Below are 57,671 nucleotides of genomic sequence, written 5' to 3' on the forward strand. Positions count from 1 at the left end.
ACAACAACAACAACAACAACCTACAGTCTTTATCAACAATAAATTATATTACAATCATAACTAAATACAATGCTTAAAAAACACAGCCCCAAAGTTCTAATTTTCATACTTTTCAGTTTATTTTTCTCCATTAGTTCTCTCGCTCAAAAAAATATTTACGCCGGAATTGAAATCGGCCGCAGAACGATAAAAGTTTCTGTTCTCGATGTAAGCAATATTAAAAAAGCAGATTACAAAATTATCTATTATTCGAATGACGAAGGTCTGAGTTTCGCCAAACATATCACTGCTACTGGTGAACTTACTCAGGAAGATATCAATAAAGCCGGTCTAATTGTTTTTACCCAATTGACCAAAATAAGAGCACAATTTAAGATTCCGGAAGAGAACATCTTTTTAGTAGCTTCTTCTGTTTTTGGATCTGCACGTAATGTTGATGCTTTAAAAAATAAGATCAGTACGCTAACCAACAAAGAGCTTGATATTATCAATGTTGATGAGGAAGCCAAAATACTGGTTAAAGGCTCTATACCACCTGTTGATTACGCTAACGCTCTGCATCTTGATATTGGTGCTGCAAGTACTAAAGGTGGATACATTGACGAACTTCAGGATGGTAAATTAGAGTTTATTCCTTTAGAACTTGATTTTGGCACGATGTCACTTACTGATGCCGTAAAAAAAACGGTTGCAAACCAAAGCCAGGCCAGCGATATGACCGTATATCAGGAAAAATCTTTTGATTTTAATCCGATTGTTCGTAAAAAGATAAAGGATATGCTTGATGCAAATCCGCTTTTATTAAAAAAGGAAAAAATCTATCTGTCCGGTGGAGCTGTATGGGCTTTTACAACATTGTATTACAATGAAAATACGAAAGACCATTATCTGCCAATAAAACTGGAAGATGTTATCGATTATGATGCGATTTTAAAGAATAATTTCAATAAGTTTAACACTCTTGCCAAAACCAACACCGAAGCTGCAAGAGTATTAAACATATACGACCAGAAATACCTTATTTCGGCAAATAACATCCTACAGGCCTGTGTGGAGAGCATTCCTAATTTAGAGAAGAAAAAAATATACTTTGTAAAAGAAGGCCCAATAACCTGGTTGATCTCTTACATTGCAGACCGTTCTAAAAAGGTAAATACCAATTTTTAAGAACCTTCTTGTCAAGACAAAGCTTCAGAGAAATCTGAAGCTTTTTTTATATTTCATAAACAAAAAAATTGCACCAGGTCAAAAAGACTTTGTGCAATTTTAAATCGAACTCTTTACCGAGTTCAGTAATCAACTAAAAATATCTTGATTTCTTAAAATCTAACTTTCCGGCTTCTTTCGCAAGCTGATCTTTTGCATGTTTTAAAAATAAAATGCATCTGTTTTCGATCAATTTATCATAATCGTTATTGCTATCTTGTGCCACTTTATTTATAGATACTACAGCTGTTTCAAACAGATATTCCATAATCTTAGTTTCTTTTTCATTTTCATGATCAAAAGGAAGCTCAATCTCCTGAATGTATTTTAATAATGAAAACAAACTGTTCATCGATAATTTATCTGAAAGATATCCCAAATGCAAATAGATGAATCCTAAACTAATTTTCTCAATCACTTTTCTAAAAAGTACCTTTTTAACGGTAACATGACTATCACTCAAAAAATACTCTGCATCATCAAAAAGCTGTTTTGCCATTAAAACTTTTTCTTTCTCATATTTTTCTTTGAATTCAGATTCCCAAGGAAGATATTTTTTAAGATAAACAGAATAATAAGGAGCATTGTAAATTAAGAGTCCATACGCTTTAACATAATTGAAAAAATACTTCTGGTATGTCTTTTTCTTACGGATCAATCCTGCCGAATGGCTAAGAATGGTTACCTGATACCTGCCTTCAGATTTTTCCAAAATAAGTTCCTCCATTGGGGCGATTTCATATTGAGTTTGATCCAGATTGATGATCAGCAAATAAAAATGATACCCGGGAAGTTTATCAGAATAATTTTTGGGCTTACTTTCCTGATCGTGAAGTATGGTATAACCAAAACAGTAGACACATCTTATGTTTGAATTAGTTACCATCAAATCATTAATACTTCTTAAAGCATCATCTACAAAATAATTGGATGGGATCTTTTCATTAAAAATATACTTTCCGGTACATTCCTGTCTGCTCAATTTCTGCATCTTTTCCTTGCATAATGCTTTATACTCCAAAAACAATCTGTTCAATTCTTTCTGCATTAACTCCACTTTTGTTTTTGCCTTAATCATAAGCTCCGGATCTATGTCACCCATCTCTGTATTTTGCATGGCGCAGGAATAAGCCTTATTAAGCAGTGCAACTATTTCATTATGAAGTGCTGTATTCTTATTGAGTATTCTTTTAAATGAAGGCGCATATTTGATGATGTAATCATATTGCTGAAACAAACAAGTATTACTAATAAATACAGCAGTGAAAAATTCTGAGGCACAGATATAAATATACCTTAAGGTCTGGTACAAGGCAAATACGGCTTCTTCATTTTTATTTTTTCCGCTGTAAACCGACACATTTCTAAAAGATACCACTGCAGCTTCCATATCAAGAGAGAATCTTTTTTTTGCTTTTTTAAGCAGCTTTTTAGAGGTATCTTCCCGAGGGTAAAAAACTTTAGCTCCCGGTTCAAAATAAATTAATTCTTTTAAGGTACAATGCTGAACAAAGTAAGGTTTTCCATTTTTAAAACCCTTTTTAGCACAGTCAGAATCCATAAATTTAAAAATAAACTCGGGGTAGATACTTATTACTTTCTCCTGTATCTCCTCCAAAATCTCCTCATCCTTATCGGTCTCTTTTTTTAAAATAAAAGTGATGACTGTTACTTTATTGCTTTTATTAAAAGACAGATAAACGGCTTCTGCCTCAACAAACGGAAGTAAATTTACAATGGCCTTTTCTAATCGTTCTTTATACGGGTTTTTCGGATCTATTCTGAGTATATAATTCATCTTTTATTCTTTTTATGTTAAACCTCATCAACCTATCTTTCCTTTACTTTCATTTTATAACTTAAAGAACGCCTGAGAATAATAGCTTTATTTTTCTTCTGAAATTTTGACTACCTTACTCTTAATTAGTGTATTTTATGTTTTTTTTCGTACGTTTGCTCAAAACATGATTTTTGTGCTTTTTTACTTACAAATATATAGATTTTATTCTATAAATAGCAATAAAAATATGTTATAATCTAAAAATAATTGCAATGATCGTAAACAGAATCTTACAAATTATTGAGTATAAAGGAATTAATAGAAGAAAATTTTATATCGAAACGGGGCTTTCTAACGGCTTTTTAGATAAAGTTAAAGATGTTGGTGCCTCAAAAATAGAACAGATACTTCGCATTTATCCTGAAATTAATCCGGAGTGGCTCCTGACAGGAAAAGGTCATATGCTTGAAAATGCTGCCTTTTTTGAGTATGAATGGGGAATTAAAATGAGTGAAATTGAAGAACCTTCTACTGTTTACGAAGTCACCACTACAAAAACACTAAAGAAGCAGTTTGTACCGGTATATGATGTTGAAACTGCTGACGGAATGGTTTCCCTGTTTAAAGAATCTGAAAGAAAACCAATTGATTATGTCTCTGTTCCAAACTTGCCTAAATGCGATGGCGCTATTTATGTAAGTGGAGATCGCATGTATCCTTTTTTAAAAAGCGGTGATCTTATCATTTATAAAAAAATGCGCAACAGGATTGAACATATTATTTGGGGAGAAATGTATTTGGTTTCTGTGGTAACCGATGAACCGGAAGAATTTCTCCTGATCCGATGGATACAAAAATCAGACAAAGGAGAAGATTGGATTAAACTAGTCAGTGAAAACAGCCGATACGAATCGAAGGATGTTCTTCTTAAAAATGTTGAAGGATTAGCTTTAATAAAAGCAACAATTCGGATCAATTCCAACTTTTAAGATTAAGTACTAACAATCAAAAACTTAACTAAAATCTCCTAAAATTGTGAATATCTATTTCACAATTTTAGGAGATTTTTTTTCGGTAAAATCTATCTTTGGCATCCTTAAAAAATAATAAAGATGAGCGCAACTTGGTACGAATGCAAGGTAAAATATAGAAAAACGGACGAAACCGGAGGGCAAAAAGTTTTAACAGAGCCTTATTTGGTAGATGCTTTGTCTTATACAGAAGCTGAAAGAAGAATTAATGAAGAGATGTCGGCTTATATCTGTGAAGAATTTAAAATCACCAATATAAAAGTGGCCAATTACGCCGAAATTCACCCTTTTGAAAATACAGACCGTTGGTTTAAATCTAAAGTCTCTTTGCTGGCTTATGATGAAGAAAGCGGTAAAGAAAGAAAGTCAAATATGTACATGTTGGTTCAGGCCAATGATGTAAGAGAGGCTTACGACAACACACTGCATGTAATGCAAAGCACTATGGGAGAATATTCTATCCCGGCCGTTTCTGAATCGCCTATTATGGATGTTTTTCCTTATTTCAGTGGTGAAGAAGGAGAAGCGGAACAATTGGAAAGATTCAATAGACTAAAGGCATCTAAACCGGCACAGGCAGCCGCAGAAGTTATTGACCATATGGAGTTTGAAACTGCATTAGAGGAATAGGTTTTAAAATTAATGCAGGCTTTTTCAAAGAAGCTGTGAATAGTGTACACGGATCTGACAGATTCGCTAAAGCAAAGACGCAGATTTAGACAGATTTCTTTCTTAAAGATTTCTCTTTAAAATTATAAAAACTAAAAAAGCTTCGGAATTCTCCGAAGCTTTTGCTTTTTATGTTAAAGATAATCTGTCTCTTACTTTTATATACAAAGCTGTTACCCTACTTCAGAAAAAAATCGGCATCGATTAAACGATTTCCGGTGTCGTCATAAACGGCATAGTTAAAACCTCCCTGAATGCAATAGGAACCGTATTCTCCGGCTTTATTCAGGGCGATAAAACCTACCTGAATGTCTTTTAAGTCTTTGTTTCTGTTCTTTGTTAATTTCACAATTCGTGCAACGGCTTCTTCGCAGGCTTTTTGAGGAGATTTACCTTGTCGCATCAATTCGACCACAAGATGACAGCCCGAAATCCGGATAACTTCTTCACCATGTCCGGTAGCGGTCGCGGCTCCTATTTCATTGTCGACATACAAACCGGCTCCGATAATTGGGGAATCACCAACACGTCCGTGCATTTTAAATGCCATTCCGCTTGTAGTACAGGCTCCGGAAAGATTACCGTTGGTATCCAAAGCGATCATTCCAATGGTATCATGATTTTCGATATTAGCAATGGGCTTGTATTTGCTGTCTTTGAGCCACTCTTTCCATTCTTTTTCGGATTCCTCTGTTAGCAGGTTTTCTTTTTTAAAACCTTGTGCTACTGCAAATTGCAGAGCTCCATCGCCTACCAGCATGACATGGGGTGTTTTTTCCATGACTGCTCTTGCAACCGATATGGGATGTTTGATATATTCTAAAGCAGCCACCGATCCTATATTGGCATTTTCGTCCATAATACAGGCATCTAACGTTACACGGCCATCTCTGTCCGGACGTCCGCCGTAGCCTACACTTCTTTCTTTAGGGTCACCTTCGGGAATTTTAACTCCTGCTTCGACAGCATCTAAAGCGGTTCCTTTACTTTTTAGAACTTCCCAGGCGGCTTCATTGGCCTGAATTCCAAATCTCCAGGTAGAAAGCACAATGGGCTTCTTTCCTTTTTTAGAAACTATGTTTTTTTCTTCTTCTTCCGAATTGGATTGAAAAGATTGCAAGGCTACCGCTACTGAAGCAATAGCGGCAGTTTTTATAAAATTTCTGCGATTTGAATTTGTCATATCTATTCTTTTATGGACCACTGATCCTTTTTTTACCACAGATTAGAGGATTCAAAAGGATACTCTAATCTGTGTTGTAAATCTTTTTAATCTGTGGCATCTAATATAATCAAAACTATGCTGTATAAAGCAAACTTGTTGCGCCTAATAATGCTGCAATTTCATTATCTGTAGAAACCGAGACGCTAACGTTACTTCCCGCTTCTTTTAATTTTTTATTGAAAATCGGTAGAAAAAATTCGCTTGCATTGGCTATTTTCCCTCCAATAATAAAACCATCTGCCGAGAATTTTTCTAACCATGGAATAACAATCGCTGCTAAATCTTCTCCCATTTTTTCAAACACCTCTATCGCTACTTTATCTTCGGCTTTCGCCAGATTAAAAAGCTCCAATCCGTTGTTTATTTTTTTTCCGCTTAAAGCGAAATAACCGGTTATAAGTCCACGTGCGGAAACATAATCTTCGGCAATTCCGTCTTGATAAGGCAGATCGTATATTTCTCCGTCTTTTGGTACTAAATCGCCCGTACTAATCGATTCGCCTTTGTCTATAAAACAGGCTCCAAGTCCGGTACCCAATGTGATGGCCATTACTTTTTTAGAAAGGTTTTCGGCATCTTTAAATACTTCTCCTTTACCAAAACAAACGGCATCATTTTCAAACAATATCGGAAAATCACCTGACAGCTTCAATTGATTCTGAAACAGATCACGGACATTGAGTCCATAAAAATGCTCGTATTTTGATTGCCCTTTTATCCAGCAAACACCATTCGTATAATCAAACGGACCGGGCATGCAAACGGCCAATCCTGTGGTATTTTCTACTTTTGAGTTTTCGATTGCAGTGCGAATTGCTTTTTCCCAGATGGTCATTACTTCTGCTACTGGCAAATTCGAATCGAAAGATTCCTTGTGCAGTGAAAAATCGATCACTTTCATGTCTACTATATCAATAATCGCTGCAGTGATATGTGTACCTCCAATGTCTAATCCAACGGCATATTCTTTATTCATTCTTTTGTATTTTGGATTTGAACCAATATGCGGATTAGAAAAATTTAGTTTTATTTTTTTCACCATTAAGAAATTAAGCTTATTAAGTTTAAATGCTTCATTTTTCTTAATTTCTTAATGGTGAATATTTTTATCTCTAGTTTTACTAATTCCTTAATGGTAAATATTTTAGTTTAAATGTTTTTATCTTTTAAAATTTGAGGATAATGAATACTGGTATGTACAATCATTTCTCCAAATAAGGTGTTGGCCCATGCAAACCATTTTCGGGTAAATTTGGCTACATCATCTTTATGGAATGACTCGTGCATGAAACCGGTATCGGCATTTGTTTTGATCAGGTTGCTGATACATTGTTTTATTTCCTGCTCGTCTACACTGGTAATGGCTCTCAAAACGATACTCATTGGCCAAATGGTGTCTGTCCCGGTATGCGGACCGCCAATTCCTTCTCCTGCTTTTCCTTTGTAGAAAAACGGATTGTTTTCTGAAAGTACCACTTTTCGGGTATTCAGATACAGTGGACTGTCGGGTGCTATCGCGCCTAAATACGGCAAGGACAATAAAGAAGGAACATTCGCATCGTCCATCATGTGGAAACTGCCGTAACCGTTAACTTCAAAAGCTATGATTTTCCCAAATTTAGGATGTTCAATGATTCCGTTTTCTTCCAGTCCTTTTTGAACCTGTCCGCGTAATTCTTTGGCTTTAGCAACCAAATTATCGTCTTTTAAAGCTGGTAAAGAGAAAATTTCGATCAGATAACCTAATACTTCGATCGCGAACATATTACTCGGAATTAAATAGCCAAATAAAGTACTGTCGTCACTAGGTCTGAAAGTCGAAACGATTAATCCGCATGGTTTTACCGGATAACCATAACCGCTTAAAGGCACTCCGTCTGTCGCCCAGGCTGTAACTCTCTGGAAATTGTACGGCCCTTTATCGTGCATTCTTTGTTGTTCTTTGAAAGTCTGCAATACTAAAAGCATCGCTTCTTTCCACTTACTGTCGAATAAACTAATATCTCCTGTTTCCTTCCAGTAGCCGTGCGCCAATCTTATCGGGTAACATAAACTGTCGATCTCCCATTTGCGTTCGTGAATACCGGGCTGCATCTTGGTCATGTCGTTTTTCCACTCGCTTACTTGTGCAAAATCTTTGTAAAAAGCGTTCGCATACGGATCGAGTAAGATACATTTGGTCTGACGGTTGATTACTCCTTTTACCAGTTCAGCCAGTTTTTTATCTTCTTTTACAAATGGAATATAAGGCCAGATCTGCGCTGTACTGTCACGCAGCCACATGGCATCGATATCTCCTGTAATGACATAAGTATCCGGTTTTCCGTCGATAATTTCAAAATCGACAGTGGTATCTAAGGTGTTCGGAAAACAGTTTTCAAACAACCAGGCAAGTTCCGGATTGGCAATTTGTTTTTTGATTCTTACAATGGCAGCTTCAATTGCTTTACTGGTAAATTTTCGCTCTGCCAACGGAGGTCTTTTGCTCACAAAATCTTTGATCGAAAAATTAAATGCATCCGACTGCATTCCGAAAACATCCGTTTGAAGCGCTAATAATCCTGCTGAAAAAATCCCTGTATTTTTTATAAATTTTCTACGTGACTGCATAGTATTATTTTGAAGTTGAATAAGAATATGGATAGGCACTTGAAGAAGTTCCTCTTTGTAAATTTGGTTTACTGCTCATGTCGAAATTGAATTCCCCTCCTTTTAATACCTCAAAATGGTTGATGAAGTTTTTGGTATGAGTGGTGTTATTCCATTTTAATTCCTGAACATATTTGTTGTCCGCTGAATTGTTTGGAGCATTGATGACCAAATGTTTTCCGTTTTCAAGTTCAAGCGTAATTTTTTTGAACAAAGGCGCTCCAAGTACATACTCGTCGGTTCCCGGGCAAACCGGATAAAATCCCATAGCCGAGAAAATATACCAGGCCGAAGTTTGTCCGTTATCCTCATCTCCGCAATAACCGTCAGGAGTTGGTTTATAAAGGCGATTCATCACTTCTCTTGACCAATATTGCGTTTTCCAAGGCTCTCCGGCATAGTTGTACAAATAAATCATGTGCTGAATCGGCTGATTACCATGGGCATATTGTCCCATATTCATAATTTGCATTTCGCGAATTTCATGAATAACAGCTCCGTAATAACTGTCATCAAAAACCGGAGGTGTTGTAAAAACAGCGTCTAATTTGGCGGTGAATTTTTTCTCCCCTCCCATTAAACCAATCAAGCCCTGTACATCATGAAATACACTCCAGCTATAATGCAAAGCATTTCCTTCTGTAAAAGCATCTCCCCATTTAAGCGGATTAAAATTTTTCGGAAAACTTCCATCTTTGTTTCTGCCGCTCATCCATCCGATTTCAGGATTATAAAGATTCTTATAATTCATCATTCTTTTTTCAAACAAATCGATTTCTTTTTTCGGACGGTTTAATGCTTTCGCTAATTTCCAAATCGCAAAATCATCGTAGGCATATTCTAAGGTTCTTGCCGCATTTTCATTAATTTTCACATCATAAGGAACGTATCCTAAAGTATTGTAATACGATACTCCTTTTCGTCCTACTGCTTCTAAAGGTCCTTCGTTATTGGCTCCGTGTACTAAGGCTTCATACAGTTTGTTGATGTCATAACCGCGTAATCCTTTCATATAAGCATCTGAAACTACTGAGGCAGAATTGTTTCCGACCATCACGTCTCTGAATCCCGGACTTGACCATTCCGGCAAAAAGCCTCCCTCTTTATAATCGTTGATGAGTCCTTCTTGCATTTCTTTATTAATCGAAGGATAAACTAAATTCAACAAAGGATACAAGGCACGGAAAGTATCCCAAAAACCTGTTCCTGCATACATATAACCCGGCAATACTTTACCATTATACGGACTATAATGCACAGTCTCTCCTTTTTCATTGATCTCATACTGTTTTTGTGGAAAACAAACGGTGCGGTACAGGCAGGAATAGAATGTTTTTAATTGTTCTTCACTTCCACCTTCGGCATTTAATTTTCCTAAAACTTTATTCCATTCCTGTTTGGATTGTGCTACGGTTTCGGTAAATGATGCTGTGCCTAATTCGTTCTTTAAATTCAATTCGGCTTGTTCGAAACTAATAAATGAAGAGGAAACTTTTACGTTTACGATTTCTCCTTTTTTAGTTTTAAATCCAATAACAGCACCTACATGATTGTCTTTTAATTCGAGTTTGTCTTTTTCTAAAACTTTCCCGTGCCAGGCAGCAGTAGTGGCAAAAGGCTTATCGAATTGCAGTACAAAATAGTTTTTAAAATTCTCAGGAACTCCACCACTATTGCGGGTGGTATAACCCATAATTTTATTCTCGGACGGAATTATTTTGATGTAAGATCCTTTGTCAAAAGCATCGATTACGATAGAAGACTGTTCGTTTTCCGGAAAGGTGATCTGAAAATGTGCCGCTCTTTCGGTAGTGGTGATTTCTGTGGTTACATCGTAATCGGCTAGGTAAACACTATAATAATACGGTTTTGAAACCTCAGCTTTATGACTGAACCAACTTGCTCTTTCGTCTTCGGTAAAAGCCAATTTACCGGTTACGGGCATGATCGAAAACTGTCCGTAATCGTTCATCCAAGGTGAAGGTTGATGTGTTTGTTTGAATCCTCTAATCTTCTCGGCAGTATAAATATAAGCCCAACCGTCACCCATTTTTCCGGTTTGCGGTGTCCAGAAATTCATTCCCCAAGGTCTGCAAATTGCCGGATAAGTATTTCCATTCGAAAGACTGTGTAAAGATTGTGTCCCCATTAACGGATTTACATACTCTACAGCATCTACTGCTTTGATCTGTGCATTGACAAAACCGAAGCATTGCAATAGTCCTAAAAAAAGTAAACTCTTTATTTTCATGTTTTTATTTTTTTGCTTTAAACTTTAAGCGATAGGCTATAAGCTAAAAACGGTAACTGATCTCTTCTAAAAATCTAAAATCTATACTCTTTATTCTTTGTTCTTTATTCTTTGTTCTTTGTTCTAAAATCTATATTCTAAAATCTAAAATCCTAAAGCGGTCTATCCTCTTTTTTCACTCCAAAAGTCATCGACGGTTTGCTTCCCATAAACAATTTAAGCTCTCCTCCTTTTACAATCATATCGTGTGTGATGTATGATTTTGTGTAAGGTTTCCCATTATACTCTGCTTTTTGGATATAGATATTTGTCTTACTATTATCGACAGCTTTCAGGGTAAACGAAATGCCTTCTTTGTGATGTATCGTTGCCGTATTGACTAACGGACTTCCCAATACATAAATTCCGTTGGCCGGATTAACCGAATAGAATCCCATAGAAGAAAAAACATACCAAGCCGACATTTGTCCTAAATCTTCGTTTCCGCACAACCCATCCGGTTTTGTCGAGTAGAATTTCTCATCGATTTCACGGATTAGTTTTGCCGTTTTCCAAGGCTGCCCTGCGTAAGCGTACAGGTAAGGAATATGATGATTGGGTTCGTTTCCTTGTGCATACTGACCAATTAAACCGCTAATATCCGGAGAGATTTCCTCGCCTTCTACTTTGTCTGTGATTAAGAAAAGAGAGTCTAATTTGGCCAGAAATTTATCTTCACTTCCAAACAAATCAATCAAACCATAAGGATCCTGTGGCACTAACCAGGTGTACTGCCAGGCATTTCCTTCTACATAATCATCTTTTCGGTGTGCTGATGAAAGCGGATTGAATGGTGTTCTCCAATTTCCATCCGTCAACTTACCTCTCATAAAAGTGGTTTCTTTATCAAAGTACAATTTGTATAAATTGGCTCTTTTGGAGAAATAATTATAATCGTCGGTTTTGTTCAGATCCTTTGCCATTAAGGCTACGCAGTAATCATCGATAGCATATTCTAAAGCGTTTCCAACAGATTCGAGCATTTTATCTGCAGGGATGTATTGCAGTTTTTGTACATAATCCATTCCGTCGCGGGTTTGCATTGCTGTTTTTTTGATGGCTTCGTAGGCCAATGCAACATCATATCCTCTGTATCCTTTCATATAAGCATCAACGATAACCGCTATGGAGTGATTTCCGTTCATGGTATTGGTTTCATTCCCCATTAAATGCCATACCGGTAATCTTCCCTGCTGCTCGTAAATGGCCAGGAACGACTTCACAATATCATTGATTTTCTCGGGCTGTGTAAGGGTGTACAACGGATGCAGTCCGCGATACGTATCCCAAAGTGAGAAGGTGGTATAGTTGGTAAAATTTGCTTTTTCGTACACTTTTTTATCTGTACCTCTGTAATCTCCGTTAACATCATTAAAGATGGAAGGTGCAAACATGGTGTGGTACATCGCAGTGTAAAAAACTTTCATCGTTTTATCGTCAGCTTTGATCTGAATTTTGTTCAGTTCTTGGTTCCATTTTGAAGTTGCCTCTTTGGCTACAGCCTCAAAATTCCAACCCGGAATCTCAGCTTTAATATTTGCCGAAGCATTCTCATAACTTACCGGAGATATTCCGACTTTTACTAAAATCTGTTTGTTTTTTACCGTTTTAAAATCTAAAACCGCTTTCATTTTTAAGGCTTCTCCCTCGTTTCCGGCAATTGCAGTGGTAGCATCATACAAGGTCATCGCAGCAATTGGTTCCGAAAATTCCATGGTGAAAAAAATGCGCTGATCGGCAGCCCAGCCCGAAGAATATCTATAGCCAACAAGCGTGGTTTCATTGACTTTTTTGATAAACGTTTTAACAGGTTTGTCCCAGCCAATTCCGTCTGCAAGATCCAGTAAAACATGATTATCAGTAGTGGAATTAAAAGTATACTTATGAAAACCAACTCTTTCGGTGGCTGTCAGTTCTGCTTTAATTTTATATTTGTCTAAGATAACGCTGTAATACCCGGCTTTACTCACTTCATTCTGATGTGAGAAATAAGAGCCGTAACCGGTAGTCATATCTTCTTTTGTTCCTTTGGTAAGCGGTACTTTTCCAGATACCGGCAACAAAAGAATATCGTTTAGATCTCCAATTCCTGTTCCGCTCAAATGGGTATGTGTGAAACCTAAAATGGTATTGCTGGCATAGTTGTATCCGCTGCACCAATCCCAGCCTTCAAAAACATTTACAGGCCCCAGTTGTACTGCTCCGAAAGGAACATTGGCTCCCACAAATACGTGTCCATGACCCGCCGAGCCTATAAACGGATTCACATATTGGGTATAATCTAAATTGGTTTGTTTTGCCTTCTTTTGCTGTGAGACAACCGGATTGGCAAAAAATAGGGTTAAAGCTAAAATACCGCTAAAAGCTATTTTGTTGTATTTTGTAAACATACTTATTTTTATATTGACTTGTGTTGATTGGCCACGGATGACACTGATTAAAATGATTTACAGAGCTATTCTTTAATTTTGAACCAAAAAATTTAACCGCTAAGTGCGCAAGGATTTACGCAAAGGCCGCCAAGCAGACGCACTGCCAGAAAACCTTTGTGGCTTTGAACCTTTGCAACTAAAAATCTCAGAACCTTAGTACCTCGAAGGCTTAGTACCTTTTAAGAACATCATATAGAGAATAAACTCTAATAATCGGCTTTGCTATCGCACCTTCAAACGTGATGGTTTTCTCTTCTCCTGCTTTCAAATCGAAATAGTTGTCGCTCCACTTTCCGGTATATCCTTTTATAGAAACGTTGACGTATTTGGCAAATTTCGAGGCTTTTAGAATCAGCTTATTTCCTTTTACCTGCCAGGTGATTTTTGGGTCTTCCAATTTTAGATTGATCGGACGGGTTAAATCAATTTCCGGCGTTTTATCATCGCGGTAAGCTTCTTTCATGGCGTACCATGCTGCTTTGGGCTGTCTGTCGTAATAATCGGTAACGCTCCAGCTTGCTACCGGCCAACAATCGTTAAGCTGCCAAACCAATGTTCCCATATTGTAAGGTGCTTTTGAACGATGGATGCCAATAATATTTTTAAGGGAATAATATTGTAAACACTGTGTCAGATACGTATAATCTTCGACATTCATTTTCTTAATTTTAGTCGAATCAATAAAATATCGGTTCAGGTACGAATCTAATTTCATGAATCCTTTTCCTGCTTTTTGATGGGCCTGTAAGATATCGGAATATAAATATCGATCTTCAGCTTTTGTAAATCTTTCGATCGACGAATAATTGGGCATTGCCTGCATTCCGTATTCGCTCACAAAACGTCCTGTTTTATTTTGCACGGCTTCCACATCTTCCAATCCCCACCAGGTTCCCCAATAATGGCTGTCACCTTCGGTTAAACTTTTTGCTTTTGACCAGTGGAATGATGGTGAAGAACTAATATATGGTCGTTTATCATCTACTTCCTTTACCCATTTTGGGATACTGTCCTGAAACAAACGAACGTAGTCTTTCCATAAACGAATTGAATCCTGCTTAGGCATTTTCATGCTTTTTTGCCATCCCCAATCTTTAAAGGCTTCGTCGATTTCATTATTGCCACACCACAAAACAATACTCTTGTGATGGCGTAAACGTTTTACCTGATACTGAACTTCTTTTTTTACATTGGCGAAAAAAGCATCATCTCCCGGTACCATTGTTCCCGCAAACATAAAATCCTGCCAGACATAGATGCCGTTTTTATCGCATAAATCATAAAAATAATCGTCTTCATAAATACCACCTCCCCATACACGAAGCATATTCATATTGGCATCTTTGGCCATACCAATTACTTTTTCATATTCTTTTTTGGTCACTCTGGAAAGAAACGCATCCGACGGAATGTAATTGGCTCCTTTCATATAAACCGGTTTTCCATCGATTTTAAAATAAAATGTTTTACCCACCTTATCCGGTTCCTGAACCAATTCGATTTTACGGTCTAACACATACGGTTTCTCAGCTTCTTTTTTGTCGTAAGCTTCTAAACGCGGGGTTTTCCAAATTCCGCAAGTGGTGAATTTGGGGCCCCAGTCCCATCCAAAATGGTATTGTGCTTTACGTACATACGCACGTGGATTGTCCGGAATTACAAATGGCAAATCTTTCTTGGCCAGAGAATCCACTACATTTTGCGCCGATTTAAACACAATAACCAGATTATTATTTCCTGATTTCAGTACTTTTTTTACATCTACACGCCATTGCAGGAACATATTGTCGGCTTTTAAAACTACCTGATTGTTCAGATAAACGGTGGCATAAGTATCCAGTCCGTCAAAAACCAGTTCTGTATGTTTTTTAGCGAGTGTTGCCGGGCTTACCTGAAAAGTCGTTTTATACTCCCAGTCTTTCTTTTCAATCCATGTCAGTTTTTTTTCATTGTCCCGATAAAATGGATCCGGTATCGTTTTATTGTTCAGCAAATCGGTATGTATTTCTCCCGGAACTGTCGCAGGATACCATTTTTCGGTTTTAGTCTCCCGATACTGCCAGCCGGTTTTTAAATCTTTATTTTGGGCATTTGCCGCCAATGAAAAATTGGCGAGACAAACGCCGACAAACCAATAAAATCTTTTTGTATACTCCATTTTATACCAATTATAATTATGTATCTAGTCTTCTGGTTTCTGGTATAATGCCGATATAGTATGAAAATAGTCGAATTTTTATGAGACTATATTGAATACATAATCGGTATTAGCTGAATAATAAATTATTATATTTTTTCAATGCTGTCGCCGGCAGTTGGAGAAGGATAAATCTTTTTCAATTATTTCCTTCTCGCTTTAGGTTTTTATTACGGAATAAAAGCAACTAACAAAATATTCTGAAATCATTTCCTTTTTTTACGGCTGCCAAGCTTTAATTCATTTTAGATCGTTGATTTTAAACTCTCGATTTCTGATTTTCGATTTCTTAAAAGTCTGTCCTAATTGTGATGTTCTTTGGATGATAATTCCATCTTTTTCAGCAGAAGTTAATTTCTTTTGCGAAAAAAAGGGATTAAGATTTATCGAACTTTTTTGGATACAACTCCTCTAAATTAGTGAAAATCAAACAGAAAATTAAAAATAAGCCGGGAGGTACAGGTATCCCTACCCGGCTTAACTCAACTAACTCACCTAACGCATAAAACTATTGCTTGTCCCACCAGATTCTGGTTGTCATTAAATCCAACCCCTGGCGAGCAATTGCTTCTTTATAATTAGCGGAATTGGTAATCAATTCTGACTGATCGTAGATTAATCTTCTTGGTATAGTTCCTTTTGTTTCTCCTGTTGGATCATTTACCGGAACTAAAACCGGATATCCTGTTCTTCTGTATTCTGAAAATGCTTCAAAACCATTGAATAGTAATACAATCCATTTTTGAGTGATAATCTGCTCGATTTTTTGAGCCTCGGTTCCTGCTGCCTTAAACGGATTTGCAGTAATATATGCGCTATATTCTGCAGGCGTAACTGCCGGTACTTTGTCTCCAAAAATAGTAAGCACTTCCATAGCTGCTTTTACACCGTCTTCATAAAACTTTTGTGCATTTCCTCCAACACTCCATCCTTTTACTGCTGCTTCTGCCAATATAAACTGAACCTCAGCGTAGGACATAATTAAAGTAGGAGCATCTAAGCGTAATACTGTAGAAGTGTTAGGATCTGAGAACTTCTTTTTGTCTCCACCCGGAAATTCTTTAGCATCATTAGCAAGACCTTGCTGACTTGCCGGATTGTTGTTTCCTGTAGCTTCCAGTTTAGCATAAATTCTCAAACGAGGATCATTATTGTTTTTCAATGCATCAATAAATGTTTTACTGAATTTAATATTCGCTTCTCCTCCATTTAAATCATTTCTAACCCATGAAGAGGTAATTGGATTGGTTTTCACTCCAACCGGACCTGCATCATGTTTTAAAACTAAACTGTCATCATTTGAAGTAAAAACACCTTTCGATACTGCTTTCTCTACATATTGTTTTGCTTTAGCAGGATTTATTTTAGACAAACGCATCGCTACTCTCAACATTAAAGAGTTGGCCAGTTTTTTCCATTTAGTAACATTACTTTGATAATATAAATCAGCATTACCAACGAAAGGTTTAGTAGCATCTAAAGCATCTCCGGCTTCGTCTAATTCTTTCAAAAGATCATTGTAGATAACTTCCTGCGTATCGTACTTTGGAGCAAAAACATTTCCATTGTATCCTTTACCTGCATCAAAATAAGGAACTTCACCGTAAGTATCTGTTAATTTTTGAAACATAAACACCTTCATGATTCTGCAAGCCTGAATCATATTTGAGTTCTCAGGTGCATCTTTTGCCACTGACATCAATTGGAAAATCTGATTCAAACCTTTACCGTACGACTCACTAAAAAGTGCTGCAGAATATTCCGGGGCATAACTATATTTTGAACCCGGCCCTCCTAATGAAGAAAATTGCTGAACGATTTGTGCCGCATACAAATTATTCCCTCTGGTATTGGAGAAATCTTGTCCGTCAACATAGATCTCAGCAAGTGTAAACATTGATTTTACAGCCGGATCAGTCAAAGCATTTGGATTCTTATTTAACTCTTCGAATCCTTTATCGCACGAAGTAAGCGTCATGGCTCCTACGATTGCGATACAAAATATTTTTATATATTTATTTTTCATCTTTCAGTTTGATTATTAAAATTTCACATTAAGTGTCAGTCCATAATTTCTGGTCAAAGGCATAGAAGCTCTTTCAAGACCTTGCGCATTACTATTAGAATAGTTTGATTCCGGGTCAATGTTTGGAACTTTATCGTAAATCGTCCATAAATTATGTGCTGAAAACGCTAAGCTGATCGCTTGAAATGGTGTTTTTGACAAATAAGTTTTTGGGAAATTATAGCTAAAAGAGATTGCTCTTAGTTTCACAAAATCGGCATCGTAAACAAAGTTTGAAGTTACATCACTATAGCTTCTCCAGTAATCGTAAGCAGAAACTGTTGTGTTTACCGGATTTCCGTTAACATCTGTTCCTTTTACTGCAACTCCTCCTTCACGGCCTGAAACAGTTTGTTCTGTTAATCCGTAACGGGTTCCTAACTGGTTAGTAGCAGAGTAAATCTCTCCTCCAAATTTAGCATCTACAAAAACGGAAAGTGTAAAGTTTTTGTACTGGAAGTCATTTGAAAGTCCCATTGAAGTTGGAGCAACACCTTGTCCTGCAATAATCAGGTTTCCTCTCAGGAATTTACCATTTGTGTCAAGTACAATATTTCCGTTAGCATCTCTCAAATAATCGTAGGCTTTGATTACTCCGAAAGGCTGTCCTTTTTCTAACACTACAGAAGCTCTACCGTCTCTGTTTCCTTCCAATGATTTGGTTGTAATTTTATCTGAAAGTTTAAGAACCTCACTATTATTGTAAGCAAAATTATATCCTACGCTCCAAGAGAAGTTTGGTGTTTTAACTGCTTTTACATTGATCGCAAACTCAACCCCTTTATTCAGGATCTCTCCTACATTAATCTTAGTTGTTCTGTAACCTGAGGACTGAGAAATATCAGCATCCGTAATATCATTTGTCGTTTTCTTGCTGTAGAAAGTCAAATCAGTACTTACTCTGTTATTGAAGAAGGTATTCTCGAAACCAAATTCGATTGTGCTTACATTATAAGGTTTTAACGTTCTGTTTGGAACTGTTTCTCCATTCACTCCTAAAATTGGCTGTCCTAAAGAATCTGTTTGTCCGTCAGGTCCAATATAAGTCAAAGCCAAAGCATAAGCATCCGGTAATGCTCCTCCAACGTTACCCCAACCTGCTCTTAACTTTCCGTATGACATCCATTCCGGTAAATCAATAACTTCAGAGTAAATAAAACTTGAACTTACAGATGGGTAAAATGTACTGTTACTTGATGGATCTAAAGTAGAAAACCAGTCTTCACGACCTGTTAAACTTAAGTATAAGAAATCTTTGTATCCTAAATCGGCCGAATAGAAAAGAGAGTTTACTTCACTTTCTGAAAACAATTTCTCCGATTTGTCCGGTTGTGTATTTCCATAGAAATATTGGAACGGAACAATAAAGTTATTTCCTCTCATTTTAATTCCACTGAATCTGTTGTGTTGACGGTTAGCTCCAATGAAAGCATCTAAAGATAAATTTTTAACGATATCACCTTTGTATCCTAAATAAGCCGAAGCATTATATTCTGAGCGATTTTCTACTCTGTTCTCATAAGATCCTCCAGGATTGTAGTTAATTCCTGTTGGTTCAATCTCCGTATACTCATAATTAATATCATCCACTCCAAGAACACCTTTTGCATAGATTTTATCAGTGATGTTGTAGTTTACCTTTGCAGAACCAATGAAACGTTTTCTAAGGTCATCGTTTAAAGGAGATTGTGTAGCATAATAAGGGTTTGTGTGGTAAACATTTGCCCCAAAATAATCTGCCTCACCACCATTAGCATCAAAACCGTTACTAATCCATCTGATATCGGTACCCGGTGTTAAGAAAGTAGTCGGAAAAGAAGGATTTCTGGGTGAATCATTCAAATAAGGTCGGTTGTGACTTTTCTCTGTGATATACTGAGCGTTAGTCTCGATGCTTATTTTTTTATTTACTGCTGAATTTAAACTTAAAGCAATGTTATTTCTGCCAAAGTTTGTTCCCGGCATGATTGATTCATCTTTTGTATTTCCGAAAGACAATCTGAAATTAGTAGTTTCACTTCCTCCCGAAATTGCTAAAGTATTACTGGAAGAAAATCCGGTTCTGTAGAAATTTTCAACGTTATTTTTTCCGTAAGCCTGATAAGGTCTGGTCGTTCCGTCAATACCAAGAGAAGGTGTTCCATCGTACTTGTCTCCCCAGGCAAAATAATAAGAATCTCTAAGTTCCTGTAGGTTATTAAATCTTGTAGCTACGCCGTTTACCGGTGCTCCCGCTCCGTATTTATCTTGCCAGTTTAATAAACTTGCAGGCGTGTTAAATGTAGCGTTAGTACTAAAATCTACTCCTATTCCTGTTCCGCTCTTTCCTTTTTTGGTTGTAATTAAAATTACACCGTTTGATCCTCTGTATCCGTAAAGAGCAGAAGCCGCACTACCTTTTAATACCGACATAGACGCGATATCATCAGGATTGAAAGACGACATACCATCTCCTTTATCGGCACCTCCCCACATTCCTGCGTTTCCTTGCTGGCTGTTATCAATTGGAATACCATCAACAACATATAAAGGCTGGTTCAATCCTGAAGCTGAAGTGGCTCCACGAATTACCACACGGCTTGACCCTGAAGGTCCTGTAACCGGTGCAGAAACGTTAACCCCGGCAATTTTTCCCTGAAGAGCATTTCCTAAGTTAATTTCCTTATTCTTTGTCAGTTCGTCACCTTTCAGCTCTCCAACGGCATATCCTAAACTTTTCTTTTGTTTTTTAACTCCAAATGACGTTACTACAACATCTTTTAATTCCTGAGTATTTTCTACTAATACGACTGAAATTTTGTTTTGGTTTTGCTGCAATATTACTGATTGCGGTGTAAAACCTATAGAGGATACATTTAAAGTAACCGGTCCTTCGGGCACATTCATTTTAAATCGGCCTTCCGCGTCAGTGATTGCACTATACGGTTTTCCCTGAACCTCAATCGATGCAGCAACAATTCCCTTGTTCTCTGCATCAGCTACTATGCCTGTTATCAATCGGTTTTGCGCCACAGCTCCTAAGCTGCTTAACAACACCATTCCTAACACTGCCAATATTCGTTTCATAAGCATTTTTTTTTGGTTATTTGTTTGTTTTGATTTTTGTGATTGTTTCTAATTTGATTGTTTTAAATAATTAATAAAAATTTTGAACTCCTTTTTAATTAGGATACTTATAAGGCTTGCACCTTATAAATATCCCGGCCTTATTTATAGTCATGTTTATAAGCACTCCTTTAAGAAATCGATATCGTAAACTGATCAGGAACATCACTCATTTTCAATTTAATTGATCTAAAATTTACTAAAACGATTTAGTAAAACGGTTAAAAAAAAACAAACCGTTTCTTTTCTTTTATATTTTTTTTCTCAAAATTTTAAACTGATTCTCTAATAATCAATTTTCCTTTTTTAAGACTTTTTTCTACTTCAAACTTCTCCATATCAGTCATCTGACTCATTAACAATTGTATCGATTTTACAGCGATATCTTCTATCGGCTGTTCAATAACACTAATGGTTGGCGTATGCAATTTAAAACTGTCATGATCATCAAAACTAATTACCGAAATATCTTCAGGAATTTTGATTCCCATTCTTCGGAAAGCCTGAAGTCCCGCAAGCCCCATATAATTTGCCAAAAACAAAACGGCATCAATATCAGGGTTCTTTTTAAAGAAATCTATTATTCCCGCAATTCTCGCCTCTTCATTAGTATGGTAATCCATGTGAAGAACAAGTGACGGATTGTACATTTCTGCTTCCTTCAAAGCATCTCTATATCCATCCTCACGCAGCTTCATCTGAATCATCTCGGAGGTATTATTTACCACCGCAATATTTTTGCGTCCTTTACTGATCAGGAATTTTGCAGCCGAATTAGAGGCTTCATAATTATCCATCACCACATGACTCACTCTTTGTCCCGGAAAATACCTGTCGATCAATACAACCGGCTTTTTTAACTTTAAAAGAAGATCAATGCTGTTTTCCAGATTCTGAGTTGGCGTTACAATAAAACCATCCACATTGGCCTGTAACAAACTATGTATCAACTCTTCAGAACGTTCGTCATCTCCTCCTGTGCTGCAATAAAAAACTCTGTAATCAATACTCTTCGCTTCATCTTCAATAACTCTGGCAAGATCAGCAAAAAACTGATTCGAAATATCTTCAACAATAAGCCCTATAGACCTGGTTTTCCCGGTTCTAAGACTGGTAGCAATCATACTGGGTCTGTAGTTGAGCTTTTCGGCCACTTCCTGTACCTTTTTGATCACTGCCGGACTGATGCCCATTTTTTCCCCTTTACCATTGATAACAAAAGATACCGTTGATATGGATACTTGAGCCTCTGTAGCAATATCCTTAATAGTAATCTTTTTCATCAATGAGTTAATTTTTTATTAAGCAGTTATTAATTATATCACAAATATATACAAAAACAGTTACTAAAACGATTTTGTAATTCCTTTTTTTATACAAATCATTATTTTAAAGTTAATTAAACATATAATCATCAGTATTTACAGGTGTTTTATCTATTTATCATTTTTTCTGTTCCTGATCATCGCTATTGTTTTTAATATGAATTCTCTTCAATTCTCTATTTTTCAAAGCGATAAAATTTTCATGAACCTTGATTAAAGACCTGTAGTGTGATAAAAATAGTCTCCGTCACTTTCTTTATGAGATATATACTTCTAAAATTGAAGCAGCTCCTTTTATGCTGTAATTGTGCATTCCTGCAGGGATTAATATAGTATCTCCTTGCTTGTATTGGTAATTTACGTTTTGATAAGCAACTTCAAAATTGCCTTCCGTACACATATAAACCGTGAAAGTTTCTCCTTTTTTACTTACTTCAAGAGTTCCGTCAAGCGGAAGGAAATTAGTGGTGAAATAAGGACAATCTACCACCGCATTTGATTGATTTAAGGTCGTTTCATACTTTTTCTGCGTCTCAACTTTCTTATAATTGATAGCATCCAGTGCTAAATCAACGTGCAATTCTCTTTTGTTGCCCTGAGCATCTGTTCTGTCAAAATCATATAAACGATAGGTAATATCAGATGTTTGCTGAATTTCTGCCACAACCAAACCGGCACCTATAGCATGAACTGTTCCGGTTTCTAAAAAGAAAACATCCCCTGTTTTGGCTTTTACATCATCCAATATTGAAACTAAGGTGTTATTATTTAGGTTTTCTAAATATTCTTCTTTACTGGAATCTTCTTTAAAACCAACAATAATTCTCGCATCTGCATCTGCCTGCATCACGTACCACATTTCAGTTTTACCAAAAGAATTGTGACGCTCTTTCGCCAACTCATCGTTTGGATGAACTTGTATCGATAAGTCTTCTCTTGCGTCCAAATATTTAAAAAGCAAAGGAAACTGATTTCCAAATCGTTCGTAAACTGCTGTTCCTAAAATTTCATTTGGCGATTGATCTATTAAATCTGTTAAAGAATGTCCTTTTAATACTCCGTTTGCAACAACACTCACATCTCCTTCTACAGTAGACAATTCCCAGCTTTCTCCTGTAATTTTTGATGTAATTGGTTTATTCAGAATTGTTTGTAGCTTTTCACCTCCCCAGATTCTTTCTTTCAGGATTGGATCAAATTGTAATGGATAAATTTTCATGCTCATTATTTTATGTCTTTGAGAAGAACGAATTAATCTCGCACTCCGGTTATTTTTTTTTGCCACAGATTAACAGGATTAAAAAAGATTTTTTTCTTTATAAAACTGTTTTTTTTTTATCGTTGAAATCATTTTATTCTGTAACTAAATTTTTTCTTACGCAGATTAAACCGCTTTCTATTCGCAAATATCCGAAAAAAATCGGCGTCATCTGTACCTCATTTCTAACACTTTTCTACTTTATAGAAATTGCCACACCACCACTTGCGACTAGTTTTTGTTTTAACTTCGTTTTACTGTTTACATTCACTTTACGAATGTTGTACAATTGTGGATTACTCTTATAATCGGCGGTTTTTCCGTCTTCATAAATCGTTGCCGTAAATGATTTCCCGGCAGGTAAAAAACTAAAATCAATGAGAGCCATACGTGGGTTTTCATCCGTAATTCCACCTACAAACCATTCTTGTTTTCCTTTAGTTTTTCTGGCTATTGTGATATAATCTCCTGGTTCTGCTTCGAGAATATAACTGTCATCCCAGTCCAGTGCAACATCTTTTATAAACTGAAAAGCATCCTTAAAACGCATATAATTTTCAGGCAAATCGGCCGCCATTTGCAACGGGCTGTACATCGTTACATAAAGCGCCAATTGCTTCGCCAATGTTGTACTTAACTTGTTTTTCTTTGAGCCGTAAACAGATAAGTCTCCCTGAAAAATTCCCGGTGTATAATCCATCGCCCCCCCCATAAGACGTGTAAATGGTAAAATTGTAGTGTGATCAGGATGAATCCCCTCCATAGCCTCAAACTCAGTTCCTCTGGCTGATTCCTGAGCAAACCAGTTAGGATAGGTACGATGCAATCCGGTCGGGCGAACTGCTTCATGGGAATCTACCATGATTTTATACTTTGCTGCTTCTTTAGCTATATACGTATAATGGTTGACCATTTGCTGCCCGTCATGATGTTCTCCTCTTGGAATAATTGGTCCTACATAGCCCGTTTTTACAGCATTATAGTTATTATCGACCATAAACTTTAAGGCATCCGGAAGTTGTCTTTCATATTCTGAAGCTGAAGATGTCGTTTCATGATGCATGATGATTTTCACTCCCTTCTGCTTGGCATATGAACTTAAGTCTTTCACATCAAAATCCGGATAAGACTTAGTAAAGCTATAAATACGTTCTTTTTTAAAAGCGGTATTGTCTTCCCAGCCTTCGTTCCAACCTTCCACCAGAACTGCGTCGAAACCATTTGCCGAAGCAAAATCAATATATTCTTTTACGTGTTTGGTATTGGCTCCATGTGTTCCATTAGGCTTCAGTTTAGAAAAATCAGTAGCTCCAATTACCACATCCTGATTGTCAGAATACGCCCAGGTAGATCCCCCGCCAGTAAAATACTCCCACCAAACTCCAATATATTTCACCGGTTTAATCCATGAAGTATCTTCGAAAGCACAGGGTTCATTCAGATTTAAAATCATTTTTGAAGCGAGAATATTTCGCGCATCATCACTCACCACAATCGTTCTCCAGGGCGTGAAACTTCCGGTTTGAATGTATCCTTTATTTCCAACAGCATCAGGAACCAAATGTGAACTCAGCGAATAAGCCTTATCATCAACATTAAGACACATCGCCGGGTAATTTTTCAAAGCTGCTTCGTGAATATTAATATAAAGTCCGTCATTAGTCTTCATCATCAAAGGTGTTTGCGCAGCCAGATTTTTAATCGTTGTTTGTGCTGCCATCGAAACGTGAGCAGCATTGTACATCAAAGATTGCATCTCCGAAATTTTTGAAGTGGTATAACTGTACTCGTTTGTATCATAATCCCCCGGAATCCAAAAAATCTTATGATCTCCCGTTAAATTAAACTCGGTAGTTTCTTCCTGAATCACAAAATGACGCAGATTATCCTGTACCGGAAACTCATATCGAAATCCCAATCCGTCATTGAACAAACGGAAATAAATCGTTATTTTTCGCTTGCTTTTTTCCTGTATCAAATCAGCTTTCAATTCATTGTACTGATTTCTGATTTTTTTCTGCTCTCCCAATACCGGTTCCCAGAAATTGTCTTCTGATTGTTTTTGAGTACCGACAATCTGAAAACCTTTATTCATTTTGATATCCGACTTTAAAATAAAGCCCAATCTGCTTTCTTTGATTACTTCTTTTTTCTTGTAGGCTAGAAAATAAACCGGAGTACCCTCAGCATTTAAATTGAATGTCAATACCAAGTTCCCGTCGGGAGACTTCAGTTCCTGAGCATTGATCCATGCATTCGAAACAATAATAAAAAAGCAGGCAAAAAGAATTTTCTTCATAAACAAAAGGTTTCTGAGTATTGCTAAATCGATTTAGCAAACATAATAAAATTTATGAAACAGAAATACCTGAAAGAAAAAAATATAAAACTTTAATTGAAAAAAACCGAAAAAAATAATGCCTTGAACGAAAAGATAAAGTTTAGTCGTACAAAAAAAAAAGACTGCCCATAAAAGCAGTCTTTCTAAATTGTTGCGATAAACAAAGTCCGGCCTATGCCATAAACAATGCATATTTATTGTAATTGTATAAAACCAGGTCATACGGAACTAAAAGCGGCGCTACCTTTTCTGACGAAGCTTCAAATGTAATTCCATGGTGCTTTCTGAATAAATAAATCTCTTTTAAACAATTTGATAAACTCTGATGAATTCCCGTAGTAAAAGTTGGCAGCTTTTTATCGCCAACCAATAAATCAATCTGGTAATTTGAACTGCTTTTAGACAGATTGTTTCCTATAATTCTTATTGTAAATGTTGTTGCTTTTCCGTATTGTTCTCCTTGATACTGTACTACCATAATTTTATAATTAAAGAGGTTAGATTATCTTATTGTACTCTGATTTTTTTTCTTCTGCAAATTGAAGAATTAAAGTTATGAAAAAAAAGTAATGGACTAAAAAAAATGTTCTTTTTCATTCCAAAAAAAGTAAATACCGGACGTAAAAAAACCGTAACGGATTACGGTTTTTAAACAATTAACTAAAAATATTTAATCAACTTTTTAACGAGTGTAAAATTCATTCATAAGCACGATTAATTTCTGGTGACCATTGTGGTTTCTTTTCTAGCGGCGATTTCTAATAAAAAAGGATTTCCTTCTTCATCAAACATCGTCATATTTAGAGCGTCCAACAAAATCAGATTTTTCGAAACGCCTCCTTTAAATTTATTATAAGAGAGGTTTAACTCAGACAAATGACCTAATTTTTCTAATTCATTTGGAATTTCTCCTTCAAAATTATTATCAAACAAGCTCAGGTTTTCCAAAACACCAAAGTTGCTTACTTCTTTACTCAAACTCCCTGACAATTTGTTCTGATTTAAAAGCAAAACTTTCAAAGTTTTTATCGTATAAATTGACCCCGGCAACTGCCCCTGAATTTCATTATTAAACAAAGCAAGTGTTTCTAATTGACTTAATTTTCCAATCTCCAAAGGAAGCTGTCCCTGAATTTTATTGTCGTGTAAATCGATCGTAATCAAATTAACCAAAGTCAACAATTCTACTGGCAGATTTCCCTGCAAATTATTATTTGCCAAATGAAGTCCGACGACTTTACCATTTTCAACTTTTACCCCATACCAGGTAGCTACCGAAAGGGATAAATCCCATTTTACCTTCCATTCCGATCCGTTTGTTGCTTCATACAATTTGATAAGCGCCTCTTTCTCTTTATCTGAAACGGTATCAGCAAAAATAGCAGGCGAAAAAATAAAAGCCAGAAAAAAAAGGACTAAGCTTTTCATTACAAGATTGGGGATTTATTGATGCCATAAAATTATACATTTCATAGTTATAAAGCGCATAATGTCGATAAAGTGTTGATAAAATTTAATTTAATCAAAATTTTACTACTTTATTCAAAGATGCAATTTGTGAGATTTTTTGTTTAAATTTGAGCAACTAATCCTAAAAACCTCATATTATGGAATTTAACCCTGTTGCATTATTCTTATCAGCAATCGTAACACTAGCTGTTGGTTTTATCTGGTACAACCCTAAAGTGTTCGGAACCATCTGGATGAGAGAGAACAATCTCACTCCGGAAGACTTACAAAAAGGAAATATGCTGAAAATATTCGGTCTTACGTATCTTTTCTCGTTAATGATTACCGTAATTTTAATGTCTCTTACCATTCATCAAACAGGTGCTTTGGGAATGGTGGGCGGGCCTCCTTTAGTAGCCAGTGCCAAACCATCGTTTGCTGCTTTTATGAATGACTATGGAACAGCATACCGCACGTTTAAACACGGAACTCTTCACGGATTTATGTCAGCACTCTTTTTTGTCTTTCCTGTAATTGGAATCAACGGCTTGTTCGAAAGAAAATCATGGAAATATATCTTTATTCATGCAGGTTACTGGGCAGTTTGCCTTACTTTGATGGGTGGAATTATCTGTGCATTTGCCTAACTCTAAAAAATACAAACCCGTTTGAAATTAAATCTCAAACGGGTTTTCTTAATAATAACTTAAACCAGTTGAGTTCTTATAAATATTCTCTAATTTTGAAGAAATTAGCTCCCTCATTTGACTACAACTTATTCTTTCGAAATATACAATAGCGCATCACTACTGCCCTTGGAATGGAATTCTCTGGCGGCCGCTAATATCTTTTTAACCAAAGAATACCTGGAAGTCCTGGAAAACTCCTGTCCGGTAAATATGATATGTCATTTTATTGGAATTTTCAGTGATAGTAAACTGGTCGGAATTGTTCTGACCCAATTTCTATTTACGGAGAAACTGGAATCATTCGGTGAACGCGATCAATGTTTGAAAACTTCGGTGCGAAATTTTGCTTTTAAGAATTTTGCCTCTCATGTATTATTTGTCGGAAACAATATGCTTACCGGACAAAATGCGTTTATATTTGCCTCAGACATCAAACAATCAATTGCTTTAAAAACACTACACAAAGCCATTAATCAGCTTAAAAAAAACCTGAAAGCAAGCGGAAGAAAGGTTCACATTACCAGCATAAAAGATTTTACAGCTACCGAAATTATTCCTTTACAAAACGAATTCAAAAACAATTATACGTTTTCAACTCAGCCTAATATGGTTTTTGAAATCCATAAAGACTGGGCATCTGAACAAGATTATATCAACGCTTTATCAAAAAAATATCGGGATCAGTACAAACGGGCACGAAAAAAAGCAGACGGAATTGTAAAGCAAAAAATGTCTTTGGCCGACATTAAGAAATATGAAGATGTTATTTACGATTTGTATTTTCATGTGGCCAAAAATGCCCCTTTTAATACTTTTTTCTTAGCCCGAAATCACTTTAGTTTTTTCAAAGAAATTATGAAAGATGATTTTCTGTTTTACGGCTATTTTTTAGAAGAAAAACTAATCGGATTCAATACCTTAATTAAAAACGGAAGCGCGATGGACACGTACTTTTTAGGGTACGACGAGACCATTCAACGCGAAAAAATGCTGTATTTAAATATGCTTTATGACATGATTGCCTACTCTATCAATCATGGTTTTAAAGAAGTGGTATTTGCCAGAACCGCTCTTGAAATCAAAAGCTCTGTCGGAGCAAAACCAGTCAAAATGTATGGATTGATAACGCACAGCAATACTCTGATCAACCACAATATTGGCCGATTGTTTAGCTATCTGGAACCCAAAACCGACTGGCAAGAGCGAAATCCGTTTAAATAAATACTGATTTTAGATTGAAGATTAACGACTGCAGATTTCTGATTTGCTATTAGTCGATAGTAAACACCATCTATTTTTTACAGGTCTTATACATCTGAAATCAAAAATCGAAAGCGATTATACAGATCATTCCTATGGAACTCATTAAAAACACCTCCCTATTTTCAACGGATTAAAATCCGTTGCTACAACATATACATTCCTTCGGAATTTTGAAGGCAACTCCGCTAGGAATGGAATATCTATAGAAATAAATTCGGCCACCGTTTTTTAGCCCCATCGGGGCGATACCTTTCACAATCAGTTTTACACAGACTATAAAAACTACGGAATTGCAATTTTCATCTGCTTGTGCAGAATGTGAATTTCCAAATCCGTTTGTGCGCCGCAATACTCGCCATCAATCTGAAAATTTACAGGATAGTCTGTTTTTATCATTGCTTTATCTGTGGAAATAATTACAATATCATCCGAATCAATAGGCATGTTTCCGGTGATAATTTTTCCGATCAGCAGTAAATCAAGGCTTTTTAAAATAACCAATTCGAACTTCCCGTCATTCATTACGCCATTTGGATTTATTACGACACCGGTTCCATATTTCTGAGAATTAGCAATCACTATCATTCTTGCAGTATGCTCCACGGTTTTGTTATTAGCCGAGATTGTAGCCACAAAGGGTTCTTCCGATTCTTTTAAAGCCGAATATGCCTGTAAGGCGTAACCCCATAAACCGCGCAAATTACTCTCTTCGTAATTTTTTACCAGATTGGCGTTTACGCCAATATCACTCAAATGAATACTTTTTTTGCCATTGATAGCAATCATATCCATTTCGATATATTGATGTAAAAAAGCAATTTTCAGGTTCTCCTCAAGTGCATCCGGCAGGTTTAAATCAACTGATAATCCATTGGCCGAACCAGCAGGCAAAATACCAATAATGATATCAAACTGCTCCATGGCTTCAGCAACCATTTTTATGGTTCCGTCTCCACCGGCTACCACAATACGCTCAGGATGATACTGATTGTAAAGGATTTGTATTTCTTTTTGATCATGCTGCCCGGTGGTTTCATAAACTTCCAGATCAAAATGATGCGCAACAGAAAACTCCTGTACAGCGGCTATTAAATCGGATTTATCCAGATCTCCAGAAATAGGATTTACAACAAATAAGATATTCTTTTTCAAAGTTTTATTTTTAAAATCAATTAAAATAATTAATTTACATCATCCATAAATATACACAATTAATGAAACCAATTTTACAATTATATCGCGGTTATGCCAATGAAGAAGAATTAATTGTAATGGGACATGTTTTCAGAAGAACGTATGAATATGATTATCAGAAAAAAAACTTCAAAAATGCCACTTCGATCATCAATCAGTTCAGAATAAAAACGATTAAAAATTTTGATGTTTATCTAAAATGTGGCAATCAGGAAATTCACACTAAAACCCTGGACGACGGCTATTTCAAATTTTGTATTCCACTGGAGAAAGAAACGCCCTTTGGGTGGATTGAATACGAAGTCAGCATCAAACACAAGACTGAAACAATAACTGAAAAAGGCAGTTTCATAAGACCACACAAAGGCAAACTGGGCATCATCTCCGATATTGATGATACTTTTTTGATTTCGCATACCGGAAATTTCTTCCGGAAAATATATGTCCTTTTATTTAAAAATGTCAACGACCGTAAAGTTTTTAAAGGTGTTGTACCGCATTACCAAGCTTTAAGTTCAGCCGGACGAAATAATAAGGAAGAAGAAAATGCCTTTTTTTATGTATCGAGCAGCGAATGGAATTTGTATCGATTCATCGTCAAATTTACCAAAATACATCATCTGCCAAGAGCCGTAATTCTTTTGAAAGATATCAAAAGAGGAATCCCTGATTTTTTCATGAGCGGACGCGGAAACCATGATCATAAATTCGACAAAATAAAACACGTTTTAGAATTCTACCCCAATCTTAAATACGTTTTATTAGGAGACGATTCGCAACACGACCCCATTTTGTACGAGCGAATCTGTAAAATCTTTCCGGTTACTGTAAAGGCAGTTTACATCAGACAGACTGGCAAACACAAAAAAGAAGCCACTAAAACGATTATGAAAAACCTCGAAAACTTAGAGGTCTCTGTTTGTTATTATAAAGACAGCAGTGAAGCCATTATGCACTCTAAATCTATTGGTCTTATCTCGTGAAATGTGATTTGTAAGATGTGAAATGTGAAATATGTGGAGTAAATATAGTGTGTCTTCGATTTTTTACAAGGGATGGTAAACTTCAGACATAAAAAAAACTTTGCCAAAGTTCAAGCCTTTGACAAAGTTATATATTCATTTCAAAACTGAAAACTAATTAAGCATTAAAGTTATCAATCTTTTCCTGAACGATTTCCCAATCCAGCAACAATTGATCTAAATCTTCTTTCTTTTTGTTGTATGCAGTAAAAAACGAAGCATCTTCAATATGTTTGTCATAATTAGAAGCCAGCATTTTATCATCGTGCTGAATGTCTTTTTCTAATTGTTTGATTTGACTCTCTACCTTACTCAATCGGTTTTGAAGTGCTTTTCCTTTTTTCTGATCTTCGTATGACGTTTTCTTAGATTCTTTTGGAGCGGCTTCTTTTACGACATCTTTTTTCTCTACCTCACGCATGTTTTCAAGATTACGCTGCTCTAAGAAGTAGTTAATATCTCCTAAATATTCTCTGATCTTTTGATCTTTGAATTCATAAACGATGTTCGACATTCCCTGAAGGAAATCTCTATCGTGAGAAACCAATAATAAAGTTCCTCCAAATTTTTGAAGTGCTGCTTTTAAAACGTTCTTCGATTTAATATCCAGGTGATTTGTAGGCTCATCCATCAGTAAAACATTGATAGGCTGCAACAACAATTTACAAAGTGCCAAACGGTTGCGTTCACCTCCTGAAAGTACCTTTACTTTTTTCTCCACATCGTCTCCGCGGAATAAAAAGGATCCCAGCATATCACGAACTTTCATACGGTTTGTGTCTGTAGCAGCATCTTCCATAGTTTGAAGCAACGTAATTTCTCCATCAAGATATTCAGCCTGATTTTGAGCAAAATATCCTAACTGAACATTGTGTCCTAATTTGATGTTCCCCTGGTACTCAAATTCGTTTACAAGAGCTTTAATGAAAGTCGATTTTCCTTGTCCGTTTTGTCCCACAAAGGCAATTTTACTTCCTCTTTCTACCAATAAACTAATATCTTTCAGAATCGTTTTGTCTCCGTAAGCTTTGGTAACGTTTTCAGCTTCGATTACTACTTTTCCAGGTTCTTTTGAAACCGGAAACGAAATATTCATTACCGAATTATCATCTTCATCTACTTCGATTCTTTCTACTTTATCTAACTTTTTAATTAATGATTGCGCCATCGAAGCTTTAGAAGCTTTTGCACGGAACTTTTCAATTAATTTTTCTGTCTCTTCTATTTTCTTTGCCTGATTCTTCTGAGTCGCCAATTGTTTTTCACGAATCTCGTGACGCAATTCTAAATACTGAGAATATGGCTTATTAAAATCATATGCTTTTCCTAAGGAAATTTCGATGGTACGGTTAGTCACATTATCCAAAAACATTTTATCGTGCGAAACGATTACCACAACTCCGGGATAGTTACGAAGGAAACTTTCTAACCAAATGATACTCTCAATATCCAGGTGATTCGTTGGCTCATCCAGAAGTAATACATCATTAGATTGCAATAACAGTTTTGCCAATTCGATACGCATTCTCCAACCTCCTGAAAATGTTTCAGTTTGGTTATTGAAAACTTCTCTTTTGAAACCTAACCCTAAAAGAATTTTCTCTGTATCTCCTACATAGTTGTAACCTCCAAGAAGATCAAAACGATGGGTATAATCAGACAAATCTTCAATGATCTGACCGTATTCCTCACTTTCATAATCGGTTCTGGTCACCAACTGATGATTAATTTCTTCTAGTTTTTTCTCAACAATTTTAATTTCAGTAAAAGCCTCATACGCTTCTTCCAACACCGTTCTTCCACGTTCAAAATCAATATCCTGACGCAAAAACCCCATTCGGATATCTTTCTCCTGGGAAATAACCCCTGAATCAGGAGCAAAATCTCTTGCTAACATTTTAAGCATTGTAGATTTACCCGCTCCGTTTTTACCAACAAGACCTACGCGGTCGCCGGCACCTAAACGAAAAGTAACTTCTTCAAATAAATATGTTCCTCCAAAAGAAACCGAAAGATTGTGTATATTAAGCATAATTTGTAACTATTATAACAAGGAGTAAAGGCTTTAAGTGCCTTATTTACTTTACTTTTTGAAAGTGCAAAAGTATGACAATTAATTTAAGTTTCGACTGTCGTTTTAAAAACAAATCGTACTGGGCTTTTTCACGCTAAAAACTCTTTTTTATCCTTTAACCTCTTTTGTTTGAACAATAAAAAAACGGATAGAAGTCTAAAAAGACTTTTATCCGTTTAATAAAACATTTATTGTGCTCCTTATGCCTCTTTTGGCTCCGGTAACATTACTGATGCAATTACCGAAATTGCCAGAATCCCTCCAATTACAAGCAATGAATACAGAGATTCAATATGATAAAACGGAGAAATAATCATTTTTACTCCGATAAACGAAAGAATTATAGCCAAACCATATTGCAATTTACTGAACAAGTGAATGAAGTTATCCAATAAGAAGAATAACGCTCTAAGTCCCAAAATAGCAAAAATGTTAGAGGTATAAAGAATAAAAGGATCACTAGAAATGGCAAAAATTGCCGGTATAGAATCGACTGCGAACAATAAATCGGTAAACTCAATTACAGCAACTACTACTAAAAGTGGGGTTGCCAGTTTTTTTCCGTTTTCGAATGTAAAGAATTTATCTCCATCGTATTTATCGCTAACGCTGAAAAACTTTCTGATTAATCTTGCTCCTTTGGTGTTATTGTAATCTTCTTCATCGTCCTCATCACCAGCAGACCATGACTTGATTCCTGCATAAACCAGAAACAATCCGAAAGCTGTCATAATTAAGTTGATATCGTATTTGAAACCAGCAATTCCAACCAGACTTAAAAGCTTGTTTAAATAAGTCAGTTCGATAAGAAATGCTCCTGAGAAAATAAAAATAGCTCTTAAAACCAATGCTCCGATAATACCCCAAAATAAAACTTTGTGCTTGTTGTGATTGGCTACGTCAAAAAACTTGAATACTAATATAAATACAAAAAGATTGTCAACTGAAAGTGCTTTTTCAATCCAATACGCCGATTGAAATTCATAAAATTTTGCCGATCCGGCGAAGTAATAAACCAAACCACTAAAAATCATCGCTAAACTAATCCATACTAATGACCAGGTTACTGCTTCTTTATTACTTACGACATGGCTTTTTTTGTTGAAAATTCCCAAATCCAACAATAGCATGATCACTACTGCAATGGCAAAGACAATTATTAATCCCGGATGTTCTGAAAAAATAGGGTGCTGATTCATTTTTGAATATTACTATGTTAGTTTTTTTTACAGACTCATTTCAGCATAACAACTCTTCCTGCTTCTTTTGCGGAAAATATATTCTTGCTCTGAAGTCCATTTTCATTTCGCGCAATATTACAACTAACCAACTAAAAGAACAAGGGGAAAACATAAGAACTCCTGATATTCTTTCAACACAGAATACAAACTAAAATAGTATCTTTGTGCTACTCTTCTCCGTAAGATAAATTTTAAATATTTTTGTCAGAATCAAAATGTTTTACTCTAAAACAAAAATTGATTCTCTACAACGCCAACAATTAATTGAATTGCAACCATGTTAAAGAAAGGATCTAAACTAAACAGTATACTAACAGGAAGCTGCCCAAGATGTCACAAAGAAAGTATGTATTCAGACCGAAATCCGCTTCATTTGACAAAGGTGCTAAAAATGAACGAAAATTGTAGTCACTGTGGATTAAAATACCAGATAGAACCATCGTTTTTTTATGGTGCTATGTATGTTAGTTATGGTTTAAATGTTGCAGTCGGAATTGCGGCTTTTATCGTTTCGTTTGTATTTTTCAAAACGTCAGTCGAGGAATCTTTTCTGATCATTGTTGCAACGTTGATTCTATTATTCCCATTTGTCTTAAGACTTTCGAGAAATCTGTACATTAACATGTTTGTTTCTTATGATCCGGAAGCGGGATCGAAATAAAGCTATTTTCTTTTCTTATAGAAACGATGAATATCAATCGTTGGATCTAAAGTTTTTTGGTCTTCGATATACTCATATAAATCTTTGGCCATAGCCGGACCAAGCATTACACCACGCGTCCCTAATCCGTTTAAAATATGTAGTGAATTGTATTGATTGTGTGTACCAATAATTGGCCTACGATCACGTACCGTTGGTCTCACCCCGCCAAAATGTGAAACAACTTCAAAACGACAATTGATTATTTCCTCTATACGATCGATTAACTCTGTCCTTCCTTCTTCCGTTGGCGTATCTGTTTTGTCTTTCCAATTGTAGGTTGCTCCCACTTTAAACAAATCGTTTCCTAAAGGCAAAATAAAGACGCTGGTATTCACAATTACATCCAGATCCAGATCAGGTGCCTTGATAACAAAAAGCTCCCCTTTAGTTCCATCTAATGGCAAATCCTGAAAAAACGGATTGGCATGTAATCCGAAACCTTCTGCAAAAATAATATGCTTAGCCTGATATTCTTTATACTGAACAAAATCTTCATCAATAATCAGTTTAGCATAATCAAACGACTCCTGAAGCAATAATTTGTTTTGAAGTAAATACTCGTGGTATTTATCCAACAATAAAGCCGTATCGACATAACCGGTATGTAAAACCTCACCATAATCAAACGGAGAATCGATACCATTGTATTTTTTAAAGATTAATTTGGTAGAAAGAAATGGTCCCAGAAGTGGTTTATCAGAAGCCGAAAACCAATTGTTTTGTTCTTCTATAGAGAAAAATTTTCTTAAAATAGGAAGCTTAAAATTCACCTTCGTTTTCAGCTTACCTTCGATGGTCTCATAGAATTCTTCCATTAAGGACAACTGTTCTTCTGCTTTCCAAACCTCACTAAAGCGTTTTAAAATCACCGGATTGTACAATCCTCCCGCAACTCTTGATGAATTTTGCGATTCATCATTTATAACTACTATAGATTTATTGTTTTTAAGTGCAATTTCAGCAAATGAAATTCCAGCCAATCCAGATCCGACAATTATATAATCCAACATGTGTAAAAAGGTAAAATAAAAAACTCTTACCACAAATGTAGTAAGAGTTTTTGGTATAATGTTACTAATTCCTTAGTAGCTCCACATATCCTGTTCGAAGTTGCGAATCTTCTCTTTTACTCTTTCAGATTCCAACAGCTGTTTTTGTGCATTATCTTTCATGTAGTCCTTAATTTCACGATCTCCATATACATTTTCTTCTTTATAGATAATCGAATTAAAACGTCTCGAATTTAAAATCTGATCGAATGAAATTGGGTATGCTGAATTACTATCGTTAAATGCTTTTGCTTCGTTCAGTACCTCTCTTGCATTAGGAAAGAAAACCCAAAACAGTTCAATATAATCTTTCTCATCACTATTCATGGTATAAACATCGGGTGTCACAGGACAAATCCCGAGTAATCGGTATTTCAATTCACTCTCACGTTTGTCAAAATACCAGTATCCTTTCAATTTATACTGAGTAACATCTGCTGCCGTTAAGTCTTGTTTTAAAATATACTCAGCAGGTACCGTTCTGGTCGGGCCAACTGTTTCGTCAACATAAGTAACTACTTTTTTCTTACCCGTACCTGTAACTACCTTTTTCTTCACCACCCGTGTTTTGTAGTCGTCCGGGTATTGATTGATTAACTCCCTCCCGGCATCAGTCGTATCGATTCTTGATAATCCGCCCTGAATATCTTTAAGTGATTTTTTAGTATTAAAGTAGCTGTCGGCATACACTTCCGTAATTCTTCCTGCTTTTATTCCTCTGATCAAAACATCATAAAGAGAACGTCTATCCGAACCAATATTGGCAGTATCAACCGGAAAATACAATGGAAAATTGATTTTTTCATTCAAATCGATAATCTCCCAGGTCGTTTTTCCCATTAAAATATCCCTGTCGTCCACATAACCGTAAGCCAATGGCTTATCATTGTCAGCACGTAACTGAGCAGGATTCTTTATCCCGATCTGATTTGCCGTTTTTGCATTCAGCAAATTTGATTGTGCCATAATAGAACTAAAACTTCCAATAACTCCAACAATAACGATTAAAAACTTTCTTACTTTCATAATGAGACAATTAAAATCTATTGAACGTAAACACATGGCGTTTATTGTGTTTTTTCTCACACAACATAAAGAAACACCACAATAACAACTACTCTAACCCAAATCAACCCTAAAAAGCTCAACAAATTCACCATTTAAGCTGATTCTCAAGATAATGAGCAAAAAAAAACTCTTACTACAAATGTAGTAAGAGTTTTTGATATATTGTTATTCAGATACTTAGTAGTTCCACATATCTTGCTCAAAGTTACGAATCTTCTCTTTTACTCTTTCAGATTCTAACAATTGATTTTGTGCGTTGTCTTTCATGTAATCTTTAATCTCACGATCTCCGTACAAGTTTTCTTCTTTATAAACAACCGCATTAAAACGTCTTGAATTTAAAATCTGATCGAATGAAATTGGAAGTGCAGAGTTATTATCGTTGAATGCTTTTGCTTCGTGCAGCGCCTCTCTGGCGTTAGGGAAGAAAACCCAAAACAACTCAATATAATCTTTTTCGTCACTATTCATTGTGTAAACATCCGGAGTTACTGGACAAATTCCAAGCAAACGATATTTCAATTCGCTTTGACGTTTGTCAAAATACCAGTATCCTTTAATTTTATATTGTGTAACATCTGCTGCAGTTAAGTCTTGTTTCAAGATATACTCAGCTGGCACCGTTCTTGTTGGACCAACAGTTTCATCCACATAAGAAACTACTTTTTTCTTACCAGTACCAGTCACAACTTTTTTCTTCACAACACGTGTTTTGTAGTCGTCCGGATATTGGTTGATTAATTCTCTACCTGCATCTGTTGTATCAATACGTGATAATGCACCCTGAATATCTTTCAAAGATTTTTTAGTATTGAAATAACTGTCGCTGTATACTTCAGTTATTTTGCCGCTTTTAACAGCTTTCGTCAAAACATCATAAAGTGAACGTCTGTCAGAACCAATATTAGCCGTATCAACCGGAAAGTACATTGGAAAATTGATTTTTTCATTTAAATCAATGATCTCCCAAGTAGTTTTTCCCATTAAGATATCTCTATCATCTACATAACCATAAGCTAAAGGCTTATCGTTATCAGAAATAAGTTGCGCAGGAGTCTTAAGACCTATCTGAGCCGGTGTTTTTGCATTAAGCAAATTCGATTGCGCATAGGAAGAAAATCCTCCAGCGATAGAAACAATAGCTATTAAAAAATTTCTTACTTTCATCATGATATCATTATAAGATATTGAAGTAGTTTTACCTACTATATTATTGTATTTCGTAAATTACCGGAGCAGTTCTTGGCAATAAATAACTACCAGCTCCAACAAGTTTAGTTTTAATTTCAGAAATAGTAACCTGGTCTCCTTTACCAGCTCTTGCAAGAACTGATTTACATTGTGCATTTAATCTGTTACCATTAACAACCACTGTAGGTTGTCCTGCGATTTTTAAATTAAATCCAACAACATCTAAACCAACTTCGAAATCGAAATCAAGTAATTTAGCACCAATTGTAGCAATTTCTAAGTTAGATTTAGGTCCTTTAACAACACCCATTTCTCCTCTAATTGTACCAGTTGGTCCAGGAATACCTTTAATTCTGAACGTTTTCTTATCTGTAACTTTATCTCCGTTTGGCAATGTACCAGTAACAGAAATAGTAGCTTCAGTACCTGAACCAGGGTTCATGTTATATTTTCCAGGTTTTCCAGCAGATACTAATCCCGGAGCACTTGCAACAATTTTGTTTGCATCAACACCAGCGAACGATACAGAGATTGGATTCACAACTCCTCTATATACTACGTTCATTTTATCAGCAGAAATTGTAGCTGAGTTTGGTCTTGGTACTACAACATATTTTCCGGCAAATTTAAGTGGAATGTTTTTACCATCTTCTAAGAATGTAAATTGTCCATTAATATTTTGCTCTCCAACACCTCCTGCAGTTAAGGAAATAACCGCTTGTCCGTTAACAATTTGTCCAGGACCTTGGAATGAAGTTGGTTTTGTGTTTTCGTCATAACGACCTAAAACTACCTTACCAGTAACTTTCTCTCCTTGGAAGTAAGCGTTTTTGTCTAAAACAACAATCGCTTGATAATTGCTGTAAGAAGCAGCAGCAACAGCTGCTTTTCCTAAAGCACGGTTGTAAACGTCAGCTTCAAGTTTTTGAACATCATTCTGCCAAGCTGAAAGTTTTGCAGCTGAAGCAATTGCAGGAAATCCTTTGAAGTGATATGCTAAGTATTTTTCTTTTATACCTTCTTTGTTTTTTACATCAGAAACATTAAATTTTTTCTCTACCTCTGCAATAATATCAGCATATTTTTTATCTGTACCTAAAGCAGCTTTAATATCTGATTTGTATTTCTCGATTTTAGCGATAATTTCATTTCCTTTTTTAGTGTAACCGTCTCCTGTAAACCAGTCGTCGATGTTATCACCTCTGTCCATAGACTCGTAAGGCATTTTTCCAGTTTCTTTATCTACTTCAAATCCTTTTACAGCCTGAGTTTTCAGACCTCCAATAAAACTATAAAAATCTTTTGTAATTGCTTCAACTTTATGAGCAGTTCCCGCAGCGATAGCGAATTCTCCTTTTGCTTCAGCAGCTTTCTGATCTAAAGCTGTCAATAAACCAGCATTTGTAGTAACTGAAGAAGTATTTGCATCTTCAAATTTTTCATTCATCAAACCAAAAGCAGATATAACTTCTTTTGATACGTTCATTGCTAACATTGCGATGAAAACCAGATACATCAGGTTAATCATCTTCTGTCTAGGGGTTAATTTTCCTCCTGCCATTTTTTCTAATTAGTTCTTATTAATAAATTTAATATAATAGTCAAAAACTAATTATCCTTTGTTACTCATTGCAGAAAGCATTCCACCGTAAACACTGTTTAATGAAGCAATGTTTGCAGTCATAGATTGCATTTGTTCTTTTAATTTAGAAGCATTTTCAGCAATTTCGCTGTTTGCTTGTGCATTTCTGGAAGCACTTTCTAATTGAACTTTGTATAAACTGTTTAATGATTCCATTTGTGCAGCAGCCATAGACATTTCTTCAGCATATTTCTTTTGTCCTGCAATTGAATCAACTGTTGGAGAAATAGCTTTAGCAGCTCCTTCGAAGTTTTTAATGCTGTTTCCTAAGCTTGCCATTAACTCTCCGTCAATTTTAGCATCTTTTAACATTGCATCTAATTTTTGAGACAATAATCCTTGGGCGTCAGATGGTGCCTCAACTTTGTCAGCTTTTTTTCTAGCCTGACCATTCGCTAATTCAGGGTAAACAAGAGTCCAGTCTAATTCGTCTTCAACTGGTTCGAAAGCAGAAAGAGCAAAGATTAACGCCTCAGTTACCAATCCAATCGATAACATAACAGTCCCTGTTAATGGTCCAATCTCAAAGTGAGTAATTTTGAATAATGCTCCAATAATTACTACTGCCGCTCCCATACCATAAGCGAAATTCATTGCTTTTTTACTTAATAATGCCATAATACTTTTTTTTAGGTTTTAATTTAAAATAGATTTGTTGATTTGGTTTACTTATTTGATTTTAATTAATTAAATGATTACTTTTTCTTCTTACCGCCTCCAGTTGATTGAGTTCCCATGTAATCTTGTACAGTTCTGAAACCAATATAACTTCTCGCAGAATCAGCATATTCGTGGTCACGTGTACTTACCTGTAGGAAATAAGCAACGTCTTTCCAAGAACCTCCACGAACTACTTTTCTTTGATTGTTTCCATCAATTACGTTAGGGTTCATTGTAGAAACATACTCGTATGCATTTGGGTTATAAGCTGAATCTGTCCACTCTGAAACGTTTCCTGCCATGTTGTATAAACCATAACCGTTAACTTCATAAGATTTAGCTTCAACAGTGTATAATGCTTCGTCAGCAGCATAATCTCCTCTGCTTGGTTTGAAGTTTGCTAAGAAACAACCTCTGTCGCTTTTCGTATAAGGACCTCCCCAAGGGTAAGTAGCTGATTCCAGACCTCCTCTTGCAGCATACTCCCACTCTGCCTCTGTTGGCAATCTGAAAGCATTTACTAAGTCACGTCCTTTTTTCTTAGATTTGATATAACCGTTTTTGTTCAAAGTTCTCCATGCACAGAATGCTTTTGCCTGTTTCCAGGTTACACCCACTACAGGATAATCTCCATAAGCTTTATGCCAAAAATAATCGTTATGCATTGGCTCATTGTAAGAATAAGCAAAATCTTTAATCCAAACTGTTGTATCAGGATAAACACTTACTTGTTCCGTTTTAACGAAGTCTTTTCTTTTTCCAACTTTAGCTTTCGCTGCAGCCTGAATATCCATCCAGGAATAACGGAATTTCAATTTGTTTACATCAATTGTTCTTAAACCATTGTAAGACTCTTCAATTGGTAAATACATAGAATCCATTACCTCAGTATAATACTCATCCGGGTAAGCTTTTGTATCTTTAATTAACTTTACTTTTTTGTTTAATTTTCTACCTGCATAAGGATCATCTTTTGTTCCTACACTGTAGTAGTTATCATACATATATTTATCATATGCAGTCATTTTTTCCGGATCCGAATCATTAAATGCAAAATCAGCAATACTTCCGCCTTTTTTACCTTTAGAATCACCTGCAGGTTTTTGACCTGTTTCATCAGCTAAAATAGCCAAACGAACTCTCATTGTAGAGTCTTTTACCCACTCTACAAATTGACGGTACTCACTATTGGTAATCTCTGTTTCATCCATATAAAATGAACGAACTGTCACCGTTCTAGTAGGAGCATCCTCCACATTAGCTAAATCAGCATCTGATTTACCCATAATAAAAGATCCACCAGGAACTAATGTCATTCCATAAGGCTTCTCAGGATGCCATTTACCTCCTGTAACACCTACCAACTCACCTTTGTCACCTGACTTACCACAGCCAATTACCAGTGTTAACATTGTTGCAAATGCAATAAACTTCTTCATATAAATTTGGGATTATCTATTCATTATTATAAGTCCGTAAACGTATTTATTATTTATCTAAAAAACAATACTAGTTGCGAAATTTATTTTATCGGTCAAAAATAATGTTAAATAAAATAAAAAAAAAATATTTCATCGATAAACTAACACAAAAAATCGACGTAAGACGTTATTTATCAGTTACCGTACGACTTGTCTTACTAATATTATTTAACAGTATTTCAGAAATGCAGAAAAAATAAAATTTCTGCTAAAATTTCATTTTACAAAGCATTTTTTCGTTGTGCTTTCCACCATCTTTCAGGCAATTCCTGATTACAAGCACTCAAATACTCGTCGTAAGAACACGGTAATAACGTATTTCTCTTTAATTTATTGTGACCGTTTGATTCAAACGGAATTTCAATCCACCAACGGTCTGTTTTATCACTTTTATAAAAGATCAATTCTTCGTCTTCAAGAGGAACAATATATTTCAAGTACGTTGCTCTACTACCAAATGGATATTCCTTAGATCTGTAATGATATCCTTCGATAAAATACCATACTATTTGTGCAATGATACCAGCTTCGGGTGCTGTGCTATTGTGATTAAAAATTCCAAAACTGGAAACTTTATCACTTATTCCGGCATACCTTGCCAACGAACATATTTCTTTTCCATTGAAACCGTTTGGCTCAAACGAAACCATATTTCCGGAAGCTGAAGATTTTACCGAGTTCAAATCGATACTAACCAAATCAGCATCTCTAAAAACCGGTTCTGCCAATGCAATCTTATTGGAAATTTCCCCTAAACGATAGGCATCAAAAAACAATTTTTCAATCAGATCAATTTCTTCTTGTGAATTGTAATAAGTCTGATAACCAATGTTGCAGTAATTAAAAAGATTATTAGGCTCGTCGATAATAATTTTAGTCAAATAAGAATTAGCCGAAACCGTTTCATTCTCTTTACCAAAATCAAACTTATTATCCACCGCAACCATATTCACCATTTGCTCTAAATCATCATAGGCACGATATAAAGCATAGGTTAAATCCTGTGAACCCCCAAGAACTATAGGAATTACTTTGTTCTTAATTAAAGTAGATATCACTCGCTTTAAAGCAAAATAAGTATCTTCTACAGAATTTCCTGCGAGAATATCTCCCAAATCAGCAATCGAAGCATCCCAGTTTCCCGGAAACATACCGTAAAGTTTTTTACGAACGGCATTCAGATTAACAATATTAATTGAATCTTCATTACGACGATCTTCTAAAACACCAATAATCGCAATATTGATTTTACTGATATCCGGAAACTGATCCTCAGTATGCAAAACTATCTTACTTCCCAACTCCTGCGAAGACAACGAACTAATAAATTTTAAAATCCCGTCGTTAAGTGGCTCTAAAAAATCAAACTCCATTCTTTATTTCTTTTTTGCAGCTGGTTTTTTTGCAGGTGCTTTTTTTGCAGTTGTAGCTTTCTTTTTGGTTGCAGCTTTTTTAGCCGGTGTTTTTTTAGCCGGTGTTTTCTTGGCAATCATTTCCTGAACTTCTTCCAATGTTAATTTCGTAGCATCAACCTCTTTACTCAGTTCAATTTTGATTTTTCCTTTTGTGATTACAGAGCGACCCCAACGTGCCTTTTCAACCAAAATCCCTTCTTCTTCCCAGTTGTGAAGCACTTTATCAATGTTCTTCTGTAATTTATCTTCAATTAATTCCTCAACATCTGCCTGAGATAAATTATCAAAATTATACTTCTTGCTTACGTTCACAAAAAGGCCATTCCATTTAATGAACGGACCAAAACGTCCCACTCCTTTTTGAACCGGTTCGCCTTTATATGTTGCAATTGGTGCATCTGCAAGTGCTTTTTCATCGATCAGTTCCTGCGCTCTTTCTTTTGAAACACTTAAAGGATCTTCTCCTCTTGGCAACGAAATAAAAACACTTCCATGACGTACGTATGGACCGTAACGACCGTTATTCACTTCCACTTCTTCTCCTTTGTATTCTCCTAAACTTTTAGGAAGTAAAAACAAATTCAAAGCATCTTCCAGTGTAATACTTCCGATATTCTGATCGGCCATTAAACTGGCGAATTTTTTATCTTCATCGTCCGCTTCTCCAATCTGAGCCATTGGACCAAATTTCCCTAAACGAACTGAAACTTGTCTTCCGTCAGCATCTTTTCCTAAAATTCTCTCTCCGCTTTCACGCTCAGCATTTGCCTCAACTTCTTTTACATTTGGATGGAATTTATTGTAGAATTCCTGCATCATGGTTGCCCAGTCAATATTTCCTTCGGCAATTTCATCAAAATCCTGTTCTACTTTTGCGGTAAAGTTATAGTCCAGAATATTTCCAAAGTTCTTCACTAAGAAATCAGTAACGATTGTTCCGATATCTGTTGGAACCAGTTTCCCTTTGTCGGAACCTGTATTTTCTTTTAACAGCTTCTCTCCCACTTTACTATTTTGCAAGGTCAGTTGCGTGTAATTACGTTCCTGTCCTTCCAGAGTTCCCTTTTCAACATAGTTTCTGTTGATAATAGTAGAAATTGTTGGTGCATAGGTAGACGGACGACCGATTCCTAATTCTTCTAATTTCTTCACCAGAGAAGCCTCTGTATAACGTGCCGGAGGTCTTGAATATCTTTCGGTCGCTGTAATATAATTGTTTGCTAATTTTTCGTTTACTTTTAAAGCCGGCAACATCCCCTCTTGTTCTTCCTCATCATCATCATGTCCTTCTAAGTATACTTTTAAGAATCCTTCAAAAAGTAAAACTTCACCTGAAGCTGTAAAAATCTCATCATGATTGTTTGCTTCGATTTTTACATTGGTTCTTTCCAATTGTGCATCACTCATTTGTGAAGCTAATGTTCTTTTCCAGATCAAATCATACAAACGAGCCTGATCGCGGTCGATATTCACCGTATGACGAGACATATCGGTAGGACGGATTGCCTCGTGCGCTTCCTGAGCTCCCTTGTTTTTATTGGCAAAAGTTCTCGGTTTAGAAAATTCTTTTCCGTATGATTTTATAATTTCAGCTTCAGCAGCACTCATAGCCTCCGCAGAAAGATTCACACTATCCGTTCTCATATAGGTAATCAATCCGGCCTCGTACAAACGTTGTGCTAACTGCATGGTGATTCCAACCGGCAAATACAATTTTCTCGCCGCTTCCTGTTGCAGGGTCGAAGTGGTAAAAGGTGCTGTTGGTGATTTCTTGGTAGGCTTCGTTTCTAGATCGGCTACCTGATATTGAGATCCGATATTTTTATTTAAAAAATCTTCGGCTTCTTTTTTAGTATTAAAGTTCTTTGGCAATTTTGCTTTAAAAGCTTTCCCTGCCTCATTTACAAATTCTGCAACAATAGAATAAGTTGCCACTGCATTAAAGTTCTGAATTTCACGTTCACGTTCTACAATCAAACGAACAGAAACGGATTGCACACGACCAGCAGACAAACCTCCTTTAATTTTTCTCCACAATACCGGAGACAATTCATAACCTACTAAACGATCCAGAACACGACGTGCCTGTTGTGCGTTTACCAGATTATAATCTATTTCTCTTGGATTGTCGATTGCTTTAAGAATCGCAGTCTTTGTAATTTCGTGAAAAACAATTCTTTTGGTTTTTTTAGTATCCAGTTTCAATTCTTCCGCCAGGTGCCAGGAAATAGCCTCCCCCTCGCGGTCCTCATCGCTCGCTAACCAAACCATATCGGCATTCTTAGATAGTGTTTTCAGCTTGCTTACCAGGGCTTTTTTATCCGAAGAGACTTCATATTTAGGCTTAAAACCATTCTCAACATCCACTCCTATTTCCTTTGATGGTAAGTCCGCTATGTGACCGTAACTCGACTCTACCTGAAAATCACTTCCTAAAAATTTCTCTATCGTTTTCGCCTTTGCAGGGGACTCCACTATTACTAAATTCTTTGCCATTGCTCTATTTTTCTGCAACAAAAGTATCTATTTTTTTTAAATATCTACTCCGTGAACTCATTTTTGAGTTATTTTAGTATTATGTTTCCTAAAATTGCAGATTTATCTGTAATCCCACTTCATACATATATAGGTATAACTTTTTGGATTGCAGATGCTGATTGTTGATTCTAGATTGTTGATTTCAAATCACAGATTGCAGAATTACAAAATCAAAAATCTTTTCTCTGCCATCTTGTCACATTCTCCCCATTTACATTATCTTTGCACTTTGAAATTATACAATGGAAAAGATTATTGAGGAAAGTAAACAAGGCGAAAGTCTCGTTTTGGAAAACAAACCTGAGAATACTAAAAAACTTTTTATTGAAAGTTACGGTTGTGCGATGAATTTTTCGGACAGCGAAATTGTAGCTTCCATTTTATCTGAAAACGGATTTAACACCACACAAACTCTTGAAGACGCCGATTTGGTTCTGGTAAACACCTGCTCGATTCGAGACAAGGCAGAACAGACTATTCGCAAACGTCTGGAAAAATATAATGCTGTAAAGCGCATCAATCCGAAAATGAAAGTGGGCGTTCTGGGCTGTATGGCCGAACGTTTGAAAAGTCAGTTTTTGGAGGAAGAGAAAATAGTCGATCTTGTTGTTGGACCTGATGCTTACAAAGATCTGCCGAATTTATTAGCTGAAGTTGACGAAGGACGTGATGCCATCAATGTAATTTTATCAAAAGAAGAAACTTACGGAGATATTTCACCTGTTCGTTTGATGAGTAATGGTATTACTGCTCTGGTTTCGATTACCCGAGGCTGTGATAACATGTGTACCTTTTGCGTTGTACCTTTTACACGCGGACGTGAACGCAGCCGTGAACCACAAAGTATCATGAATGAAATTCAGGATTTATGGAGCAAAGGCTTTAAAGAAATTACACTTTTAGGTCAAAATGTCGACAGTTATCTTTGGTACGGAGGCGGATTAAAAAAGGATTTTGTAAATGCTTCTGAAATGCAAAAAGCAACAGCCGTTGATTTCGATCAGTTGCTGGAAATGGTTGCCGTTGGTTTTCCAAAAATGCGCATCCGCTTTTCGACTTCAAATCCACAGGATATGCATGAGAGTGTATTGCATGTTATTGCCAAACATCCTAATATCTGCAAACACATTCACTTACCGGTTCAGTCGGGAAGTAACAGAATTTTAAAAGAAATGAACCGTCTGCACACTCGTGAAGAATACATGACTTTGATTGATAAAATCAGAGCAATCATTCCGAATGCATCGATTTCACAAGATATGATTGCCGGTTTTCCAACAGAAACCGAACAAGATCACCAAGACACTATGAGTTTAATGGAATATGTGAAATATAATTTCGGTTATATGTATTCGTACTCTGAGCGTCCCGGAACTTTGGCAGGAAGAAAAATGGAAGATGATGTTGCTGAAGAAACCAAAGCCAGAAGATTACAGGAAATTGTTGACCTACAGCAAAAACATGCCTGGTTTAGAAGCGAAGAATTTGTTGGACAGGTTGTAGAAGTTCTGGTAGAGAAAGTTTCAAAAAAATCAAAAGAAGAATTCTCAGGAAGAAATTCGCAAAGTATCACAGTAGTTTTCCCTAAAGAAGATTATAAAATTGGAGACTTTGTAAATGTAAAAATCGAAAGCTGTACCTCAGGTACCTTGAAAGGAAAAGCTGTTGGGTTGAGTAGCATGAATTAAGTTTTTTTTGCCACAGATTAATGAAATTAAAATGATTTTTTGAGTTATTTTTCTTACTTTTAGATCTGTGATAAAAAACTACTCATGCAGCATTACAGAGAAAAAGAAACATATAAGATTATCGGAATTTGTATGGAAGTACACCGAAATCTTGGTCCGGGATTGTTAGAAATAATTTATAAAGACGCTTTAGAATTAGAATTTAAAGAACAAAATATTTCTTTTGAAAGAGAAAAGGAATATTCAATTGAATACAAAGGAAAAATTTTACCTCACAGATTTTATGCAGATTTTATAATCAATCAAGATATTGTTTTAGAGGTTAAAGCAATCAAAGAATTTTCAAATGAACATATTGCTCAGATTATAAATTATATAAAACTATCCAATTCAGAAGTAGGATTGTTAGTCAATTTTCAAACAAAATCACTTCAATACAAAAGATATATTATATAAATTAGCAAATCTTCGTTAATCATTTTAATCTGTGGCAAAAGACAAAAACACACATGGAAACAGTTCAAGCAATAAAACAACGATTTGAGATTATTGGTAATGACCCAAAATTAAATCGCGCCATTGAAAAAGCCATTCAGGTTGCTCCAACAGATATTTCGGTTATGGTAACTGGGGAAAGTGGTGTTGGTAAAGAAAACATTCCAAGAATTATACATTCGCTTTCACACAGAAAGCATGGTAAATATATTGCAGTAAACTGCGGAGCCATTCCGGAAGGAACTATTGACAGTGAACTTTTCGGACACGAAAAAGGGGCCTTTACAGGAGCAACAAGCACTCGTGAAGGGTATTTTGAAGTAGCTGACGGAGGAACTATTTTTCTGGATGAAGTTGGAGAATTACCTTTAACTACTCAGGTTCGTTTGCTTCGTGTACTTGAAAATGGTGAGTTTATTAAAGTAGGTTCGTCGCAAGTTCAGAAAACGAATGTTAGAATCGTGGCAGCTACAAACGTGAACCTGTTCAATGCAATCGAAAAAGGAAAATTCCGTGAAGATTTATATTATCGTTTAACGACTGTCGAAATTACTTTACCGCCATTGCGTGAAAGAAACGATGACATTCATTTGTTGTTCCGAAAATTCGTAGCCGACTTTGCGCACAAATACAAAATGCCTCCATTAAAATTAGACGATGATGCGGTACAGCTTCTTCAGAAATTCAGATGGAACGGAAACATTCGTCAATTGCGAAATGTGGCCGAACAGATCTCGGTTCTGGAAACCAATCGCGATATTTCATCAGCTACTTTACAATCGTATTTACCTACTGAAGGAAGCAGTCTGCCTTCTGTTATTAACGATAGTAAAAAAGAAAGTGATTTCAGCACCGAAAGAGACATCTTATACAAAGTGCTTTTTGATATGAAAAGCGATCTGAACGATTTGAAAAAACTCACTTTAGAACTGATGAAAAATGGCACAAAAGTGCAAGACATCAATCCGAATTTAATTCAGAAAATATATGGCTCTCAGGAAAATGAAAGCGAAATAGACTTTGAAGAAGAACCAAGAACTGCTGTAATGACACCTACTCCACGCGAGGACAATTATCAGATGCAGGACGACAATTATCTGTTTGCGGAAACCATTGAAGAAGAAGAGGTGCTGCGTTTAGAACAGAAAGAAATCGAAATGATCAAAAAGTCACTAGAAAAAAATAAAGGAAAACGAAAAGCTGCTGCAGACGAATTAGGCATTTCAGAACGAACTTTATATAGAAAAATTAAACAATTCGATTTATAAAAATAAATAATTCTCAAATTTTAAATTCCTGGTTTAAAACCTGAGACAAAAAAATAAAATCCAAATTGCTTCGCCGATGCGCCAGCACTCAAATCCAAATTGTTATATTTGAAAAAAAATGGGATTCCCTAAAAACTTGGAATTTGGAATTTGAGATTTGGAATTTACCCTCAATTGATATTATGAAAAAAATATATTCTTTATTAGCCTTAATGAGCTTGTTCATGCTAAGCGGTTGTTCTGTTTACAACTTTACAGGAACAGGAAACATCGATGCCAAAACTTTTCAGGTCAACTTTTTTCAAAATAATGCTGATTTAATTGAACCGGGAATTGATCGAACTTTTACATTGACCCTACAAGATTTAATTCAAAATCAAACCAATTTAAACCTGGTAAGTAATAGTGGTGATTTAGTTTACGAAGGAGAAATTGTAGATTACAGAACCACACCAATGACCGCAACTGCCGATCAGGGAGCTTTTCAAAACCGTTTAAGTATTCGTGTACATGTGAGGTTTACCAATAAAAAGAAGGAAAAAGACGATTTCGAAAAAACATTTGAATTTTACTATGATTTCCCAGGACAGGGACTACCTACCGGAGCTACTCTAAATACAGCTATTCAGGTTATTTTTGAAAGAATCACACAAGATATTTTTAACGAGTCACTAGCAAAATGGTAATTAGCTTTTCTGTCGAATCATTAAAACTTTTAAGCGTCTAATCGATTAAACAGTGAAACAAATAAACAATTAACCCCATAAACGATTAAACAATAGAATAAATGAATGTAACCGATTATACCTACTTAATGAACAAGCCTGATGCTATTACCGAAAAGCAGGCAGAAGCATTGGGAAGCGTTTTGAATGAATTTCCTTATTTTCAAAGTGCAAGAGCCTTGCGCTTAAAAGGACTTTACGATCAAAACAGTTTTAAGTATAATTATGCGTTAAAAGTCACAGCAGCTCATACTACGGATCGTACCGTTTTATTTGATTTTATTACTTCTGAATCTTTCACTTCAATTCAAAGTGAATATTACGATAAGAAACTTAGAGACCTTATGGAAATTAAAGTTTTTGACAGTGAGATCGTATCCTTTGAAGAAGTCAAAAAAGCACCGGAAGTACGTGTTAATCCAATCGAGCAATCTATTTTGGATTCTATAAAAGAAGCTGCAACAGTAACTTTTGAAGAACCTGTAAAAGGAGAAGAAAAACCTGTCAATCAATTTATTGAACAATCAATACTAGATTCTGCACAAGAAGCAGCAGCTGTAACCTTTGAAGAGCCGGTAAAAACAATAGAAAAAGCTGTTGAATCTGTTTCAGAACAATTTATTGTTGCCGAGCCTGTAGAAGTTGCTCCAATCATTTTAGAAGAACCTGCAAAAATCGAGCAAACGGAAACAGAGTTGACGGAACAACAACCTGTATTACCTCCAACCAAAGAGCCGACACCAACTTTCTTTGATGAAATCGTTGAGGAAGAAATTCAGGAAATAAAACCAGAGGTTAAAGAAGTAAAAGTCAACCCAGTTGAGCAATCGATATTAAATTCTATAAAAGAAGCAACGACGGTTGTTTCCGAACAACCTGAATTAATCGAGGAACCAAAAGAAGCCGAAGTTCCTGAGAGTGTAAAAACAGCAGAAGAAAATCTGGAAATAGGACAGCCTTTGGATTTTTCTGTTAACGAAAAACATTCTTTTCAGGAATGGCTGCAATTAGCCAGAACGGAACCAATTGACAGAAGCGAAGAAACTTCACCCGAAATAAAAGAGCCCGAAAAAGTAACGGAATCTCCAACAGTAACGGAATCAATTGAAGAAGAGAAAAAGAAAAAAGCAGAATTGATCGATAAATTCATCGAAACCAATCCGAAGATCTCTCCTATCAAACAAACTGCAATAACGCAGACCGTACAATCAGACCTAAGCAAAGAAGATAATTCTTACTTAATGACAGAAACTTTGGCCAGAGTATATTTGGAACAAAAAAAATACACCAAAGCAATACAAGCATATGAAATATTAATTTTGAAATATCCAGAAAAAATTAGTTTCTTTGCAGACCGTATTTCGGATATAAAGATTTTACAACAAAATAACAATAATATTTAAACAATGAGTACATTTTCAATTTTCTTAGTTTTAATCACAATAGTTTGTTTTCTATTGATCGTAGTAATCATGGTTCAAAACCCTAAAGGAGGCGGATTGTCTTCTACAATCAGCGGAACTCAAATGTTAGGTGGAGTACAAAAAACAACTGACTTTTTAGACAAAAGTACTTGGACATTGGCTACTATTTTAATTGCTTTAATTTTACTTTCTAGCTTAAGCTTTACAGGATCATTAAGCGACAGTGACTCTAAAATCATTGAAAAAACTGAAGCGCCTGCTGCTACACCAGCTGCTCCTGCTCAACAAACACCTGCTCCGGCAACGCCTGCAGCTAAATAATACATTTCAATATCACTATAAAATGCCAGCCTGTCAAAAGCTGGCATTTTTTTTAAGAAATAATGTCAGTTTTACCAGCATGGCACAGTTTCTGAAAGTTTCTAGAACATTAAAAAAACGTATAACCTAATAATATAATAAATCATGGCGTTAAACATAAAACCGCTTTCAGACCGCGTACTTATAGAGCCTGTTGCAGCTGAAACTAAAACTGCATCAGGAATCTTTATTCCAGATACTGCCAAAGAGAAACCACAAAAAGGAACTGTAGTTGCAGTAGGAAACGGATCTAAAGATCACACTATGACTGTAAAAGTGGGCGACACTGTTCTATATGGTAAATATGCAGGAACAGAATTAAAACTGGAAGGAACTGATTATTTGATCATGCGTGAAGATGATATCCTTGCGATTATCTAAAATGGCCGTAAGCTATAAGCTTTAAGCTGTAGGCTTTTCAGAAAGCTTAAAGCCTATTGCCTAAAGCTTAAAGCTACAAAAAATGAGAGATTTTAAAAAATATGACATTTGGCAGCTAAGCCATTCTTTCACCTTAGAGATTTATAAAATAACTTCTACTTTTCCAAAAGAAGAAATTTATGGATTAACAAGTCAAATAAGAAGAGCCTCTTCATCAATTCCAACTAATATTAGTGAAGGATGTGGGAGAAATAGCGACAAAGAGTTCAATCAATTTCTCAACATAGCTTTGGGTTCTGCAAATGAAACCGAATATCTTTTGATTTTAATTAAAGACCTGCAATATCTGAACAATGAAGTTGCAGAAAATCTAATCGAGAAAATCAATAATATAAAAAGCAAAATTTATAAATTGAAGCAAGTACTAATTAAGCCGTAGGCTATAAGCTATAAGCTGTAGGCTTTTCAGGAAGCTTAAAGCATATTGCCTAAAGCTTAAAGCAATAATAAAATAAATACTAATCCAGTCAGTAGAGAGAGCATAAAGCTTAAAGCCTACTGCCTAAAGCAATAATAAAAAATGGCAAAAGATATAAAATTTGATATTGAAGCACGTGACGGATTAAAACGTGGTGTTGATGCATTGGCAAATGCTGTAAAAGTAACTCTTGGACCAAAAGGTCGTAACGTAATTATCGGAAAATCATTTGGTGGACCAACGGTTACTAAAGATGGTGTTTCGGTTGCAAAAGAAATCGAATTAAAAGACCCATTAGAAAATATGGGCGCGCAAATGGTTAAAGAAGTAGCTTCTAAAACTAATGACTTAGCGGGTGACGGAACTACAACTGCTACAGTTTTAGCTCAGGCAATCGTAAAAGAAGGTCTTAAAAACGTTGCTGCAGGAGCAAATCCAATGGATTTGAAACGTGGTATCGACAAAGCGGTTGAAGCAATCGTTGCTGACCTTGCGAAACAAGCAAAAGTAGTTGGAAGTGATTCTGATAAAATCAAACAAATTGCTTCTATCTCTGCAAACAATGACGAAGTGATTGGAGAACTAATCGCTACTGCATTTGCAAAAGTAGGTAAAGAAGGTGTTATTACTGTTGAAGAAGCTAAAGGAACTGATACGTTTGTAGATGTTGTTGAAGGTATGCAGTTTGACAGAGGATATCTTTCTCCTTACTTCGTAACAAACCCTGAGAAAATGGAAGTTGAATTAGACTCTCCATACATCTTATTATACGACAAAAAAGTATCTTCTTTAAAAGAATTACTACCTGTTTTAGAGCCAGTTGCTCAATCTGGGAAACCATTATTGATCATCGCTGAAGATGTTGACGGAGAAGCTTTATCAACTCTTGTAGTGAATAAATTACGTGGAGCATTAAAAATTGCTGCTGTAAAAGCTCCTGGTTTTGGAGACAGAAGAAAAGCAATGTTAGAAGACATCGCAATCTTAACTGGTGGAACTGTAATTTCTGAAGAAAGAGGTTATACTCTAGAAAATACAACTATCGAAATGTTAGGAACGGCAAAAAGAGTTTCTATCGACAAAGACAATACAACTATTGTAAGCGGTGCAGGTGAAGCAGATATCATCAAAAACAGAGTAAACCAAATTAAAGGTCAAATGGAGGCTACGACATCTGATTATGATAAAGAAAAATTGCAAGAGCGTTTGGCTAAATTAGCTGGTGGTGTTGCTGTTCTTTATGTTGGTGCTGCTTCTGAAGTTGAAATGAAAGAGAAAAAAGACAGAGTTGATGATGCTTTACACGCAACACGTGCTGCTGTTGAAGAAGGAATCGTTGCAGGTGGTGGTGTTGCTTTATTAAGAGCAAAAGCTGCTTTGGCTGACCTTAAAGCGGATAATGCTGACGAAGCAACCGGAATTCAAATTGTATCTCGTGCTGTTGAATCTCCATTAAGAACTATTGTTGAAAATGCAGGTCTTGAAGGTTCTGTAGTGGTAGCAAAAGTTGGTGAAGGTTCTGGAGACTTTGGATACAATGCTAAAACTGACGAATACGTAGACATGCTTAAAGCAGGTATTATCGATCCTAAAAAAGTAACTCGTGTAGCGTTAGAAAATGCTGCTTCGGTTTCAGGAATGATCTTAACTACTGAGTGCGCATTAATCGATATTAAAGAAGAAAACGCTGGCGGTATGCCAATGGGTGGCGGTATGCCAGGAATGATGTAATCGTTCTTTATTTCTCGTACTATAAACCGTCTGGCAAGATTTTCTGCCAGACGGTTTTTTTGTTTTTTCTTGCCACGACACGAGCGACAGTGAGCCGGTAAAGCAATTACGTGAATTCGAAGTAATTTTCTTACTCTCTATAACTACTAATTCTCAGGGATTAATTAAATTCGCATCAAACTATTCTTTAACCTAAAAAACATTTAAAATGGAATCTTCAAAAAACAACTCTTATTATATTCTGCTTGCCATTTTTATTATTATGATAGTTTGTGCATATATGTTTGATAAAGGAGAAATTCTTGGTAGAGCATTAACGAAGTAGTTTTATTGAAAAACAGACAAAAGCTAATACAGAAACTTAAATTACACTCCAAATACTTCTTTATCCCAACACATAAAACATCTGGCAGAAAATTCTAACAGACGTTTTTTTTACCGAAGTTTTTTTTGCCACGAATTACACGTTTTTTTTAGCCACAGATTAGAGGATTAAAAAGATTACAATCTATAAGAATCTTTTTAATCTGTGGCAAGATCTTTCAGATAAAGCATTCGTGAAAATTCGTGTATTTCGTGGCAAACTTTTTACTTTATGATTGTTTAACATTCTGTTTTTCATTAAAAATCCGGTTATTATTATCTTTACAGTTCTTTTTAAAATTTCAAAATGAGAAAATTTACCATTCACCTCTTACCTTTTATATTCTTACTTCTTACGATTCTTTCCAATGCGCAAACCCAAAAAGACGCTTATGTGGTTCTGGTTTCAATGGATGGATTTCGTTGGGATTATGCTAAACATTTCAAACTTCAAAATCTCGCTCAAATAGCAAAAGAAGGTGTTCATGCCAAATCAATGCGACCTTCTTATCCCAGCAAAACTTTTCCCAACCATTATGCCATCGTTACCGGACTCTACCCCGATCATCATGGAATCATTAATAATGTTTTTTACGATGCGGCATTGAACGAATCTTTCTCATTGTCTTCCAATGCCAAAAATGATTCCCGTTTTTATGGTGGAAATCCTATTTGGAACGTTGCTGAACAACAGGGAGTAAAAGCCGCTTCTTTTTTCTGGCCCGGATCAGATACGGACCAAAAAAGACCTGGTATTTATAAAGAGTACGACAACAAAATCCCTTACGAAACCCGCATTGATACTGTAATCAAATGGCTTCAGCTTCCTGAAAAACAACGTCCGCATTTTATCACACTTTATTTTGATGAGCCTGATCATACCGGCCATTCATTTGGTCCTCTTTCTCCTGAAAACGAAAAAGTAATCCGAAGAATGGATACTCTTATGGGGCGGTTATCTTCTAAACTGAATCAATTATCCATTGGAAAACAAATCAATTTAATTATCGTTTCAGATCATGGAATGGCAAACATTAGCGATGATAAAAAAGTAGCCGTTCTGGATTATTTAAAACCCGAATGGCTTGGTTATAATGCTGTCATCAACCCAATCATGAGTCTTCAGGCAAAACCCGGCTTTCAGGATTCGATTGCAAATGCTTTAAAGAAAGTACCGCATATTAAATTCTGGAAATCCAAAGAGGTCCCTAAAAGATTACACTTCGGAACTAATCCGAGAGTTCATGATTTTGTCATTGAGGCCAAAAAAGGATATAGCCTGATAAAAGAAAAATCGATACATGTAAGCGGTGGTACACACGGATACGACAACAAAGAAAAAGACATGCAGGCTATTTTTTATGCTAAAGGTCCCGCTTTTAAAGTAAATAAAACGGTCGGATCGTTTCAGAATGTTTCGGTATACCCTTTAATTGCTCATATTCTCGGCTTGCAAATTGATGAAGTAGACGGAAAATTCTCCGAAGTTAGCAACATGCTTAAATAATTAGATAATGTGGCAATTAGATAATAGATAATTGCTGTACGTTACGCATAGAAATTATCTATTATCTAATTGACAAATTAAGCTACTAAGAAACAACTTTGTACGTTGGATCTTCAATTACATTTACGGCGATAACAGCTTCCGCATTTTTAAGTAAAACAATACAGTCTTTGCTTAGATGTTTCAGTTCAATTACTTTGTTTAACTGACTGTATTTTTTCGTCAAATTATTCAATGCTTCGATGGCCGACATATCTGCTATGCGGCTTTCTTTAAAATCAATAATCACATGATTGGGATCGTTTAAAGGATCAAATTTTTCTATAAAAGCAGCAGTAGAGCCAAAAAATAATGGTCCATAAATTTCGTAATGTTTTGTCCCTTTCTCATCCATATAATGTCTGGCACGAATTCTTTTGGCACTTTCCCAGGCAAAAACCAAGGCAGAAATAATCACTCCAATCAGAACCGCTAACGCCAGATTGTGCAGTAAAATAGTAACAACTGCCACCAAAACACCCACAAAAATATCATGCGCCGGCATTTTATTAATAATCCTGAAACTCGTCCATTCAAAAGTCGTAATCGCAACCATCATCATAACGCCAACTAAAGCAGCCATTGGTAATTTACCGATTACAGGAGCTCCAAAAAGGATAATCAATAAAATCGTTAAAGAAGCGATTATTCCCGAAAGTCGCGCTCTCGAACCGGCAGAAAGATTAACCAGTGTTTGCGCAATCATTGGGCATCCCCCCATTCCAAAAAAGAAACCATTCAAAATGTTTGAACTCCCCTGAGCAATACATTCTCTGTTGCTATTCCCTCTTGTACCTGTTATTTCATCGACAAGATTCAATGTCAGTAAACCTTCTGTTAAGCCCACTGCCGCAACAATTACAGAATATGGAAATATGATTTTAATTGTTTCAAAAGACAACGGGATATTTGGAATATGAAAGGGCGGAAATCCCCCCTTAACAGAGGCAATATCCTGAA

General features: G+C 35.9%; 43 protein-coding genes (1 of these 43 running past the window's edge). 17 read left to right on the top strand and 26 right to left on the bottom strand.

What is annotated here, in order from left to right; translation table 11 throughout:
* Positions 1–69: 69 nt before the first annotated feature.
* Positions 70–1,167 (top strand): Ppx/GppA phosphatase family protein, encoded by a 1,098-nt coding sequence (locus tag B0A80_RS14415; RefSeq protein ID WP_070908748.1) that lies wholly within the window; start codon positions 70–72, stop codon positions 1,165–1,167.
* A 133-nt stretch (positions 1,168–1,300) separates the two neighbouring features.
* Here the strand turns inward: B0A80_RS14415 and B0A80_RS14420 are convergent, their stop codons facing one another.
* On the bottom strand, positions 1,301–3,004 hold the full coding sequence (locus B0A80_RS14420) for a hypothetical protein (protein ID WP_089077704.1): 1,704 nt from the start codon (positions 3,002–3,004) through the stop codon (positions 1,301–1,303).
* A gap of 254 nt (positions 3,005–3,258) precedes the next feature.
* Between B0A80_RS14420 and B0A80_RS14425 the strand changes: the two genes are divergently transcribed.
* Together B0A80_RS14425 and B0A80_RS14430 are read left to right on the top strand one after the other, a co-directional pair.
* Entirely contained in the window at positions 3,259–3,975 is a 717-nt protein-coding gene (locus B0A80_RS14425; protein WP_089077705.1) for a S24 family peptidase, read from the top strand.
* Positions 3,976–4,098: 123 nt separating this feature from the next.
* Positions 4,099–4,647 (top strand): DUF4494 domain-containing protein, encoded by a 549-nt coding sequence (locus tag B0A80_RS14430; RefSeq protein WP_089077706.1) that lies wholly within the window; start codon positions 4,099–4,101, stop codon positions 4,645–4,647.
* Between the two features lie 217 nt (positions 4,648–4,864).
* Here the strand turns inward: B0A80_RS14430 and B0A80_RS14435 are convergent, their stop codons facing one another.
* From B0A80_RS14435 to B0A80_RS14495, 13 genes are all read right to left on the bottom strand, one after another.
* On the bottom strand, positions 4,865–5,869 hold the full coding sequence (locus B0A80_RS14435) for an isoaspartyl peptidase/L-asparaginase family protein (RefSeq protein WP_089077754.1): 1,005 nt from the start codon (positions 5,867–5,869) through the stop codon (positions 4,865–4,867).
* A 115-nt stretch (positions 5,870–5,984) separates the two neighbouring features.
* Positions 5,985–6,887, bottom strand: a complete 903-nt coding sequence (locus B0A80_RS14440) for an ROK family protein (RefSeq protein ID WP_233430752.1) — start codon at positions 6,885–6,887, stop codon at positions 5,985–5,987.
* 173 nt (positions 6,888–7,060) lie between these two features.
* Positions 7,061–8,521, bottom strand: a complete 1,461-nt coding sequence (locus tag B0A80_RS14445) for a glycoside hydrolase family 125 protein (protein ID WP_089077755.1) — start codon at positions 8,519–8,521, stop codon at positions 7,061–7,063.
* Positions 8,522–8,525: 4 nt separating this feature from the next.
* Complete coding sequence (locus B0A80_RS14450) at positions 8,526–10,811, bottom strand: GH92 family glycosyl hydrolase (RefSeq protein ID WP_089077708.1); 2,286 nt, start codon at positions 10,809–10,811, stop codon at positions 8,526–8,528.
* 152 nt (positions 10,812–10,963) lie between these two features.
* Positions 10,964–13,240 carry a GH92 family glycosyl hydrolase gene (locus B0A80_RS14455; RefSeq protein ID WP_089077709.1) on the bottom strand — a complete coding sequence of 759 codons (2,277 nt, stop codon included), beginning with the start codon at positions 13,238–13,240 and terminating at the stop codon, positions 10,964–10,966.
* A 211-nt stretch (positions 13,241–13,451) separates the two neighbouring features.
* The gene (locus B0A80_RS14460) at positions 13,452–15,440 is read right to left on the bottom strand and encodes a beta-mannosidase (RefSeq protein ID WP_035746627.1); all 1,989 of its coding nucleotides are present in this window, start codon (positions 15,438–15,440) and stop codon (positions 13,452–13,454) included.
* Positions 15,441–15,987: 547 nt separating this feature from the next.
* Positions 15,988–17,505: a SusD/RagB family nutrient-binding outer membrane lipoprotein gene (locus tag B0A80_RS14465; protein ID WP_089077710.1), complete on the bottom strand. Its 1,518-nt coding sequence runs from the start codon at positions 17,503–17,505 to the stop codon at positions 15,988–15,990.
* A gap of 15 nt (positions 17,506–17,520) precedes the next feature.
* Entirely contained in the window at positions 17,521–20,610 is a 3,090-nt protein-coding gene (locus B0A80_RS14470) for a SusC/RagA family TonB-linked outer membrane protein (RefSeq protein WP_233430753.1), read from the bottom strand.
* Positions 20,611–20,921: 311 nt separating this feature from the next.
* On the bottom strand, positions 20,922–21,932 hold the full coding sequence (locus B0A80_RS14475) for a LacI family DNA-binding transcriptional regulator (protein WP_070908740.1): 1,011 nt from the start codon (positions 21,930–21,932) through the stop codon (positions 20,922–20,924).
* A gap of 298 nt (positions 21,933–22,230) precedes the next feature.
* The gene (locus tag B0A80_RS14480) at positions 22,231–23,199 is read right to left on the bottom strand and encodes a type I phosphomannose isomerase catalytic subunit (protein ID WP_089077712.1); all 969 of its coding nucleotides are present in this window, start codon (positions 23,197–23,199) and stop codon (positions 22,231–22,233) included.
* A gap of 229 nt (positions 23,200–23,428) precedes the next feature.
* The gene (locus B0A80_RS14485; RefSeq protein ID WP_089077713.1) at positions 23,429–25,531 is read right to left on the bottom strand and encodes a glycoside hydrolase family 97 protein; all 2,103 of its coding nucleotides are present in this window, start codon (positions 25,529–25,531) and stop codon (positions 23,429–23,431) included.
* Positions 25,532–25,745: 214 nt separating this feature from the next.
* Entirely contained in the window at positions 25,746–26,051 is a 306-nt protein-coding gene (locus tag B0A80_RS14490) for a hypothetical protein (protein WP_017496961.1), read from the bottom strand.
* 236 nt (positions 26,052–26,287) lie between these two features.
* The gene (locus B0A80_RS14495) at positions 26,288–27,001 is read right to left on the bottom strand and encodes a leucine-rich repeat domain-containing protein (protein WP_089077714.1); all 714 of its coding nucleotides are present in this window, start codon (positions 26,999–27,001) and stop codon (positions 26,288–26,290) included.
* A 179-nt stretch (positions 27,002–27,180) separates the two neighbouring features.
* Between B0A80_RS14495 and B0A80_RS14500 the strand changes: the two genes are divergently transcribed.
* A complete protein-coding gene (locus tag B0A80_RS14500) occupies positions 27,181–27,669 on the top strand; it encodes a DUF1761 domain-containing protein (protein WP_070908736.1) in 489 nt (162 codons plus the stop codon).
* Between the two features lie 117 nt (positions 27,670–27,786).
* Positions 27,787–28,932 (top strand): peptidogalycan biosysnthesis protein, encoded by a 1,146-nt coding sequence (locus tag B0A80_RS14505; RefSeq protein WP_070908735.1) that lies wholly within the window; start codon positions 27,787–27,789, stop codon positions 28,930–28,932.
* A gap of 324 nt (positions 28,933–29,256) precedes the next feature.
* Here B0A80_RS14505 and B0A80_RS14510 read toward each other — a convergent pair whose 3' ends face one another.
* A complete protein-coding gene (locus B0A80_RS14510) occupies positions 29,257–30,126 on the bottom strand; it encodes a diacylglycerol/lipid kinase family protein (protein ID WP_089077715.1) in 870 nt (289 codons plus the stop codon).
* A 62-nt stretch (positions 30,127–30,188) separates the two neighbouring features.
* Here B0A80_RS14510 and B0A80_RS14515 point away from each other — a divergent pair, with 62 nt between their 5' ends.
* Positions 30,189–31,151 (top strand): App1 family protein, encoded by a 963-nt coding sequence (locus B0A80_RS14515; protein WP_017496966.1) that lies wholly within the window; start codon positions 30,189–30,191, stop codon positions 31,149–31,151.
* Positions 31,152–31,308: 157 nt separating this feature from the next.
* Here the strand turns inward: B0A80_RS14515 and B0A80_RS14520 are convergent, their stop codons facing one another.
* Together B0A80_RS14520 and B0A80_RS14525 are read right to left on the bottom strand one after the other, a co-directional pair.
* Positions 31,309–33,222, bottom strand: coding sequence for an ABC-F family ATP-binding cassette domain-containing protein (locus B0A80_RS14520; RefSeq protein WP_089077716.1), 1,914 nt, complete (start codon positions 33,220–33,222; stop codon positions 31,309–31,311).
* 242 nt (positions 33,223–33,464) lie between these two features.
* The gene (locus B0A80_RS14525; RefSeq protein WP_089077717.1) at positions 33,465–34,463 is read right to left on the bottom strand and encodes a TerC/Alx family metal homeostasis membrane protein; all 999 of its coding nucleotides are present in this window, start codon (positions 34,461–34,463) and stop codon (positions 33,465–33,467) included.
* A 319-nt stretch (positions 34,464–34,782) separates the two neighbouring features.
* On the opposite strand from B0A80_RS14525, the gene B0A80_RS14530 reads away from it, so the two are divergent.
* Positions 34,783–35,166, top strand: a complete 384-nt coding sequence (locus tag B0A80_RS14530) for a DUF983 domain-containing protein (RefSeq protein WP_089077718.1) — start codon at positions 34,783–34,785, stop codon at positions 35,164–35,166.
* A 2-nt stretch (positions 35,167–35,168) separates the two neighbouring features.
* Here B0A80_RS14530 and B0A80_RS14535 read toward each other — a convergent pair whose 3' ends face one another.
* The 8 genes from B0A80_RS14535 to topA all read right to left on the bottom strand — a co-directional run bounded on the left by B0A80_RS14535 (position 35,169) and on the right by topA (position 46,210).
* A complete protein-coding gene (locus B0A80_RS14535; protein ID WP_089077719.1) occupies positions 35,169–36,218 on the bottom strand; it encodes an NAD(P)/FAD-dependent oxidoreductase in 1,050 nt (349 codons plus the stop codon).
* Between the two features lie 72 nt (positions 36,219–36,290).
* Positions 36,291–37,283, bottom strand: coding sequence for a type IX secretion system ring subunit PorN/GldN (gene porN / locus B0A80_RS14540; protein WP_089077720.1), 993 nt, complete (start codon positions 37,281–37,283; stop codon positions 36,291–36,293).
* A 219-nt stretch (positions 37,284–37,502) separates the two neighbouring features.
* Entirely contained in the window at positions 37,503–38,492 is a 990-nt protein-coding gene (gene porN / locus B0A80_RS14545; RefSeq protein ID WP_017496989.1) for a type IX secretion system ring subunit PorN/GldN, read from the bottom strand.
* Between the two features lie 43 nt (positions 38,493–38,535).
* Entirely contained in the window at positions 38,536–40,077 is a 1,542-nt protein-coding gene (porM, locus tag B0A80_RS14550; RefSeq protein ID WP_017496990.1) for a type IX secretion system motor protein PorM/GldM, read from the bottom strand.
* A gap of 51 nt (positions 40,078–40,128) precedes the next feature.
* Complete coding sequence (porL, locus tag B0A80_RS14555; protein WP_070908728.1) at positions 40,129–40,776, bottom strand: type IX secretion system motor protein PorL/GldL; 648 nt, start codon at positions 40,774–40,776, stop codon at positions 40,129–40,131.
* Positions 40,777–40,853: 77 nt separating this feature from the next.
* Positions 40,854–42,257 carry a T9SS ring complex lipoprotein PorK/GldK gene (gene porK / locus B0A80_RS14560; protein WP_026110043.1) on the bottom strand — a complete coding sequence of 468 codons (1,404 nt, stop codon included), beginning with the start codon at positions 42,255–42,257 and terminating at the stop codon, positions 40,854–40,856.
* Between the two features lie 263 nt (positions 42,258–42,520).
* Positions 42,521–43,672 (bottom strand): formimidoylglutamase, encoded by a 1,152-nt coding sequence (locus B0A80_RS14565; protein ID WP_089077721.1) that lies wholly within the window; start codon positions 43,670–43,672, stop codon positions 42,521–42,523.
* A gap of 3 nt (positions 43,673–43,675) precedes the next feature.
* Positions 43,676–46,210: a type I DNA topoisomerase gene (topA, locus tag B0A80_RS14570; RefSeq protein WP_089077722.1), complete on the bottom strand. Its 2,535-nt coding sequence runs from the start codon at positions 46,208–46,210 to the stop codon at positions 43,676–43,678.
* Positions 46,211–46,494: 284 nt separating this feature from the next.
* On the opposite strand from topA, the gene miaB reads away from it, so the two are divergent.
* The 10 genes from miaB to B0A80_RS14620 all read left to right on the top strand — a co-directional run bounded on the left by miaB (position 46,495) and on the right by B0A80_RS14620 (position 56,672).
* Positions 46,495–47,940: a tRNA (N6-isopentenyl adenosine(37)-C2)-methylthiotransferase MiaB gene (gene miaB, locus B0A80_RS14575; RefSeq protein ID WP_089077723.1), complete on the top strand. Its 1,446-nt coding sequence runs from the start codon at positions 46,495–46,497 to the stop codon at positions 47,938–47,940.
* Between the two features lie 84 nt (positions 47,941–48,024).
* Positions 48,025–48,396 (top strand): GxxExxY protein, encoded by a 372-nt coding sequence (locus tag B0A80_RS14580; protein ID WP_089077724.1) that lies wholly within the window; start codon positions 48,025–48,027, stop codon positions 48,394–48,396.
* 53 nt (positions 48,397–48,449) lie between these two features.
* Positions 48,450–49,703: a sigma-54 interaction domain-containing protein gene (locus B0A80_RS14585; protein WP_017496996.1), complete on the top strand. Its 1,254-nt coding sequence runs from the start codon at positions 48,450–48,452 to the stop codon at positions 49,701–49,703.
* Positions 49,704–49,885: 182 nt separating this feature from the next.
* Positions 49,886–50,389: an LptE family protein gene (locus tag B0A80_RS14590; RefSeq protein ID WP_026110044.1), complete on the top strand. Its 504-nt coding sequence runs from the start codon at positions 49,886–49,888 to the stop codon at positions 50,387–50,389.
* Positions 50,390–50,490: 101 nt separating this feature from the next.
* Complete coding sequence (locus B0A80_RS14595; RefSeq protein WP_089077725.1) at positions 50,491–51,831, top strand: tetratricopeptide repeat protein; 1,341 nt, start codon at positions 50,491–50,493, stop codon at positions 51,829–51,831.
* Positions 51,832–51,834: 3 nt separating this feature from the next.
* Entirely contained in the window at positions 51,835–52,173 is a 339-nt protein-coding gene (gene secG / locus B0A80_RS14600; RefSeq protein WP_026110045.1) for a preprotein translocase subunit SecG, read from the top strand.
* Between the two features lie 144 nt (positions 52,174–52,317).
* On the top strand, positions 52,318–52,593 hold the full coding sequence (locus B0A80_RS14605; protein WP_012023920.1) for a co-chaperone GroES: 276 nt from the start codon (positions 52,318–52,320) through the stop codon (positions 52,591–52,593).
* Positions 52,594–52,675: 82 nt separating this feature from the next.
* Positions 52,676–53,032 carry a four helix bundle protein gene (locus tag B0A80_RS14610; protein ID WP_089077726.1) on the top strand — a complete coding sequence of 119 codons (357 nt, stop codon included), beginning with the start codon at positions 52,676–52,678 and terminating at the stop codon, positions 53,030–53,032.
* 141 nt (positions 53,033–53,173) lie between these two features.
* Entirely contained in the window at positions 53,174–54,802 is a 1,629-nt protein-coding gene (groL, locus tag B0A80_RS14615) for a chaperonin GroEL (RefSeq protein WP_017497000.1), read from the top strand.
* Between the two features lie 670 nt (positions 54,803–55,472).
* Positions 55,473–56,672, top strand: a complete 1,200-nt coding sequence (locus tag B0A80_RS14620) for an alkaline phosphatase family protein (protein ID WP_089077727.1) — start codon at positions 55,473–55,475, stop codon at positions 56,670–56,672.
* A gap of 85 nt (positions 56,673–56,757) precedes the next feature.
* Here the strand turns inward: B0A80_RS14620 and B0A80_RS14625 are convergent, their stop codons facing one another.
* Positions 56,758–57,671 carry the 3' portion of a SulP family inorganic anion transporter gene (locus tag B0A80_RS14625; protein WP_089077728.1) on the bottom strand. It continues 616 nt past the right edge of the window, so only the last 914 of its 1,530 coding nucleotides appear in the window; its start codon lies beyond the right edge, outside the window; it ends in the stop codon at positions 56,758–56,760.

It is taken from the genome of Flavobacterium tructae (assembly GCF_002217475.1).
GTDB lineage: Bacteria > Bacteroidota > Bacteroidia > Flavobacteriales > Flavobacteriaceae > Flavobacterium > Flavobacterium tructae.

Coding starts and splice junctions, on each gene's coding strand:
- groL (WP_017497000.1), top strand. CDS start 53,174: ATGGCAAAAGATATAAAATTTGATATTGAAGCACGTGACGGATTAAAA.
- porN (WP_089077720.1), bottom strand. CDS start 37,283: ATGAAAGTAAGAAAGTTTTTAATCGTTATTGTTGGAGTTATTGGAAGT.
- miaB (WP_089077723.1), top strand. CDS start 46,495: ATGGAAAAGATTATTGAGGAAAGTAAACAAGGCGAAAGTCTCGTTTTG.
- B0A80_RS14565 (WP_089077721.1), bottom strand. CDS start 43,672: ATGGAGTTTGATTTTTTAGAGCCACTTAACGACGGGATTTTAAAATTT.
- B0A80_RS14525 (WP_089077717.1), bottom strand. CDS start 34,463: ATGAATCAGCACCCTATTTTTTCAGAACATCCGGGATTAATAATTGTC.
- B0A80_RS14440 (WP_233430752.1), bottom strand. CDS start 6,887: ATGAATAAAGAATATGCCGTTGGATTAGACATTGGAGGTACACATATC.
- B0A80_RS14495 (WP_089077714.1), bottom strand. CDS start 27,001: ATGAAAAGCTTAGTCCTTTTTTTTCTGGCTTTTATTTTTTCGCCTGCT.
- B0A80_RS14520 (WP_089077716.1), bottom strand. CDS start 33,222: ATGCTTAATATACACAATCTTTCGGTTTCTTTTGGAGGAACATATTTA.
- B0A80_RS14595 (WP_089077725.1), top strand. CDS start 50,491: ATGAATGTAACCGATTATACCTACTTAATGAACAAGCCTGATGCTATT.
- B0A80_RS14455 (WP_089077709.1), bottom strand. CDS start 13,240: ATGTTTACAAAATACAACAAAATAGCTTTTAGCGGTATTTTAGCTTTA.
- B0A80_RS14460 (WP_035746627.1), bottom strand. CDS start 15,440: ATGGAGTATACAAAAAGATTTTATTGGTTTGTCGGCGTTTGTCTCGCC.
- B0A80_RS14425 (WP_089077705.1), top strand. CDS start 3,259: ATGATCGTAAACAGAATCTTACAAATTATTGAGTATAAAGGAATTAAT.
- B0A80_RS14475 (WP_070908740.1), bottom strand. CDS start 21,932: ATGAAAAAGATTACTATTAAGGATATTGCTACAGAGGCTCAAGTATCC.
- B0A80_RS14590 (WP_026110044.1), top strand. CDS start 49,886: ATGAAAAAAATATATTCTTTATTAGCCTTAATGAGCTTGTTCATGCTA.
- B0A80_RS14445 (WP_089077755.1), bottom strand. CDS start 8,521: ATGCAGTCACGTAGAAAATTTATAAAAAATACAGGGATTTTTTCAGCA.
- B0A80_RS14620 (WP_089077727.1), top strand. CDS start 55,473: ATGAGAAAATTTACCATTCACCTCTTACCTTTTATATTCTTACTTCTT.
- B0A80_RS14515 (WP_017496966.1), top strand. CDS start 30,189: ATGAAACCAATTTTACAATTATATCGCGGTTATGCCAATGAAGAAGAA.
- topA (WP_089077722.1), bottom strand. CDS start 46,210: ATGGCAAAGAATTTAGTAATAGTGGAGTCCCCTGCAAAGGCGAAAACG.
- B0A80_RS14585 (WP_017496996.1), top strand. CDS start 48,450: ATGGAAACAGTTCAAGCAATAAAACAACGATTTGAGATTATTGGTAAT.
- B0A80_RS14435 (WP_089077754.1), bottom strand. CDS start 5,869: ATGACAAATTCAAATCGCAGAAATTTTATAAAAACTGCCGCTATTGCT.
- B0A80_RS14480 (WP_089077712.1), bottom strand. CDS start 23,199: ATGAGCATGAAAATTTATCCATTACAATTTGATCCAATCCTGAAAGAA.
- secG (WP_026110045.1), top strand. CDS start 51,835: ATGAGTACATTTTCAATTTTCTTAGTTTTAATCACAATAGTTTGTTTT.
- porM (WP_017496990.1), bottom strand. CDS start 40,077: ATGGCAGGAGGAAAATTAACCCCTAGACAGAAGATGATTAACCTGATG.
- B0A80_RS14415 (WP_070908748.1), top strand. CDS start 70: ATGCTTAAAAAACACAGCCCCAAAGTTCTAATTTTCATACTTTTCAGT.
- B0A80_RS14605 (WP_012023920.1), top strand. CDS start 52,318: ATGGCGTTAAACATAAAACCGCTTTCAGACCGCGTACTTATAGAGCCT.
- B0A80_RS14500 (WP_070908736.1), top strand. CDS start 27,181: ATGGAATTTAACCCTGTTGCATTATTCTTATCAGCAATCGTAACACTA.
- B0A80_RS14465 (WP_089077710.1), bottom strand. CDS start 17,505: ATGAAAAATAAATATATAAAAATATTTTGTATCGCAATCGTAGGAGCC.
- B0A80_RS14580 (WP_089077724.1), top strand. CDS start 48,025: ATGCAGCATTACAGAGAAAAAGAAACATATAAGATTATCGGAATTTGT.
- porN (WP_017496989.1), bottom strand. CDS start 38,492: ATGAAAGTAAGAAATTTTTTAATAGCTATTGTTTCTATCGCTGGAGGA.
- B0A80_RS14485 (WP_089077713.1), bottom strand. CDS start 25,531: ATGAAGAAAATTCTTTTTGCCTGCTTTTTTATTATTGTTTCGAATGCA.
- B0A80_RS14430 (WP_089077706.1), top strand. CDS start 4,099: ATGAGCGCAACTTGGTACGAATGCAAGGTAAAATATAGAAAAACGGAC.
- porL (WP_070908728.1), bottom strand. CDS start 40,776: ATGGCATTATTAAGTAAAAAAGCAATGAATTTCGCTTATGGTATGGGA.
- B0A80_RS14470 (WP_233430753.1), bottom strand. CDS start 20,610: ATGAAACGAATATTGGCAGTGTTAGGAATGGTGTTGTTAAGCAGCTTA.
- B0A80_RS14535 (WP_089077719.1), bottom strand. CDS start 36,218: ATGTTGGATTATATAATTGTCGGATCTGGATTGGCTGGAATTTCATTT.
- B0A80_RS14530 (WP_089077718.1), top strand. CDS start 34,783: ATGTTAAAGAAAGGATCTAAACTAAACAGTATACTAACAGGAAGCTGC.
- B0A80_RS14420 (WP_089077704.1), bottom strand. CDS start 3,004: ATGAATTATATACTCAGAATAGATCCGAAAAACCCGTATAAAGAACGA.
- porK (WP_026110043.1), bottom strand. CDS start 42,257: ATGAAGAAGTTTATTGCATTTGCAACAATGTTAACACTGGTAATTGGC.
- B0A80_RS14450 (WP_089077708.1), bottom strand. CDS start 10,811: ATGAAAATAAAGAGTTTACTTTTTTTAGGACTATTGCAATGCTTCGGT.
- B0A80_RS14490 (WP_017496961.1), bottom strand. CDS start 26,051: ATGGTAGTACAGTATCAAGGAGAACAATACGGAAAAGCAACAACATTT.
- B0A80_RS14610 (WP_089077726.1), top strand. CDS start 52,676: ATGAGAGATTTTAAAAAATATGACATTTGGCAGCTAAGCCATTCTTTC.